We start from the raw sequence: 57,671 nt of genomic DNA, 5'->3' as shown, positions 1-57,671 counted from the left end.
GAGAAGCTTTCTGCAAACAGTATGCGCAGGCCAAGAGAAAAGAGTGGCTGCGTTATTCCCAGGAGATTTCCGACTGGGAGATCGAGGAGTATCTGTATCGGATCTGATGAACGAGGCATAATGGGACGAAAGAGAGTGGCGGCTTATGAACACGAGTATCGTGATTGCATTACCGAAAATAGAAGATGCAAAAAAGATTCGCACAGTCCTTAACCGATATGGATTCACGGTGGCGGCAGTATGCAATTCAGGTGCCAATGCCCTTGCCAGTATCTCGGAGCTTGATGGCGGCGTTCTGCTTTGCGGTTATCATCTTCAGGATATGTACTACCGTGATCTTCTGGACTATATGCCGGATTATTTTGAAATGCTGCTTATGGCTTCCCGGGGAGTGATCAGCGAGGCGCCAACATCCATTTTATGCGTGGGAATGCCTCTGAAAGTCGGAGATCTGGTAAATACGGTAAGCATGATGCTTTCCCAGATCGAAAGGCGCTGGAAAAAAGATAAGAAAAAGCCGAAGCAGCGTTCATGGAAAGAACAGAATTATATTTCAAATGCAAAGATGCTTCTAATGGAAAGAAATCACCTGAGCGAGGATGACGCATACCGCTATATCCAGAAATGCAGTATGGATTCCGGGACCAATATGGTGGAAACGGCCCAGATGGTTCTGATGCTTTTATATGATTCTGTGTAAAAAACAACAAAAAACAGCAGAGCGGACAGAAATGATCTGCTCTGAATGCCTGATATCACACCGGATCGGGGAAAATTCCACAGGGGATTTCCTGATTCGGTGAAACTACTTTGAATTGGAGGATGAGGGAATGGAATTTATGGATGGAATCTGTAAGACTAGAGAATGTGCCTGGGATGTGCTTCTTTCTGAGAGCATGAAAGACCAGGAAGCAACAGTGGAAGGTGCAATACACAGCATCCGTAATATGGGTGACGTGGCATTTGTGATACTTCGAAAAAAAGAAGGACTTTTTCAGACCGTATATGAAAACGACAAGACAAATGTTTCCATTCATGATCTGAAGGAGGCAATGTGTGTGCGCCTCACAGGAACTCTTCATGAGGAAGAAAGAGCGCCTCACGGAAGAGAACTCCGCATCAGCCATGTGGAGATCCTTTCCTCACCTGCAGAGCCTCTTCCGCTGGCCATCGACAAATGGAAGCTGAACACTTCCTTGGAGGCAAAGCTGAATTATCGTCCTATCGCCCTGCGTAATGTGCAGGAGCGTGCAAAATTCAAGATCCAGGAGGCTCTGGTGCGGGCATTTCGTGATTACCTCTATGAGAAGGGGTTCACCGAGATCCACACACCGAAGATCGGAGCCAGAGGTGCAGAGGGTGGTGCAAACCTGTTCAAGCTGAGTTATTTCCATAAACCGGCAGTTCTGGCACAGAGCCCGCAGTTTTATAAACAGATGATGGTAGGTGTTTTTGACCGTGTATTTGAGACCGGCCCTGTATTCCGTGCAGAGAAGCATAACACAAAACGTCATCTGAATGAATATACAAGCCTTGATTTTGAGATGGGCTATATCAACGGATTTGAGGATATCATGGAGATGGAAACCGGATTTCTCCAGTATGCGGTAGAGCTTCTTAAGAAAGACTACGCTCATGAGCTTTCCATTCTGAAGGTGGAGCTTCCAAAGGTGGACAAGATCCCGGCAGTACGTTTTGACAAGGCCAAAGAGCTGGTAGCTGAAAAATATAATCGTAAGATCCGCAACCCATATGATCTGGAGCCGGAGGAAGAAGCGCTGATCGGAAGATATTTCAAAGAAGAATATGATGCTGATTTTGTTTTTGTCACACATTATCCGTCTAAGAAGCGTCCGTTCTACGCAATGGATGATCCGTCAGATGAGAAATTTACATTAAGCTTTGACCTTCTGTTCAAGGGACTTGAGGTAACTACAGGCGGACAGCGTATCCATGATTATCAGATGCTGAAGGATAAGATCGCAGCCCGTGGTATGGATGAAGAGGGTATGGAGCAGTATCTGGATACCTTTAAGCATGGAATGCCGCCTCACGGAGGACTTGGAATCGGACTGGAACGTCTTACCATGCAAATCCTCGGAGAAGAAAACGTTCGTGAGACCTGTCTGTTCCCACGTGATATGAACAGACTTGAGCCGTAATAAGGAGAAAAAAGATGGCAAAGATAATCGATGATGAAACAATGGAAAATGTCTGCATCCTTGCAAAGCTTTCTCTGACAGAGGATGAAAAGGAAAAAGCAAAAGAGGACATGCAGAAGATGCTGGACTATGTAGACAAGCTGGATGAACTTGACACTTCTTCCGTAGAGCCCATGTCCCATATTTTTGAGGACGAAAATGTATTTCGTGAAGATATTGTGACAAACGGAGACAATCATGAGGCGATGCTTGCCAATGCACCGAAACAGAAAGAAAACCAGTATCAGGTTCCGAAAACAATTGGATAAGACAGGAGACAGGACATGGATTTGGGAAAATTAACCGCATTACAGCTTGCGGAAAAGATCAAGCAGCATCAGATAAGCGTCCTGGACGGTGTGAAATACGTATTTAATCAGATCGAAGCAAAAGAGGACAAGGTCCACGCTTATCTTGATACTTACAAAAAAGAAGCCTATGCAAGAGCAAAAGAGGTACAGAAGGGCATTGAGGATGGAACCTATACAGGACCTCTTGCCGGTGTACCTATTGCAATTAAGGATAATATCTGCATTAAGGGAAAAACAACTACCTGTGCATCAAAGATCCTTGAGAATTTTGTGCCGCAGTACAATGCCGAGGTTATTGACCGTCTGGAACAGGCAGGTCTTGTGATCATCGGAAAGACAAACATGGATGAGTTCGCCATGGGAAGTACCACAGAGACATCCGCTTACGGCGTCACCAGAAACCCGTGGGATCTGGAGCATGTTCCGGGCGGCTCCTCCGGCGGCTCCTGTGCGGCAGTGGCAGCAGGAGAGACTTACCTGGCACTGGGTTCTGATACCGGCGGTTCCATCCGTCAGCCAAGCTCCTACTGCGGTGTTACCGGAATCAAACCGACCTACGGAACAGTATCCCGTTACGGACTGGTTGCCTATGCATCCTCTCTGGATCAGATCGGACCGGTAGGAAAGGATGTTGCAGACTGTGCGGCACTCCTTGAGATCATTGCCGGACACGATGCCAAGGACAGCACCTCCATGAAGAGAGAGAATCTTGACTTCTCCGCTTCTATGACAGATAAGATCGTGGGAATGAAATTCGGCGTGCCGAAGGAATATCTCTCAGAGGGACTGAACCCGGAGGTAAAAGAGGCCTTTATGAATACGCTGAAGAGCCTTACCGAGATGGGCGCAGTGGTAGAATTTTTCTCCATGAAGACAACAGAATATATGATCCCTGCCTACTACATCATTGCCAGCGCAGAGGCCAGCTCCAATCTGGAGCGCTTTGACGGTGTGAAGTACGGCTTCCGTGCAAAAGAGTACGAGGGACTTCATGATATGTACAAGAAGACAAGGACTGAAGGTTTCGGCGAGGAAGTAAAACGCCGTATCATGCTTGGCTCCTTTGTGTTAAGCTCCGGTTACTACGATGCTTACTATCTGAAAGCACTTCGCACAAAAGCCCTTATCAAAAAGGAATTTGATCAGGCCTTTTCCAAATATGACGTTCTTCTTGCCCCGGCATCACCCTTTACGGCGCCGAAGCTGGGAGAGAGTCTGAAAGATCCTCTTGCCATGTATCTTGGCGATATTTATACGGTAGCAGTAAACCTGTGCGGACTTCCCGGAATCACAGTTCCATGCGGAAAAGACGCAGCAGGACTTCCAATCGGGATCCAGATGATCGGCGACTGCTTCAAAGAAAACAACCTGTTCCGCGCAGCACACGCCTATGAGAAAAAACGCGGTGATTTCGGAACAGCAATGGAAGGGGGAGAAAAGGCATGAAACAGTATGAGACAGTCATAGGACTTGAGGTGCATGTGGAGCTTGCCACAAAAACAAAGATCTTCTGCGGATGCTCCACAGAATTCGGAGGCGCACCAAATACACATACCTGCCCGGTCTGCACCGGTATGCCGGGCTCTCTTCCGGTCCTCAACAAAAAAGTGGTAGAGTTTGCCATCAAGGCAGGTCTTGCGGCAAACTGTCATATCCATCAGTACTGTAAGTTTGACCGTAAGAACTATTTTTACCCGGATAACCCCCAGAACTATCAGATCTCTCAGCTGTATCTGCCAATCTGCTATGACGGAGCTGTTGAGATCGAGACTTCCGCAGGCAAAAAGACTGTACGTATCCATGAGATGCATATGGAGGAGGATGCCGGTAAGCTGATCCATGATGAGTGGGAAGACTGCTCCCTGGTTGACTACAACCGAAGCGGGGTACCACTGATCGAGATCGTATCCGAGCCGGATATGAGAAGCTCCGAGGAGGTTATCGCATATCTGGAAAAGCTCCGCTGCACCATGCAGTATCTTGGAGTTTCTGACTGTAAGCTCCAGGAGGGCTCCATGCGTGCCGATGTCAATCTTTCCGTCCGTGAGGTGGGAAGTGAGACCTTCGGAACAAGAACAGAGATGAAGAACCTGAACTCCTTTAAGGCCATTGCGAGAGCGATCGAAGGAGAGAGAGAACGTCAGATCGAGCTTCTGGAAGAAGGAAGAGCCGTTGTACAGGAGACAAGAAGATGGGACGATAACAAAGAGTCTTCCCATGCTATGCGTTCCAAGGAGGATGCAAAGGATTACCGTTACTTCCCGGACCCGGATCTTCCGCCGATCCACATTTCCGATGCATGGATCGAAGAGCTGCGTACTTCCATTCCGGAGCTTCGTGAAGCCAAGATGGAGCGTTATCAGAAGGAGTATGAGCTTCCGGCTTATGATGCAGGGATCCTGACCGAATCCAGACATCTGGCAGGACTTTTTGAGGAGACAGCAGTTCTTCTCGGAAACCCGAAAAAGGTGGCAAACTGGTTTATGGTGGAGGTTCTCCGCCTGACAAAGGACAAGGGCCTTGATCCGGAAAGGGTAAGCTTTACCCCGAAGCATCTGGCAGACCTTCTTTCCATGGTGGAGAAAAAAGAGGTCAGCGCACAGAATGCCAAGAAAGTATTTGAAAAAGTGTTTGACGAGGATATTGATCCGGTTGTATATATAGAAGAGAATGGTCTTAAGATCGTAGAAGATACAGGCCTTCTCACCGAAACTGTGAAAAAGATCGTAGATGTAAACCCTGGACCGCTGGCAGAGCTTCTGGGCGGCAAGGATAAGGTTATGGGATTTTTCGTAGGACAGCTGATGAGAGAATTGAAAGGCAAGGCAAATCCTGACAGCGTCAGAAAAGCACTGGCAGAGGAAATTGAGAGAAGGAGATAAAATACTATGGTTACAGTAAATCAGAATTATTTAAAACTTCCGGGAAGCTATCTGTTTTCCAATATCGCAAAGAAGGTAAGCGCATATAAGGAGGCCAATCCGGAATTTAAGGATTCTGTGATCAGTCTTGGAATCGGTGATGTGACACAGCCGCTTGCACCGGCGATCATCGATGCCCTTCATAAATCCGTAGACGAGATGGCACACGCAGAAACCTTTCACGGATATGCTCCGGATCTCGGATATGAGTTCTTAAGAAGTGCCATTGCAAAAAATGATTATCAGTCCAGAGGCTGCGACATCAGCGCAGACGAGATTTTTGTTTCCGATGGAGCAAAAAGTGATTCCGGAAACATCCAGGAGATTTTCGGACTGGATAACAAGGTTGCGGTCTGCGACCCGGTTTATCCTGTATATGTAGATACCAACGTTATGGCCGGACGTACTGGTCTGTATAACAAGGAGAGAGAGAATTTTGACGGTGTGATCTACATGCCCTGCAAAGAGGAGAATGGTTTCCTTCCGGAGATCCCGGCAGATGAGGTACCGGATCTGATCTATCTCTGCTTCCCGAACAATCCCACCGGTGGTGCGATCACAAAGGCAGCTCTTCAGGAGTGGGTTGACTACGCCAACAAAAACGGCTGCGTGATCATCTATGATGCAGCATATGAGGCATATATTTCTGAGGAGGATGTCCCGCACAGCATTTATGAGTGCGAGGGTGCGAGAACCTGTGCCATCGAGCTTCGAAGCTTTTCCAAAAATGCTGGCTTTACAGGCGTTCGTCTTGGATTTACTGTTGTTCCGAAGGAACTGGTGCGTGATGGCGTAGAGCTTCACAGTCTCTGGGCAAGACGCCACGGAACCAAGTTTAACGGTGCTCCGTACATTGTACAGAGAGCAGGCGAGGCTGTTTACTCTCCGGAGGGAAAAGCACAGCTGAAGGAGCAGATCGCTTATTACATGCGTAATGCAAAGACGATCCTGGAGGGACTTTCCGCAGCAGGATTTTCCGTGTCCGGTGGAAAAAATGCTCCATATATCTGGCTGAAAACACCGGATCAGATGACCTCCTGGGAGTTCTTTGATTATCTCCTTGAGAAAGCACACATCGTAGGAACACCAGGTTCAGGCTTTGGTGCACATGGTGAGGGATATTTCCGTCTGACAGCATTCGGAAGCTATGAGAATACTCTTGAGGCAATTGAGAGAATTAAAAATCTGTAATATGAGTATAAATTGCGGAGCAGGTCTTTGTAAAAGAGCTGCTTCGTTTTTTTACCGAATCAAAGAAATATTCTGCTTCATTGCGAATATCCACTTGATCTGGATCAAAGAAGCTCCCGGCAGGGTTGCGAAAAGCAATAAGCAGTGGGAAAAATTTGCCTGTAAGTTAATTTGTGAAAATAACAATAAGGATTGCGAAAATTTATCATATCATTTATAATTGTACAGGAAGTAAGGCACAGGCCGCAGAAAGCCTGTGTTCATAAAATTTCACAAATTTACGCAATCACGAAAGGGGATTTTATCATGGGTATCAGAAGAGTAGAAAATATGTGCGGCGGTAAAGGGCATGTGATCATCAAAGACATTCTTGAGGGAGACGAGCTGAAGGGAAAATGCGGACTTTACGCACAGGTTACCATCGAAAAAGGATGTTCTCTGGGATACCATGAGCATCATGGCGAGACAGAAACCTACTATATCTTAAGCGGTGAAGGCGAGTACGACGATAACGGCGTGAAACGCCCAGTAAAGGCTGGCGACATCACCATCACACCAGATGGAAAAGGACACGGTCTTACCAATACAGGCGACACAGATCTTGTGTTCATGGCACTGATCATTTTTGACTGATCCATATAGAAGAAAACAGAAGTGAGACAGAAGGGCGGCCTTTTTGAAGAGGCTGCTCTTTTTACGACTGAGGCGTAACCTGTGTCGGAGTATAAATTCTGGGATGAAAGATTCTCTGTCTCAGATTGTTATTAAACGAAATGTATTAATTGTATAAACAAAAAATATTTTTGGATTTTTTTAGAAAAAACTGTTGACATACAAAAAGCACTTTGCTATACTGTCACTTGTCGCGAGGGAGAAGATAAAGAATCCCGAAGAAAGGCGATATGCGGAAGTGTCGGAACTGGCAGACGAGCAAGACTAAGGATCTTGTGAGCATTGCGCTCGTGTGGGTTCAAGTCCCATCTTCCGCATTTTTTATTTAGGAAACCTGCATCTGGAAACGGATGCAGGTTTTTTTGCTACATAAAAATATCTGTAAAAAAGGAATCCGGATAGAATATATCATGTTTATATGATATGATAGAAGAAAACGGAAGGAGCATAGTCATATGAGAAGAAAAAGTGCAGGAAAAAAGCTCATGGCCGTACTTATAGCGGCAAGCCTGGCGCTGACTCCGGCAGAGCTGACAGTGGCGGCAGAAATGGAACCAGAGGGTGAGGAAGCAGCATTTTTGGCAGAAGAAAGTGGAGATACTGCATCCTCAGATCCGGAAGATACTGCAGAGACGGAAACAGAGATCACAGATGGATCAGCTGCCATAGAGGAACAGGAAACCACAGATACAGATACCGGGAACAACGTACAGGAGAATGCGGAAACCGGCGTAATGGAGCCTGGTGAAGAAGCGCCAGAGGGTACTGCGGAAGAGGAAGAACTGGAGGCTCCGGAAGCGGCAATGGATGAAGAGGAAGCGTTGGAGGAATGCGAACAGGCAGAAGAAAACGCAGCTTTTGATGATGGAACGAAGGATGCAGTGCAGGCATCCGCAGAATACTCTGATGGAAAATTTACGTGGGTACTGGACGGGAATGGAACACTGACCATTACGGGAAATAACATGGAGTTGACAAAAAATGAGATATCTGAAAGTGCTTTGGAGAAGGCAGGCATCGATTTTTCTAGAGTAAATAAGCTTGTAATCGGGAATGGGATCACAGGCTTTGATAGATGGGGCATGTGGAATCTGAAAAAATATATTAAGGAACTGGAAATCCATGGAAATGCAGGCATGAATATGCCGGAGCAATGCTTTTACGATGTGCCAAATATAGAGAGTGTGGTGATATCCGGTGCAGTGGATGTGCCGAGAGATATGTTTGGAAAATGTACCGGGCTGAAAAAGGTTACATTAAAAAATGGAGTGAGGTCTATTGGAGAGGATGCCTTTCGAGATTGCAGCAGTCTGGAGGGTGTGATATTTGAGAATACAGTATTGGAAAAAATCAGTGACGGAGCATTTTGGGGCTGCAGTGCGCTGAGTTCTATTGTGTTACCGGATTCCGTAACAGAAATAGAAAGGAATGCATTTTTCGAGACCGGACTCAGAAATATCCAGCTTCCGGAAAAACTGACGCTGATAGGAGGAGGGGCATTTTGTAACTGCAAAAATCTGAAGCAGGTACAGCTTCCGCCTCAATTAAAAGAGCTGGGTGAGGGTGCATTTTTTAACTGCGAAAATCTGACACAGATCCAGCTTCCGGCTCAGTTAAATAAATTAGGGACAGATGCATTCAGAAATTGTACATCATTGGATAAGATTGACATACCTGCCGGTCTGACGCAGATCGGGCCTGATACATTTTGCAATACCGGGCTGACCAGTGTGACCTTACATGAGGGACTGACGAAGATCGAAGATGGGGCGTTTCATGATTGCCTTAAGCTGAAAAAGATCCGTATTCCGAAATCAGTTACAGATATTGGTGGACTGGCATTAGGAATACGTTATAACAGGGGAAATGGTGCAGAGGAAGTTATTCCCGGTGGTTTTACAGTAGAAGGTTATACAGGCTCGGCAGCGGAACGATATGTAAAGAGAATGCATCAATGTGAAAATTTATATCATGTATTTTTTAAAGATGTGAAATTTGTTTCCATTGGTGGACAGACTGCAGCGGTTACCAATATCAGCAAAACAAAGATATCCGCACTTAAGACCGGGGCCTTTACCGGAAAGCCGCTGACCCAGGCACTCACCATAACCTACGGCGGTAAGAAGCTTGTAAACGGAAGGGATTACACCCTTACCTGGAAGAATAATAAAAACATCGGAACTGCATCCGTTACGATCAAAGGAAAAGGAAAATATAACGGTTCTGTTACAAAAAAATTCCGGATCACGGTTCAGAAAAACGCAGTCTATACAGTCAGCAGGCTGAAATATAAGATATCCAATGCAGACACATCCGGCAAGGGAACCGTAGTCTTTACCGGAGCTACGGATAAGGCAGCAAGAAAGACACTTACGATCCCGACGACAGTAAAGATTGGTGGAAAGAGCTTTCGTGTAACAGCCATTGGCACCTCTGCAATGTCCGGAGCGAAGAAGCTGACAACAGTGAAAATCGGAGCGAATATAATGACAGTAGGTGCGAAAGCCTTCTGCGGCTGCAGTAAACTCTCCAATGTAACGATCTTCAGCACAAAGCTTACGACAGCGAAGACCGGAGCCAATGCATTTAAGGGGATCCGTTCCAACTGCAGATTTAAAGTACCGGCTTCCAGGGTAAGTGCATACAAAAAACTCCTCCGTGCAAAGGGTGCCGGACCAAAGATAATCGTGACAAAATAACAGAAAAACCGAAAAAATAGAAAACTTTTGAAAAAAGGTGTTGACATACAAGATCCACTTTGCTATACTATCACTTGTCGCGAGGGAGAAAATAAAAAATCCCAAGGAAATGCGGTCATGCGGAAGTGTCGGAACTGGCAGACGAGCAAGACTAAGGATCTTGTGAGCATTGCGCTCGTGTGGGTTCAAGTCCCATCTTCCGCATTGGAAATTTCCAATGAAATGCGATATGCGGAAGTGTCGGAACTGGCAGACGAGCAAGACTAAGGATCTTGTAAGCATTGCGCTTGTGTGGGTTCAAGTCCCATCTTCCGCATGACTTTAAAACAGAGCTGTGAATTGCAGCTCTGTTTTTGGCTATATGAAAGTAAATTATTGCATGCCTGCACTGGTGAGAAGCTGAAATGGGAAGATTTGCGTGATATATTTGTATTCGTTTCATATACAATAGGATAATTTTGGACATCTTAAGGGCTGATCAGACCGTAACTCCAATATTTTTTGAATTATTTTTTCAGAAAAGAGGAATTTGTGGTTTTGTGTAGAATATAATTAACAGAGGGTATTTTGTCGCCGCTGTTTGTCAGACTGTGGAGGAAATGCTTATGAACATCAGAGAGAGCATGGAACAGAGAGAACGGGAGCTTTTGAGCCCTTATGCTTCTCACAGCGCAGATACCAGAGGCCGGGAGCACCCGGAAGAGGAATGCGATGTGCGGACAACGTATCAGAGAGACAGAGACAGGATCCTTCATTGTAAGGCTTTTCGCCGTATGAAGGATAAGACACAGGTGTTTCTGGCACCACAGGGAGATCATTACCGTACCAGGCTGACACATACACTGGAGGTATCGCAGATCGCCCGGACTATTGCCAAGGCACTTCGCTTAAATGAAGATCTGGTGGAAGCGATCGCTCTGGGACATGATCTGGGGCATACGCCTTTTGGACATGCAGGAGAGAGAGCACTGGATCAGGTACATCCGGGTGGCTTTGCACACTATAAGCAGAGCGTCCGGGTTGTGGAAGTACTGGAGAAGAACGGAAACGGGCTGAACCTTACCTGGGAAGTCCGCAATGGGATCATGAATCACCGCACCAGCGGAAATCCTTTCACACTGGAAGGACAGGTGGTACGTTTTTCTGACAAGATCGCCTATATCCACCATGATATGGACGATGCCCAGCGGGCAGGGATCATCACAGAAGATGATATTCCTGTCACAATGAGAACTTTTCTGGGCTATACCACGAGAGAACGGCTGAATACTTTCGTACATAATATTATAGAGAACAGTATGGGGAAAGACAGCATCTCCATGTCGCCGGATGTTTTTGAGGCGATGATGGAGCTTCGGGCGCTGATGTTCCGGAATGTCTATGAGAATCCGGTTGCCAGGAAGGAAGAGGATAAAGTGATCCAGATGCTGAGTGAACTGTACGGATATTATACTGACCATCCGGAGGCAATGTCCCGGGAATACAGGGAACTGGTGGAATACCGGGGAGTACCTAAGGAACAGGCAGTATGTGATTATATTTCGGGAATGACAGATCAGTATTCCATGGAGAAATTCAGGGAGATCTATATACCGAGAGCCTGGGAGGTCTATTAAATGGAAAAGAGGGATAAGCATGCGTTATTCAGATGACATCATAGAAGAAGTCCGAATGAAAAATGACATTGTAGACGTGATATCCCAGTATGTGAAACTGACACGGAGGGGGAGTTCCTATTTTGGGCTGTGTCCCTTCCATAATGAGAAAACCCCTTCCTTTTCCGTAACACCATCCAAGCAGATGTATTACTGCTTTGGCTGCGGGGCAGGAGGAAACGTATACAATTTTATCATGGAATATGAGAATTACTCGTTTGGTGAGGCGCTGTCACATCTGGCTGACCGGGCAGGGGTAGAGCTTCCGAAGATCGAGTATTCCAGAGAAGCCAGAGAAAAAGCAGAACAGAGAGCAAATCTTCTGGAGATCAACAAGCTGGCAGCACAGTACTTTTATTATCAGCTCCGGAGAGAAGGCGGAAAGACGGCTTACGGATATCTGACAGGAAGAGGTCTTTCCGAGGAAACCATCCGTAAATTCGGTCTTGGATATTCGGATAAGTATAGTGATGATCTGTACAAATATCTTAAGGGTAAGGGCTACAGTGATGAACTCCTCCGGGAATCCGGCCTGTTCAATGTAGATGAGCGGCGAGGCATGTATGATAAGTTCTGGAACCGTGTGATCTTCCCGATCATGGATGTAAACAACCGGGTCATTGGTTTCGGAGGTCGTGTCATGGGAGATGGCAAGCCCAAGTACCTGAATTCACCGGAGACGAAGATCTTTGATAAGAGCCGGAATCTTTACGGGCTGAATGTGGCCAGGACCACCAGGAAGAATTATCTGATCCTCTGTGAGGGATATATGGATGTGATCGCCATGCATCAGGCTGGCTTTACCAATGCAGTGGCGTCGCTTGGAACTGCACTGACCTCTGGACATGCAAGTCTTGTGAAACGTTACACCAAGGAAGTCCTGCTTCTTTATGACAGTGACGGTGCAGGAATCCGGGCGGCACTTCGTGCGATCCCGATCCTGCGGGAGGCGGGAGTCACGTCCAGGGTAGTAAGCCTGAAGCCCTGGAAGGATCCGGACGAGTTCATCAAGAATGAAGGAGCGGAGGCCTTTGAGGAACGTCTGAACCGGGCCATGGACAGCTTTATGTTTCGTGTACATATTGCGGAACAGGAATTTGCCATGGATGCACCCCAGGGACAGAATCAGTTTTTTGAGCGGTGTGCCGGGATGCTTCTGGAGCTTTCCGATGAACTGGAGAGGAATCTTTATATAGAAGCCATTGTAAAGGAATACGGCCGCTATGGAGTGGGCACGGAAGATATCCGGAAAAGGGTCAACACACTGGCTCTGAAAGGAACGCCTGCAGAGAAGCGGATCCAGCCGAAATCCGGGACTCCGGAAACAAAGAAAAAAGAATCCGCCGCAGATAAGGCCCAGAAGCTGATGCTTACCTGGCTTGTGAATTATCCGGGAATCTTTGAACAGGTGGAGAAATATATATCACCGTCAGATTTTGTGGTGCCGCTGTATAAAGAAGTGGCCCAGATGCTGTTTGACCAGCATAAAGAAGGGGAGACCAATCCGGGAAAACTTCTCAATGCGTTTACAGACAGCGAGGAACAGAGAGAAGTAGCGTCACTTTTTAATGCCACCATTCATCTGGAAAACGAAGGAGAACAGCAGAGAGCTTTTTCCGATGCGCTGCTGCGGATCAAGGAAGAAAGCCTCAAAGAAAAAAACCGTACCTGGGACCCGTCAGACATGGCCGGGCTTCAGGAACTGATAAAAGCAAAAAAAGAACTGGAAGACCTTGGAAGAAAGAGGCAGCAACTGCATATTTCTTTCAATTAAGGATAAAATATAAACACTATATGGAGGTATAGAGCACCTATGGAAATGAATATGGCAAAATTCAGCGAGAAACTTGTAGAGCTTCTTGAACTTGCAAAAAAGAAAAAGAATGTGCTGGAATATCAGGAGATCAGTGACTTTTTCAAGGACTCTCCACTGGAAGTGGATCAGATGGAGAAGGTTTTTGACTTCCTGGAGGCCAGCGGTGTGGACGTTCTCCGTATCACAGAAAACAGCGGTGACGAACTCCTCCTTGATAACGATATGGATATGGATGGGATGGAAGATGAAGAAGAGGTAGAGCTTGATAAGATCGACCTCTCTGTACCGGAAGGTGTCAGCATCGAGGATCCGGTCCGTATGTACCTGAAAGAGATCGGTAAAGTCAGTCTGTTAAGTGCAGATGAGGAAATCGAGCTTGCCAAGAGAATGGAAAAGGGGGATGAAGCTGCCAAGAAACGTCTGGCAGAGGCCAATCTCCGTCTTGTTGTCAGCATTGCAAAGCGTTATGTTGGACGTGGAATGCTGTTCCTCGACCTGATCCAGGAGGGAAATCTTGGCCTTATCAAAGCTGTTGAAAAATTTGATTACAGAAAAGGCTACAAGTTCAGTACCTATGCAACCTGGTGGATCCGTCAGGCTATCACAAGAGCCATTGCAGATCAGGCGCGTACCATCCGTATCCCTGTGCATATGGTTGAGACCATCAACAAGCTGATCCGTGTTTCCCGTCAGCTGCTCCAGGAGCTTGGACGTGAACCTACGCCGGAAGAAATCGCTGAGGAGATGGACATGCCGGTAGACCGTGTACGTGAGATCCTTAAGATCTCCCAGGAGCCGGTATCTCTGGAAACTCCTATCGGTGAGGAGGAAGACAGCCATCTTGGCGATTTCATCCAGGATGATAATGTTCCGGTACCTGCAGATGCAGCTGCATTTACACTTCTGAAGGAGCAACTGGTAGAAGTCTTAAGTACGCTTACTGACCGTGAACAGAAGGTTCTCCGCCTCCGTTTCGGACTGGACGACGGACGTGCCAGAACTCTGGAGGAAGTTGGTAAAGAGTTCAATGTCACAAGAGAGCGTATTCGTCAGATCGAGGCAAAAGCTCTGCGCAAGCTGCGTCATCCCAGCCGCAGCCGCAAGCTGAAGGATTATCTTGACTGATAAAAATATATCCGTACAGCTTTCCATGCGTCTTCGTGCCATTGCCGGTATGGTAACAAAAGGAAACCGGCTGGCAGACGTAGGATGTGACCATGGCTATCTGTCGATCTGGCTTGTCAGTGAAAAAACAGTTCCGTCAGCCATTGCCATGGATGTACGCCCGGGACCGCTTTCAAGAGCCAGGGAGAATATTACCCGTTATGGCCTTGAAGATTACATAGAGACCCGTTTGAGCGACGGGCTTGCGAAGCTTGAGCCGGGAGAAGGTGATACCCTGGTGATCGCGGGAATGGGTGGTCCTCTGATGGAAAGGATATTAAAGGATGGAGCGAAGGTCCGGGAGGGGTTTCAGGAACTGATCCTGCAGCCTCAGTCGGACCTTCCTCATTTCCGACATTTTCTTTCTGAGATCGGCTGGGAGATCGTAAGGGAAGAAATGATAAAAGAAGACGGAAAATTTTATCCTATGATGAAAGCGGTACGTAACAATTCGGGAGAAAAGACTGTTTACACAGAGGAAGAGGCCTGGTTTGGACCTCTCCTTCTGAAAAAATGTCACCCGGTCCTTAAAGAGTATCTTATCCGGGAGGAAATGATCCGTAAGAAAATACTTGCCGGTCTTTCCGGGGCAGAGTCTGTTTCCGCAAAAACTCGTCTGGCAGAAGTAAAGGAGGAAATGGAGCTGATCCATACAGCTCTGAAACGATATGAAAGCATATGAACTGATCGAATGGCTGAATGAGCACCATCCGCAAAAATTTGCGGAGGACTGGGATAATGTGGGACTGCTGGTGGGAGATGACCAGAAAGAGATTTCCCATGTATTTCTTGCGCTGGATCTTACGGAACCGGTGTTGGATGAGGCGGTGGCTGCTGGTGCGGATATGATCCTTACCCATCACCCAATGATCTTTTCCGGAATCAAAAAGATCAACAATCATACCTTTACCGGAAGAAAGATCCTCCGTCTGATAAAGGAGGATATCCCGTATTTTGCCATGCATACCAATTATGATGTGATTGGAATGGCAGATTTAAGCGCAGATCATCTGAAGCTTCAGGATACAAGGGTGCTTACAGTTACCGATGGATCCGGGGAGCAGCCGGAGGGGTTCGGAAGAGTAGGAAAGCTTCCCCATGTTATGACTCTTGGTGAGTTTGGAAAATATGTAAAAGAATGCAATCATCTTCCGGATGTGCGGGTTTACGGTGATCTGGATCGGAAGATCGAGACTGTAGCGATTTGTACAGGAAGCGGAAAGAGTATGATCGGTGATGTAATGGCCGCCGGTGCGGATGTATATGTGACAGGAGATATTGATTATCATACTGCCATTGATACTATGGCAGATGGTCTGGCAATCGTAGATGCCGGACATTACGGTACGGAGTATATTTTTGCGGAAGCTATGGAGAAGGAACTGAATGAGGCATTCTCTGCGCTTAAGACAACCTGCGCCAGTGTGAAAAATCCATATACTGTTTTGTAAAAGCGGATCGCAAAAAGTGCTTGTATTCATGAATATGTAGCGGGACGGAATAAGATTATCCGTTTCGGAAAAATGAATTGTGAAACACATGGCTGTCCGAAAAATCGGGCAGCTGTATAAATATATAAGCCTGTGGAGGGGATCGTTATGGAACAGACAATGATTAAAGTGACCATAAACGGAGAAACAAGGGAATACCCCAAAATGACACCGTATTCTGAGATCATAAGGGATTATGAGGGCAAAACAGAGTATCCGGTGATCCTTGTGACTGAAAACGGAAAGCTCCGTGAGCTTCACAAGAAGCTTCAGCATGACTGTACACTGGGATTTATAACCGCAAAGGACAGTGCCGGTCGAAAAACCTATCGGAGAAGTGCGATCTTTATTCTTTTGAAGGCAATTTTTGATGTAGCTGGAAAAGAGAATGTGGATCATGTTGTGATCCATTATTCTATTGGAAATGCTCTTTATTTTACCATGAAAGGCAGTGCTACCCTGGATCAGGAGCTTCTTGACCGGGTAAAAGTGCGGATGCGGGAACTGGTAGAACGGAAGCTTCCGATCTGCAAACGCAGTGTCAGCACGGATGATGCCGTTTCCATGTTCCACAGGCATCATATGTATGATAAAGAAAAGCTGTTCCGTTATCGGCGGGTTTCCAGAGTGAATATTTACAGCCTGGAAAATTTCGAGGATTATTTTTACGGATTTATGGCACCGGATACCGGCTATGTGAAGTATTTTGATCTGCAGCTTTATGATGAAGGCTTTGTGCTGATCCTTCCGAGGCAGAAGAACCCGGATGTGCTGGAGCCTTTTGAACCCCAGGCTAAGATCTTCCATGTGCAGAAGGAATCGGAAGAGTGGGGCGATAAGCTGGATGTTGCCACTGTAGGAGATCTCAATGACCGGATCACAAGAGAAGGTGTGCAGAGCCTGATGCTGATTCAGGAGGCACTTCATGAGGCCAAGATTTCTTCGATTGCCGAGGAGATCCGGAGAAGGGGCAATGTAAAGTTCGTAATGATCGCAGGTCCGTCTTCTTCCGGAAAGACCAGTTTTTCTCACAGATTATCGATTCAGCTTTCTGCTCATGGTCTGAAGCCGCATCCCATTGCTGTGGATAACTATTTTGTGGATCGTGAACATACGCCGCTGGATGAATTCGGAGAAAAGAATTATGAGTGTCTGGAAGCCATTGACACGCAGCAGTTTAATGAAGATATGCTGAATCTCCTTTCGGGAAAAACCGTGGATCTTCCTACATTTAATTTCAAGACCGGATGCAGGGAATACCGGGGAGACCAGCTTCAGCTTGGAAAAGATGATATCCTGGTCATTGAGGGTATCCACGGGCTCAATGACAAATTGAGTTATGCCCTTCCAAAAGAGAGTAAGTTTAAGATCTATATCAGTGCACTGACACAGCTGAACATTGATGAGCATAACCGGATCCCCACAACGGATGGAAGACTGATACGCCGAATTGTCCGTGATGCACGTACACGTGGAACTTCCGCAAAGGATACCATTGCAAGGTGGCCTTCTGTACGGAGAGGCGAGGAGCAGAATATTTTTCCGTTCCAGGAGGAAGCAGATGTGATGTTTAATTCAGCTCTTGTGTATGAGCTTGCCTGCCTGAAGGTTTATGCGGAACCGCTGCTTTTTGGAATTGACAAGAGTGAACCGGAGTATCAGGAGGCGAAGCGGCTTTTGAAGTTCCTGGATTATTTTGTGCCGGTGCCCAGTGAAGGCGTTCCGTTTAATTCGCTTCTGAGGGAGTTTATTGGCGGTAGTTGTTTTAATGTATAAATTAATTGTATGAATAAAAAAAGCTATGTGTAGATATAAGGCTCTATGCAATGCAGATATCGGTTGGCACAAAGATGAGAAGATTAGGATTTCTCTGTGCATAGGATCTGTGGTGTGTGGAGCCTTTTGAGTGTGAATCGGAAAAGTTAAAGTCCTCTGTGGTGCTGCGGATGGATGACGGGATTTACAGGACTTAAAGGAAAGGGAAAATGATCATGAAAGAAAAAATACAATTGACAAAACTGGCTCCAAACTGTGGCTGTGCAGCTAAGGTAGGACCGGGGACTCTGGCGGGAGTTCTTGGCGGGCTGCCAAAGTTCTGTGATCCGGATCTTCTGGTTGGAACGGACACTTCGGATGATGCGGCCGTTTATAAGGTTTCCGAAGATCTGGCACTGATCCAGACATTGGATTTTTTTACTCCGGTGGCAGATGATCCTTATGATTTCGGGCAGATCGCGGCGGCAAATGCATTGAGTGATGTGTATGCCATGGGTGGAACTCCGAAGACAGCTTTGAATATTGTGGCGTTTCCGAAGGATATGGATGTGGAGATCCTCGGGGAGATCCTGCGTGGCGGTGCGGATAAGGTGATGGAGGCCGGGGCGGTTCTTGCCGGTGGCCATACGATCCAGGATGATACACCAAAGTATGGGCTCAGTGTGACGGGTTTTGTAGATCCGAGGAAGTTCTGGAAGAATTTTGGAGCGCAGACCGGAGATAAGCTGATCCTGACGAAGGCGCTGGGTGCGGGGATCGTGAATACGGCGATCAAGGCGGATCTGGTGACGGAAGGTGCACGTAAGGCGGTTTTGGCTTCCATGAAGAAACTGAACCGGGATGCCTGTGAGGTTTTTAAAGAGTTTGAGGTTCATGCCTGTACGGATGTGACGGGGTTTGGTCTTGGGGGACATGCTACGGAGATGGCTGTGGCCAGTGACCGGACGGTTGTGATCGATACGGAGAAGCTGCCGGTGCTTCCGGATGTGGAGGAGTTTGCTTCTATGGGATTGATTCCGGGTGGGGCTTACAGGAACCGGGAGTTTGCTGAGAAAACCGGAGTGAAAAGTGTGGCAGAGCTCTGGCGGGAGGATCTGGTGTTTGATCCGCAGACTTCTGGGGGATTGCTGGCGGCGGTTCCGGAGAGGGATGTGCAGGAGATCATGAAGCGGCTGGATGCGGCTGGTCTGCAGGCTGGGGTGATCGGTGAGGTTGTGGATCGGCGGGAGTGGACGTTGGAGATCCGGTAGGAAATTAATTTACGAACGAATGTTTGGACGATAACGTCAGAGTGGATGGTTGCGTAGGGGGGATACTGCTGGGGAAAGTGGTGGAAGCAGAATGATGGATGGCGGATGGCGGACGACGGACGCCTGGGGGAGAGGATATCGGTCCGGGCAGGGACTCCGTCGGGGGATACTACTAGGACTCCGTGAGTCGGCTAAAAGCATTGCGGCAGGGCCAGAACTCGCCGTTGGCTCAGACAGCTGACCCTGCCGCAATAACGCCGACTCCCGCAGCCCAAGTAGTTATCACCCCTCCTCCGCAGCAGCCCAAACCGATATCCTCTCCCCCAGGCTGGTGCATCCAGCTGGCAGGAAAAATATAAAATGTGCGGAGAGTATGGTTGTGGGATGCAGAACAGGAAAATTACTGTTTACTGGTAATATTCCGCGAGGTGTTTTTTGTGAGCGAAGGTCACAGAAAACCCGAGCCATACTGCGCGAATTTATGTGATTAGCATAAATTCTGTGCACCGCGAAGCGTGTTACTGAGAATGGAGTGAACAGTAATTCAGGAAATATAGGCTCTGTATTTTTTTAATATATTGTTTGCCTGAGGGATAAAAGCATGGTATTATCATATGAGCGGAAATTGAGAAGACATAAAGAATACAAAAAACAAATATGTGACGGGAAAGGAAGAATTATGGAGAAACATAAACATGAGAGGAGTACATTTTCCGGGAAGATTGGATTTGTACTGTCTGCAGCTGGTGCTTCGGTAGGGCTTGGGAATATATGGAGATTCCCTTATCTGGCGGCAAAGTACGGCGGTGGAATTTTTTTACTGATCTATATCATTCTGGCATTGACCTTCGGATATTCTATGATCGTGGCAGAGACAGCTCTGGGACGTATGACAAAGAAAAGTCCGGTAGGTGCGTTTGGAACTTTTGGTAAATCAAAGTGGCTGTCTTTGGGCGGTTGGATCAATGCGATCATACCGGTTCTGATCGTGCCGTATTATTCCGTGATCGGTGGATGGGTAATTAAATACCTGGTGGAGTATGTAAAGGGAGGCAGTCAGATTCTTGCTGAAGACGGATATTTTTCTGCTTTTATAGCGGATGGATTTTCTACAGAAACCTGTTTCCTGTTTTTTACACTGCTTACGCTGGTGATCATTTATGCAGGTGTGCAGAATGGCGTGGAACGAGTTTCCAAATTAATGATGCCGATACTGGTATTCTTGTCTGTGGTCATTGTCATTTATTCGGTAACGAGGCCAGGAGCACTGGAAGGTGTGAAATATTTTCTGATACCAAATATCAAAAACTTCTCCTGGATGACAGTGGTTGCGGCAATGGGACAGATGTTTTATTCTCTGTCGATCGCAATGGGTATTCTGGTAACTTTTGGTTCTTATATGAAAAAGGATGTATCTATTGAAGGGTCTACACAAAATGTAGAAATTTTTGACACAGCGATCGCAATGATGGCAGGTCTGATGATCATTCCGGCTGTGTTTGCATTCTCCGGTGGAAATCCGGATACGTTACAGGCGGGACCGGCACTGATGTTTATTACGATTCCGAAGGTATTCGCAAGCATGGGATTTGGAACTTTGGTTGGAATCCTGTTTTTTGTATTGGTTCTCTGTGCAGCCTTGACCAGTTCTATTGCACTGACTGAGAGTGCAGTATCTACTTTTCAGGATGAACTGAAATGGGGGCGCAAGAAGGCAACAGTATTTGTCGGAATTATCATGGTTGTTCTCGGAAGTCTTTCTTCTCTTGGCTATGGTCCTCTGGCGTGTGTTAAGATCATTGGAATGCAGTTCCTTGATTTCTTTGATTTCCTGACGAACTCTGTCATGATGCCGATCGCAGCGATTGCTACCTGTCTTCTGATATCCAGAGTAGTTGGTACAAAGAAGATTGAAGAGGAAGTACTGCAGGAAGGTGGTACTTTCCGCAGAAAAAGAATCTTTAATTTTATGATCCAGTATCTTTGCCCAATCTTTGCGGCGATCATTCTTTTCAGTTCTGTGGCAAATGCATTTGGATGGATTTCCATGTAAAAGACATAGGAGACCAAGAAAATTCCAACTTTACAAGTCTATACACCTGTGTTAAAATAGCAGGTGCGCAGCCAGGCCAGGTGATCGCGGCTGGACAGACGAAAGGGTCCAGACGAGGAAAGTCCGGGCTTCACAGGGCAGGATGCCGGATAACGTCCGGTGGAGGTAACTCCCAGACCAGTGCAACAGAAATAAACCGCCCCGTTTTGCGGGGTAAGGGTGGAAAGGCAGTGTAAGAGACTACCGCCGCTGTGGTAACAGAGCGGGCACATGTAAACTCCATTCGAAGCAAGACCGAGAAGAAAGCCATACGGCGGCCCGTCGTGCTTTCAGGTAGGTCGCTGGAGCCTTCTGGCAACGGAAGGCCTAGATAGATGATCACCCAACGACATAACCCGGCTTATCGGTCTGACTGTGTATGATAATAAGCACATAATAAAAGCAACTGTATTTTGCAGATATGTTCTGTAAAATATCAGTTGCTTTTTTGTAAAAAACTTTTCTATGAAAACACAGCGCCCGGTTCCCGCTTCGATATTCAGGCCTTCGCAGGAGCCGGACGCGTCTGTTTGTCAATAATTCTCGCAGGAATCCTTGAATCCCTATTTATTCCGTTTACCTCTATATTTCTCCTCACAATATTTACACCGGTAAACTTCATTCTCTTCATCTGCAAGAACAAAAATCTGATCCAGCCCCTGCTCGATGGAAGTAATGCAGCGAGGATTCTTGCATTTGATCACGTTCACAACCTGCTTCGGCAGCTTCAGCTCTTTCTTTGCAACGATCTTTTCGTCCTTGATGATATTTACGGTAATATTATGATCGATAAAACCAAGGATATCCAGATCCAGATCCTCGATGGGGCATTCAACCTTGATGATATCCTTTTTTCCCATTTTCTGGCTGCGGGCATTTTTGATGATAGCAACCGTACAGTCCAGCTTATCCAGCTTCAGGTCATGATAAATCGTCATTGCCTTGCCGGCTTTGATATGATCCAGAACATAACCCTCACGAAGAGCACCTACGTTTAACATGGCAGTTCCACCTCCAGTAATGTAAGAATCAGGGCCATACGGACATACACACCATACTGGACCTGTTTGAAATAAGCGGCACGTGGATCAGAATCCACTTCAACAGAAATCTCGTTAACACGTGGGAGTGGGTGGAGGACATACATATCCTTCGGTGCAAGCTCCATTTTCTGTTTGTCCAGAACATAGAAATCTTTCATGCGGACATAATCCTCTTCGTTGAAGAAACGTTCCTTCTGAACACGGGTCATGTACAGGATATCCAGATCCGGAAGTGCATCCTCCAGACGTTCCTCCTCGACAAACTCGACATTGTTGCGTTTCAGAACATCCTCACGGATATAGCTTGGAATACGAAGCTCCTCCGGAGAGATCAGAACAAATTTCACATTTTCATAACGGACCAGAGCCTCGATCAGAGAGTGAACGGTACGGCCGAATTTCAGGTCACCACAGAGGCCGATGGTAATATTGTCAAGTCTGCCCTTCAGGGAGCGGATAGTTAAAAGATCGGTTAATGTCTGGGTAGGATGCTGGTGGCCGCCATCACCGGCATTGATCACCGGAATGTTGGATGACATAGAAGCTACAAGCGGAGCACCCTCTTTCGGATGACGCATAGCACAGATATCTGCATAACAGGAAACAACGCGAATAGTATCGGCAACGCTTTCGCCTTTGGATGCGGAGCTGGAATCAGCAGAAGAAAAACCGAGAACCTTTCCTCCAAGATTCATCATGGCTGCTTCGAAACTTAAACGTGTACGTGTACTTGGTTCGTAAAACAATGTCGCAAGCCTTTTATCATCACAGGTATGCGCATACTTTTTTGGATTTTTCCCGATGTCGTCGGCGAGATTCAGAAGCTTATCAAGCTCTTCAACCGAGAAATCCAATGGACTCATTAAATGTCTCATGTTGTACCTCCAATTATTTACTGGAAATAAGATTCCTTCCAGTTATCATATAATATAACTGTGAGATTTTCAAGAGACTTTCCGAGGATTTTGTCGAAGAAGCCATTCGAAAAAGAGACCGGTAAAAAACCACAGAGGAGCATAGTCCAGCCGGATCACTCCTTTATACTGAAGCGGAACATGAGAATAATCCCAGGGACAGATGTGAAGCTTCTGAAAAAAAGATCCGCTTAAAAATTCCACGAAAAAAATCCCGCAGCTGTAAATGATCCCCCGTACCATAACCGGAAAGCGGGCAAGCTTGTAGTAAGCCGGACGGATCAGTGCTGCAAGTCCGTAAATAGGGAACATCAGAAGAGAGGTTTTGCCCATCATAGTAAAATGTCCGGTGACAAGAGAGTGCAGTCCTGTCCATAAGATCTCCAGACACCAGCCTGTAAAACCACATAGAAAAAAATCCTTCTTTTGCATTTTAAAGCTCCTTCTCATCAGCAGAAATCCTGCGCTTTCCGGAAAAATGTCAGTTTAACTGAATTAAGAAAGTCCCCTGCGGGGCTGCGAATATCCGCCTGGACTTTAAATATATTTAACGTGGAAAAGCGTCTTTAATAGCCTTCCCTGCCTTGAAAAAAATATACACGTGGGTTATAATGAACAAAATTATTACTGCAAAGTGAAAAAGCAGTAATGGATCATCAACACATGCGGAAGGAGAAAACAGACGATGAATTATGAAGAAAGTCGTGCCTACATCAGAGCTGCGGAATTGAAAAAGGGAATTGTTCTGGGACTGGAAAATATGAGAGAACTGATGAGGCGGCTTGGAGATCCCCAGGATGAACTGAAGTATGTTCATGTAGCGGGAACTAACGGAAAGGGTTCTGTGATCGCATATCTGTATTCCGCTTTATCAGGTGCAGGTTACCGGGTCGGAAGATATATTTCCCCGGCGGTCTATTCCTACAGAGAGAGGATGGAGGTTAACGGAGAACCTGTCAGCAGAGAGAAATTTGCAGCATATGTGACAAGGATCGCGGAGGTGATCGATGAGATCGTAAAAGAGGGAAAACCGCATCCGTCAGTATTTGAAATTGAAACTGCAGCCGCATTTCTTTATTTTCGGGATGAGAAATGCGATCTGGTATTAATGGAAGTTGGTATGGGCGGTGATCTGGATGCCACCAACATTATAAGTACTACAGTTCTTTCCATTCTGGTATCCATCAGTATGGATCATACGGCATTTCTTGGAAATACCCTGGGCGAGATAGCAGAAAAAAAGGCCGGCATCATTAAACCGGACAGTCATATGGTAACTGTAAAGCAGCAGCCGGAGGCAGAGGCGGTCATACGGAGAATATGTGAAGAACAGAATGTGCCGTACGAGGCAGCAGACCGGGACAGCGCAGAGGTACTGGAAGCATCCATAACCGGCCAGACCTTTCTTTATAAAGGAGAAAAATATACAATATCCCTGGCAGGTGCCTATCAGAAAGAGAATGCGGTGGCAGCGCTCCGGGCACTGGAAATCCTGAATGAACAGGGATATCCCACAACACTGGTCCAGAGACAGGATGGACTGAAGCGTACCACCTGGCCAGGAAGATTTGCACTTCTCGGGACAGAACCGGATTTTGTGGTTGATGGAGCTCATAACCCTGCAGCGGCAGACATGCTGGCAGCATCCATTGAACGGTATTTTAAGGGGAAAAGGATCATCTACATCATGGGAATGTTCCGTGACAAGGATTACCGCAAGGTCATCCGGAAAACAGAAAAATACGCAGATACCATCCTGACGATTGCGGCACCGGATAACCCCAGGGCTCTGACCCCGCAGGAGCTGGCAGATGCGGTGCGGGAATTTCATTCTGATGTAAGGCCCTTTGACAACATCGAAGCCGCAGTAGCAGAGGCCTATCAGCTGGCAGGAAAAGAGGATGTGATCATTGCTTTTGGTTCCCTGGCGTTCCTGGGGGATCTTACAGAAATTATCAGGAAACATAACGGAGGAAACCAATGACGGATTTGGAAAGATACAGAGACGAGATCGATGAGATCGACAGTGAGATCGTACGTCTCTTTGAAAAACGAATGAAGGTGAGTGAGGAAGTCGCTGAATATAAAATAAAAACCGGTAAGCAGGTACTGGATCCGGCACGTGAGAGCCAGAAGATCCATACGCTGAAAAACAAGGCCCACGGGGACTTTAACAGCCTCGGCGTGCAGGAGCTTTTTCGTCAGATCATGGCCATCAGCCGTAAGAGACAGTACCAGCTGTTGACAGAGCATGGGATTTACGGAGAGCGCAATTTCACAACTGTGAAGCATGTTCCCCTTGAAAACGCAACGGTTGTGTTCCAGGGTGTAGAGGGAGCCTACAGCTATGCGGCTATGCGGCAGTACTTTGGGAAAAATATCGAAAGCTACCATGTAAAAACATGGAGGACAGCTATGGAGGATGTAACCCATGGCAAGGCCGATTATGCGGTACTTCCTATTGAGAATTCTACTGCAGGTATCGTGGCTGATATCTATGACCTTCTTATGGAGTACAAGCTGTATATCGTAGGCGAGCAGATCATCCGTGTGGATCATGTGCTTCTGGGCATGCCGGATGCACAGATAGGGGATATCAGGGAAGTCTGCTCTCATCCTCAGGGGCTTGCCCAGTGCAAGGCATTTCTGGAGGAAAACCCTTCCTGGAAAAAGAAGGAAGTGGAAAACACCGCAGGCGCGGCCAAAAAGGTCAGTGAGGTGGGGGACAAAGGCGTGGCAGCTATCGCAAGCCGTGAGGCTGGTGAGGTATTTGGTCTGAAGGTCCTTGCAGAAAATATCTGCAGAGAAAAAGCAAACTCTACACGTTTTATTATTGTAAGCAGGAAACCGGAATACGAGGAAAAGGCCGGGAAGATCAGCATCTGTTTTGAGCTGCCTCATGAAAGCGGAACTCTTTACAACATGCTTTCACATATTATCTACAACGGACTGAACATGACCAAAATTGAATCCCGTCCGATTCCGGGAAAATCCTGGGAATACCGTTTTTTCGTGGATTTCACAGGGAAACTTGGCGAAAGCGCTGTGGAGAATGCGTTAAGAGGAATCGAGGCGGAGGCGAATGTTCTCCGTGTTCTTGGAAATTATTAAGAGACAGAGGAGCTAAATTATTATGTTGGCAAGAATTCAGGAATGTATCCTTTACCGTGGATTTTCAAACGGTGAGATACTGGACGATATGACAGAACTTATTAATCTTTATGAAGCAGATGAAGAAGCACTCAAGGCAAGAGAAGACCAGTTTTTCAAAAGTGTCAACGGGCTGGTGGAGCTGGCAGGAATGTACGGTTTTTCCGGAAATATCTGGCATACATATCTTACCTTCCTTCTGGTAAATCATGAGAACGCTTTCAGTATGGCAAGCGAGATACGAGGAGCGATCAAGGGCAGCATTAACGACCTGGCAAAAAATGATTTCCAGATTTTCAAGGAATTGTATGATTTTGACATCACGGTCTTTGATAAAGTGTTCGGAACTGTATGCTGCAGGGTGATCTGTGATTACCAGACACCGGATGAGAACAGCAAGCTCTTTAATACCAGGATCCGTGACCGTATCTGTCAGATGAGCAAAACCCTGGCAGCAGCCACCACAACCGAAGAATTTATGGATGATATGGTATCCTTCTATAAAGATTTCGGTGTTGGCAAGCTTGGTCTCCATAAGGCATTCCGTATCGGCCACGATGAGGAGGGAAAGGTGGAGATCCAGCCTATCACAAGGATCGCACATGTGAAGATCGATGATCTGGTAGGATATGAGATCGCCAAGAAAAAGCTCATTGATAATACAGAGGCATTTGTACAGGGGAGAAAGGCGAACAACTGTCTGCTCTTTGGTGATGCGGGAACCGGTAAATCTTCCAGTATCAAGGGAATCCTGAACCAGTATTATGATCAGGGACTTCGTATCATTGAGGCCTATAAGCATCAGTTCCAGGATCTTAATGAAGTCATCGCCCAGATCAAAAACCGTAACTATCGTTTTATCATTTATATGGATGATCTTTCCTTTGAGGAATTTGAGATTGAATATAAATACCTGAAAGCCGTGATCGAGGGCGGTCTTGAGAAAAAACCGGACAATGTCCTGATCTATGCCACAAGCAACCGGCGTAATCTTGTCCGTGAGCGTGCCACAGATAAGCTGGAGATCGCAGATGACAATGATCTGCATTCCTCCGACACCGTGCAGGAGAAGCTTTCCCTGGTATATCGCTTTGGTGTCCGTATCTACTTTGGCAAACCGGACAAAAAACAGTTCCAGGAGATCGTCCGTACACTGGCAGCTCGTTATGGAGTTACCATGCCGGATGAGGAACTGCTTTTGAAAGCCAACCAGTGGGAGATCTCTCACGGCGGACTGACCGGACGTGCAGCGCAGCAGTTTATTGATTACATTGTGGGAACAGAGGAAGAAAAAAAGAAATAGTTTACCTGTGTATTGGGGGAAAGGATGAAAAACTATGGCGGTGACAACCTTTGCAGCAATTGATATAGGCTCCTATGAAGTCAGTATGAAGATCTTTGAAATGTCAAAGCGGATCGGCTTCCGGGAGATCAATGATGTCCGTTACCAGCTGGAGCTGGGCCGTGGAACTTATGCTGCAGGACGGCTAGAGATGGAGACTGTGGATGAGCTCTGCGAGACCCTTAATGATTTTAAATGCATGATGGCTGAATTTGGGGTAGAAAGCTGGCGTGCGTGTGCAACAAGCTCTCTCCGTGAGCTGGAAAATCCGGTGATCATCCTGGAGCAGATCTATCAGAGAACTGGTATCCGGGTAGAGATCCTGAGTAATGCGGAACAGCATTTTCTGGGATATAAATCCATTGCTGCCATTGAATCCGGCTTCAAAAAGGCTATTCAGAAGGGGACGGCGATCCTGGATATCGGAGGAGGAAATCTGCAGATCTCTCTCTTTGATAAAGATGCTCTGGTGCTGACCCAGAGTATCCGTATGGGAAGTCTTCGTATCCGCGAACGTCTGAAAGAACTGGAGAAAACAACTCCACATTATGACCGGCTGATAGAGGAATTTATCCGAAATGATCTGATAAGCTTTCAACGTCTTTATCTTAAGGACAAGGAAATCTCCAATCTGATCCTGATGGGAGATTTTCTCACAGATACGATCTTTCAGGACAGATCCGGAGAGAATATCATCACAAAGGAGGAATTCCTGAAGAAATACGAGACCATTGTAAACATGTCCGATCATGACCTTGCCGAATCCATGGAGTTGGAACCGGAATATGCGTCTCTGATCGTGCCGAACATGGTTATCATCCGAAACTTTATAGAAATCTTTCAGGCAGAAGCACTCTGGATCCCGGGTGTTTCGCTTCTGGACGGGATTGCCTATGACTATGCGGAAAAAAACAAATATCTGAAAAGTGTACACAATTTTGAAAATGATATTCTGGTGGCATCCAGGAACATTGCCAAAAGGTATTCCAGCGGAAAGAACCACATTGCAGGAACTACCGATGTGGCACTGGATATTTTTGACAGCACAAGGAAGATCCACGGCATGGGAAAACGTGAACGGCTTCTTCTGCAGATCGCAGTTCTTCTTCATGACTGCGGAAAATATATCAGTATGAGTGAGGTGGCAGAATGCTCTTACCGGATCATCATGGCTACGGAGATCATAGGTCTTTCCACAGAGGAGCGGCAGGTGATCGCTAGTGCGGTGAGGTATAATACCAGAGAATTCGGCTGCTACAAAGAGATCAACCGTGAAACATCCATGAGCAGGGAAAATTATCTCCTGACTGCGAAGCTGACCGCGATTCTCCGCCTGGCCAATGCTATGGACAGAAGCCATTACCAGAAGGTAAAAGCGCTTAATGTAACCTTAAAAGACAGGATCCTTTACCTGGTGGTGGATTCCGCAAGGGATGTTTCTCTGGAGCTGGGGCTTCTGAAAGATAAAAAAGAATTTTTTGAAGAGGTGTTTGGAATCCGGCTTGTAATGAGACGGAAGGGAAGAAGATAACGGAGGAGGTTTTTGTATGAAATTTAAGGAATTTGACAAACCGGAATATTTTGTAAACAGAGAGCTGAGCTGGATCAAATTTGATGATCGTGTGCTCAGTGAAGCCAGAGACAAAAATCTACCTCTGTTTGAGAGACTGAAATTTTTGAGTATCACCTCATCCAATCTGGATGAATTTTATATGGTCCGTGTTGCATCCCTGAAGGATCAGGTTCATGCAGGGTACAAAAAAACAGATATTGCAGGAATGACAGCCAAGGAACAGCTGAAAGCCATCAGCCGGCAGACACATGATCTTGTTCACGTACAGTACAGTACATTAAACCGGTCTCTGGTCCCTGCACTTGAAAAAGCAGGACTTCATGTGATCTTTGAGCACGAGGCATTTTCCGAGAAGCAGAAAGAATTTGTGGATCAGTATTTTGAAGATAATGTATATCCGGTCCTGACACCAATGGCAATGGATTCTTCCAGACCGTTTCCTCTGATCCGTAATAAAACGTTGAATATCGGAGCACTTCTTTCCAAAAAAGATACCAAAAAAGGAAAAGAAGAGATTGATTTTGCCACTGTACAGGTGCCTTCTGTACTTCCGAGAGTAGTGATCATTCCATCTGAGAAAAAAGGCCATACAACCGTAACACTTCTGGAACAGATCATTGAGCGCAACATCGACAAGCTGTTCTTAAGCTATGATGTGATCTGTGCCCATCCGTACAGGATCATGCGTAATGCGGATCTTCCTATTGACGAGGATGAGGCAGAGGATCTTCTGGTTGAGATCCAGAAACAGCTGAAAAAACGCCAGTGGGGAGAGGTGATCCGCCTGGAAGTGGAAGATAAGATGGATCTGCGGCTTCTGGATATTCTGAAAATGGAGTTTCAGGTTCATGGAGATGATATCTTTTTTATCAACGGACCGCTGGATCTGACCATGCTGATGAAGGTTTATGGTATTGACGGATACGATCAGTTCAAGGAACCGAAATACAAACCGGCAGCAGTGCCTGCATTTCAGAATGATAAAGATATTTTTCAGGTGATCAGGGAGGGTGATGTGTTCCTGCATCATCCGTATATGAGCTTTGATCCGGTGGTAAATTTTGTGCGTCAGGCGGCAAAGGACCCGGATGTACTGGCAATCAAGCAGACCCTGTATCGCGTCAGCGGCAATTCACCCATCATCGCGGCACTTGCTCAAGCCGCAGAAAACGGCAAGCAGGTTTCTGTTCTTGTAGAGCTGAAAGCGCGTTTTGATGAGGAAAATAATATCGTCTGGGCAAAAATGCTGGAAAAGGCAGGCTGTCATGTCATCTATGGTCTGGTGGGCCTGAAAACACACAGTAAGATCACTCTTGTTGTGAGAAGAGAAGAAAACGGGATCCGCAGATATGTGCATCTGGCAACCGGAAACTATAACGATTCCACAGCCAAGCTTTATACAGACTGTGGTATATTTACCTGTGACGAACGGTTTGGAGAGGATGCAACTGCTGTGTTCAACATGCTTTCCGGATATTCCGAGCCGAAGCGCTGGAATCGCCTGATCGTTGCACCGATCTGGATGAAGGACCGTTTTGTAAAAATGATCGAAAGAGAAGCGGAGCATGCGAAAAAGGGAGAAGAGGCTCACATTGCGGCAAAGATGAATTCTCTGTGTGACCCTGAGATCATTGCAGCGCTGTATTATGCTTCTTCCTGTGGTGTCAGGATCGATCTTCTGATCCGCGGCATCTGCTGCCTGAAGGTGGGCATTCCGGGTATCAGCGAAAATATCCACGTGCGTTCGATCGTTGGTAATTTCCTGGAGCACAGCCGTATTTTCTATTTCCGCAATGGCGGTTCCGATGAAATCTATATGGGAAGTGCGGACTGGATGCCACGTAACCTTGATCGTCGTGTGGAGATTGTTTTCCCTGTGGAAGATGAGCGGATCAAGGAAGAGATCATGCATGTGTTGGATCTGGAATTCCGTGACAATGTAAAAGCACATATCCTGCAGCCCTCCGGTTTGTATGAGAAGCAGGACAAACGTGGCAAAACGCTGATAAATTCCCAGATGGAATTCTGCAGGGAGGCTACCGAGCGGGCAAAGGCAGCAAAAAAGGAGAAAAAAGAAAAGAAGAGAGTTTTCGTACCGGCTGAACCGGCGGAGGATATTATAAAATAGTAAAAGAAAAGGACAGCCTGTCATATCAATTTATGATACAGCTGTCCTTAAATAATGTTCTCAAAGATTATCCATATTATGTCAATACTGCATGATATTCAGAAAAACTGACAGCATGCGGACGTTTCTAATAACACTTCTTGCAGGCTTTATATCCTGCAGCTTCAGCCTGGGAGCGTGTCATCTCTGTGGCATTATCCGGATTCATATTTCCGCAGTTAGGGATCCGGTGGTACTTGCTTCCGGTAGCGGAGATCCAGACCATATCACCCACTGGTTCCGGATCGGCCTGCACTCCGGTCTGAGGATCTGCAGCAGCCGAATCAGAAGATCCATAGCCGGACGCACCGGAATCCTTATAAGCGGAGGAAGGCTGTGTGCCGGTATCCGATTCATCTCCAGCAGAATAATCATTACAGGGACTCTGGTTCCACTGGATATTGCTTCCGTCGCTGATTGCGATCACCGTACCCTGCTCATCAGTACGAAATACCTGTATTCCCATATCCGCAAGCTTATCCATGGTATCCTTATGAGGATGTCCGTAGGAATTACCGGCGCCGCAGCTGATCACTGCATATTCCGGAACAGTCTGCTGGAGCAGATCCCAGGTGGTGGCAGTGGCAGAACCGTGATGTCCAGGAACGATCACATCGCAGGAAAGATCAAGTCCCAGATCACAGATCGCTTCCTCCCCGGCAGATTCTGCATCCCCGGTAAAAAGAAAATGGTTATTTCCGTTTTCCAGTCGGATCGCAACAGAATTGTCGTTATCGTTGCTGCTGATCGATTGAGGAGAAAGAACCGTAAATTTCCCGCCTCCGAAAGTAAAATCCGTTCCGGGCTCCGGATGCTGCACAGTTAATCCTTGAGAGGCAACACTGTTTTCAAAAGATTGATAGATCTTTGTATCCTGTATATAATCTGCACCGATCACATTTTTTACGGAAAAGCTGTCCAGGCATCCTACAAGACCAGCCACATGGTCCTCGTCATAATGGGAGGAGATCATATAGTCAATGATGGAAATATTCTGTTTCTGCAGATAGGAAACCACGAAACTGGAATGTCCTCGGTCACCGCCGTCATACAGGAGATTCTGCCCCTGTGACTGGACCAGGATCGAAAGCCCCTGCCCTACATCCAGAAAGTGTACAGCCATTGTTGTGTCAGCAGAAGCAGCCTCGGCTGTGTAAGCAGCAGAGGGAACTTCTGCGACTGTTAGCAGAACAAGCAGCAGAGAAAGAAAAAATGTCTGCAGCTTTCTGCGAAAAGAACGTTTGTGATGCATGAGAAGTCGCCCCTTATCTTAAGTATTTTCAGGGGAAATTATAAAACAGAAGAGAAAGAAATGCAAAATAATATATGTGAAAATACAGAAAACAGATAAACAGGAAGAACGAAATTTTTATATGCAATGTTCAGAGCAACGTTTGATAGCGATAACAGGAAAAAGTGAAGTATAACAATCACAAAAAAAGCAGTCAGAATAAAAATCCTAACTGCTTTTAGTTGATAGCCAGTACGGGAATCGAACCCGTGTTTCCGCCGTGAGAGGGCGGCGTCTTAACCCCTTGACCAACTGGCCATATTCATTTGTGTCGTTTGCTCTTGATTTCTGTTGTTTCCCGCAACCGACTTCGTTAGTATATAATACTTTCTTACAAAATGCAAGCACTTTTTTTCTTTTTTTGAAAAAAATTTTCACCCTGTTTTTTGACAATTTTTTTGACGGAAAAATCGATTGATGATATGATAGATACAAAACGAAATGGAATAAAAAAATATAAAGAGGAAGAGTATGGATTACAGAAAAAAGAAAAATTTGATATGGAAGGGAGAATCCTTTCTTTTTTTTGTGGTACTGCTGGTTTTTGGCGCGATCTTTGCGGCGATCCACACAGGGGGGCTGATCCAGAAGCAGGACAGTGTACAGCTTCTTAACAAAGGATGGTACTACATAAAGGACGGAAAAAAACAGGAGATCACCCTGCCTGCGGAAATTCCGGCAAAAACAGGTGAAAAGCTGATCCTGTACAATGAAAGTCTGGGAGCGGAAAGCAGAGGAATGACCGTGGTTTCTACAGGAGCCCAGTACGATCTGGTGATACGCCTGAATGGAAAGATCCTGTATGAATATAAGGAGGCCATGTTTTCCAAAAATGTGCAGATGCGTTCCAAGGTGCAGTGCATCGCCGCTCTGGGTAATGACACAGAGGGAAAAGTCCTGACGTTCAGCTATTCTGCGCCTCAGAGAGGAAAATATGTTATAGAGCCGGTATGCATAGGAACCGGAAGTGCAATAGCCTGGTATCAGATCAGAAAAGCAGCCATTCCTTTAGGGGCGGCAACGATCATGATCGTATTAAGTATGATCGCCCTGTGCATCTGCATCTATATGAGAATAAGGCAGATGCCGGACAGACGGTTCCGGGATGTGGCACTGTTCCTTATGATGTGCAGTATCTGGCTGGTGACGGACTCATCACTGGCACAAAGCTACAGCAGATGCCCCGAAGTATTATGTCTCATTTCTTTTTATATGTTCATGCTGCTGGCAGTTCCGATGCTGCGTTTTTTGCAGAATATCGGAAACATGAAAAAATACAGGCTCCTGGATCTTGGAATCTTTACATTTTATCTGAATGCTGTTTTACAGGGAGTTCTGGTGATCCTAGGAGCCTTTGAATTTAAGGATATGCTGTTTGTAACACATATCCTGCTGTTTGTGTGGGTCCTGATATCAGCGGTACTTCTGATCCGGGAGTACCGGAAGCATAAACAGCGTGAGATACATTTGCTTCTCATTGCATATATCATCGTGGGAGCAAGCGGTATCATAGCGCTGATCCTGTACTGGCTGTTCGAGATTTCCTACTATGGATCCATTTTTGAATTGGGAAATCTTGTGTTTCTTGTGCTGGTCATTGCAGACGCAGTCATGATGATGGCAGACAACGTCCGTTACCGTCTGGAATCCCAGGCTTACGAACGACTGTCCAGAGAGGATGGGATGACAGGACTTGAGACGAGAGCCAATTTTGAGAAAAAACTGGAAAGTATTTCCGCAGATATGGGCAGATACCGGGATATCCTTCTTATGTATATCGATATCGATCAGCTTCGCGTGATCAACGAAGAATACGGACGGGCTGCAGGAGACGAGATGGTGGTGATCTCGGCCAGATGTGTGGAGAACGTTTTCCAGGAAAAAGGAACCTGCTACCGCATCGGCGGGGATGAATTTGCGGTTCTGGTCTATGATCCGGAAGTACCGGACGAATTCTGGTCGGAACGCCTGAAAGAAGAACTCCGGAATATCGGGAGAGGATGCAGACATCGTTTTTCGTTGTCCCTGGGATGCAGCCATCTGCGAAATAAGGATGGCTCTCTGAAATCCATGGGAGAATGGAAATATGAGGCAGACAGGAAGCTTTATGAGAACAAAAAGAAGGGGGATTTGAAAAATGGAGTATATTAACTGTTTTCAGATCACATCCCTTGTTTTGGTGACGATGATCGCGATACATTATTTTTCTCATAAAAGACTGAACAATGCGGAAAACAGGAATTTTGTATGTTTTCTGGCTTTCAGCGGCGTTTACGTGCTGCTGGATATGCTGAGTGCGGTGATCGCGGGAGGCGGCAGCAGCGAAGGTTGCAGAATGTCAGCGCTGGTCCTGACGCTCTATTATTTCTGTGATGTCATACTTACCTACGGGCTTTTCTGCTACATTCGGATCATCACCGGAAGACAGAAGGAGAAGTATAAATGGCTGAAAACCGGCTGGGTGGTCCTGCCGGCTGCAATGCTGCTGGCAGTTACAGCAAACTTACGGACGGGATGGCTTTTTTATTTTGACCAGGAAGGTAGATTTATCCGGGGAAGTTTTCATTTTCTGCTCTATGGATATGTATTCTTTTTTATGCTGGTGATCGTTGCATTTATGTTACTTTATGGAAAAACAGCAGAAAAAGAAATACGGCGCACCATATGGAGATTTTGGTTTATCGAAGCAGCCTGCCTGTTTCTCCAGATTGCCGCGGAAAGAATACTGCTTACCGGCTTCGGACTTTCTGTAGGACTTTGGCTGATCTATCTTACTATGAACAATCCAGGTGAATATACGGACAGTATGACAGGTTTATTTGACAAACAGTATTTTGACAAATGGATCGGAGAAAAGCTCTATCGAAAAGAAAGCTTTCATCTGCTTGCTGTGGATGCCCGCAATATGAAGCAGATCAACCGGATCTACGGTACCAGAGTGGGAGATCAGCTGCTGATCCGGGCGGCGAAGGGATTTCGGGAGATCACGGATTCAGTGCAGATCTTTCGTATCACAGGCAATTGCTTTCTGGCAGTGCTGGACTCGCTGACAGATTATGAAAAAGCCAGAGAAGGCATAGAAGAATTTCTGAAAAAGCCGTTTTTTATCGAAAACGAAAAGGTGTCGTTCCATGCTGCGATCTGTGGGATCATGAATGCGGAAAAACTGGAAAAAGAGGATAGTATTCTTTCTTATATTGAATATATGATCTCTCTGATACAGAACCGTCAGGATACGGTCCTGATCCAGTCGGACAGCAAGATCCTGGAGGGCTTCCGCTATGAGCAGGAAGTGGAGCATTTTCTTCAGAAGGCTGTGAAAGAGGATCTGTTTGAAGTATATTATCAGCCGGTATATTCTATAAAAAACCAGGATTTTATTACTCTGGAGGCACTGAGCCGGCTGAAACATCCTGTTCTGGGAATGATCCCGCCGGATGTGTTTATCGGGATCGCGGAAAAACAGGGAATGATCTCTGCGGTGGGATGTCTTCAGCTTCACAAGGTCTGCCGTTTTATAAAAGAACATGAATATATCATGAAGAAGATCCAGAATGTGAAATTCAATCTTTCTCCTTCTGAATTGATGAAACCCGGATACAGCCATGTGCTTATCGGGATCATACAGGGGTATGGATTAGATCCGGGATATTTTCAGTTTGAGATCACGGAAAATGTGGCAACCGAATACAGCGAAAGCTTCTGCACAGCCATTGATGATTTTGCAGAAGTGGGGATCCACATGTGCCTGGATGATTTTGGTTCCGGTTATGCAAATCTGAACGCAGTTCTTCGCATTCCGTTTTCAGCAGTAAAAATGGACCGTTCTCTTTTGTCCGGGGTCAGCAGCGATCCTCAGACGGCTACCTTTTATCGCAGCATTGTCATGATCCTGCAGCATATGGGATATAAGGTGATCGCAGAAGGCGCTGAGACCGAAAAGGAGGTAAAGCTTCTGGAAAAATGGGGTGTGGATATGATACAGGGATATTATTTTTCCAGGCCCCTGTGCGAGGAGAAGCTTCTGGAAAAAATTTCCTGAAATGATCAGAAACAGGCGGAAAACATGCTTTCATAAAAAGCAGGGTTTTCCGCCTGTTGTATTCAGACAGACACAAATTGCTTGAAGTTTACAGATACTTTTGATAGAATAGATAGGCTGTGGCGGCTGAAGAAAGCGATTTTTCGGAAGACCGGTTTCTTGAACTGTCACGCGTATCTTTTGGAAAAATTGCAGAAAAAAGATGATCATGTGGACTTTACAAGTACATATATTTTGAGTATAATACAAACAAATGTTCGAATATAAAAAAGAAAGGAATCAGTGGAATGGCAAAAAAAGACACTTATGATGCGGGCAGTATCTCTGTCCTGGAGGGCCTCGAGGCCGTGCGAAAGCGCCCCGGTATGTATATCGGAAGCGTATCCAGAAAGGGACTGAACCATCTGATATATGAGATCGTAGACAATGCGGTGGATGAGCACCTTGCAGGGTACTGCAGCCGTATCCATGTAGTTCTTGAGAAGGACGGTTCCTGTACAGTAGAGGATAATGGACGAGGGATCCCGGTGGATATGCATGCCAAGGGAATATCTGCGGAGCGTCTTGTTTTTACAACCCTTCATGCAGGCGGTAAGTTTGACAATTCCGCATATAAGACAAGCGGCGGACTTCATGGTGTAGGGTCTTCCGTAGTGAACGCATTATCTACGTATCTGGATATTAAGATCAGTCGTGATGGTTATATACATCATGACCACTATGAGAGAGGAATCCCTACCATTGAACTGGAAGCAGGACTGCTCCCCAAATTAGGGAAGACCAGAGGTACCGGAACCTGTGTGAATTTCCTTCCGGATCCGGAGATTTTTGAGAAAACAAGATTCGGAGCAGCGGATGTAAAGAGCCGTCTCCATGAGACTGCCTATCTGAATCCGGAGCTTACCATCCATTTTGAGGATCGAAGAGGGGACGCTCCCGAGGATATTGAGTATCATGAGCCGGAGGGAATCGTAGGCTTTATCCGTGACCTTAACAAGAATGCACAGCCTCTCCATGATCCGGTTTATTTTAAAGGAGAGGCAGACGGGATCCAGGTGGAGGTTGCTTTTCAGTTTACCAATGAGTTCCGTGAGAACGTTCTCGGATTCTGCAATAATATCTACAATGCAGAGGGAGGAACTCATCTGACCGGATTTAAGACTACCTTTACAACGGTAATGAACACCTACGCACGTGAGATCGGTGTATTGAAGGATAAAGACCCCAACTTTACAGGTGCAGATATCCGAAACGGAATGACTGCTGTAGTCTCCATCAAGCATCCGGCACCCCGCTTTGAGGGACAGACCAAGACCAAGCTGGACAACCAGGACGCATCCAGAGCCACCGGCAAGGTAGCAGGAGAACAGCTGGTGCTGTTTTTTGACCGAAATCTGGAAACACTGAAGATCGTCCTTTCCTGTGCAGAAAAGGCGGCCAAGATCCGTAAGACCGAGGAGCGTGCCAAGACAAACCTTCTCACCAAACAGAAATACTCTTTTGATTCCAACGGCAAGCTGGCCAACTGTGAGAAAAAGGATCCGTCACTGTGTGAGATCTTTATCGTAGAGGGAGATTCCGCCGGCGGTTCGGCCAAGACAGCCAGAGACCGTAACTATCAGGCGATCCTTCCGATCCGCGGTAAGATCCTCAACGTAGAGAAGGCTACCATCGACAAGGTGCTGGCCAACGCAGAGATCAAGACTATGATCAATGCCTTTGGCTGCGGCTTTTCCGAAGGCTACGGAAATGATTTTGATATCACGAAGCTTCGTTATGACAAGATCGTGATCATGGCCGATGCGGATGTGGATGGTGCTCATATCTCTACTCTGCTTCTGACCTTGTTTTACCGTTTTATGCCGGAGCTTATCTATGAGGGACATGTGTATATTGCCATGCCACCTCTTTATAAGGTAATGCCGAAGAAGGGGCAGGAGGAATATCTCTACGATGACAAGGCTCTTGAGAAATACCGTAAGAGCCATAAACCGGGAAGCTTCACGCTCCAGAGATACAAAGGTCTCGGTGAGATGGACGCCCAGCAGCTCTGGGAGACTACCCTGAACCCTGAGACAAGAATGATGAAGCGTGTGGAGATCGAAGATGCCCGCATGGCCTCCGATGTGACAGAAATCCTGATGGGAAGCGATGTTCCGCCACGTAAGGCCTTTATCTATGAGCATGCAACAGATGCAGAGCTGGATATTTGATTGGGAGAATAAACTATGAATACGAAACAGGACAATATCATCCGCACCGATTATGCGGAGATCATGCAGAAATCATATATCGATTACGCCATGAGCGTTATCATTTCCAGAGCACTGCCGGATGTACGTGACGGACTGAAGCCGGTACAGCGCCGTACCCTTTACGATATGTATGAGTTGGGCATTCGTTACGACCGCCCGTACCGTAAATGTGCCCGTATCGTAGGAGATACTATGGGTAAATATCATCCCCACGGTGACAGCTCCATTTATGATGCGCTTGTAGTCATGGCGCAGGAATTTAAAAAGGGTCGTACATTGGTGGACGGACATGGAAACTTTGGTTCCATTGAAGGCGACGGAGCCGCAGCCATGCGATACACAGAGGCCCGCCTGGAGAAGCTGACCCAGGAGGTTTTTCTGGAAGACCTTGATAAGAACGTTGTGGACTTTATGCCGAACTTCGATGAAACAGAGAAGGAGCCGGTAGTACTTCCGGTGCGTATTCCAAACCTCCTTGTAAACGGAGCAGATGGAATAGCCGTTGGTATGGCTACCAGCATCCCGCCGCATAACCTGGGCGAAGCGGTGGATGCTGTGAAGGCATACATGAAGAATAATGATATCAGCACCCGTGGGCTGATGCGTTATCTCAAGGGCCCGGATTTTCCGACAGGTGGTATCGTAGTAAATAAGGACGACCTTGTAAAGATCTATGAATCCGGAACAGGTAAGCTCCGTATCCGTGGACGGGTGGAAATAGAGAAGCTGAAGGGCGGTCGCCAGCAGCTGGTGATCACAGAGATTCCTTACACCATGATCGGTGCAAACATCGGAAAATTCCTTAATGATATCGCAACCCTGGTAGAGACCAAGAAGACCACAGATATCGTGGATATTTCCAACCAGTCCTCCAAAGAGGGGATCCGTATCGTTCTGGAACTGAAGCGCGATGCAGACGTGGAGAACCTTACCAACATGCTCTATAAGAAGACCCGACTGGAGGATACCTTCGGTGTCAACATGCTGGCAGTTGCAGACGGAAGACCGGAAACACTGGGACTGAAGCAGATCATTGCTCACCATGTGGACTTTGTATTTGAAGTAAATTCCAGAAAATATACAACCCTTCTTGCCAAGGAACAGGAGAAACGGGAGATCCAGGAAGGCCTTATCAAAGCCTGCGATGTCATTGATCTGATCATCGAGATCCTCCGTGGCAGCAAGAGCCGTGACCAGGTAAAGAAATGTCTGACCGACGGTATCACAGAAGGGATTAAATTCAAGACCAAGACATCCGAAAAAACGGCAAAATCCTTGAAATTCACAGAAAAACAGGCCGCAGCTATCCTGGAGATGCGTCTTTACAAGCTGATCGGTCTGGAGATCGATGCTCTGATGAAGGAGCATGAGGAAACCATGAAGAACATTGCTGCTTATGAGGATATCCTGAATAATTATGACTCCATGGCAGCAGTGATCATGGGTGAACTGGATCAGATCAAGAAGGAATACGGCAGTAAGCGTAAGACTTCCATTGAAAACGCAGAGGAAGCTGTTTATGAGGAGAAGAAGATGGAAGAGACCGAAGTCTGCTTCCTGATGGATCGTTTCGGATATATGCGTCTCATTGACAAGAATGCCTACGAGCGTAATAAGGATGCCGCTCATGCAGAGAGCCGCTATGTCTTTACCTGCATGAATACGGACAAGATCTGTATCTTTACAGATACCGGCAAGCTCCACACAGTGAAGGCAGAGGATATCCCGCTGGTACGTTTCCGTGATAAAGGTGTTCCGGCAGATAATCTGGGTAATTATGACAGTACTTCCGAGCAGATCCTTTATGTGGCACCGCTGAGTCAGGTAGCAGCCTCCACAGTGCTCTTTGTTACAGAGAATGGCATGTGCAAGCTGGTAAAAGGAGAAGAGTTCCGTGTTTCCAAGCGTACCATTGTTTCCACCAAGCTTGCAGAGGATGACCGCCTTGTATTCGTAGGAGCAGCCGATGAGATGGAACAGGTTGTGTTCCAGTCTGAGAAAGGTTACTTTCTCCGTATCATGAAAACCGAGATCTCCGTCACTAAGAAAAACGCTATGGGTGTCCGCGGCATGAAGCTTACCGGCGAAGACCGGATCCACCACGCCTATCTCCTGGAAAGCCGCCAGGAATATGCCATTGAATATCATGATAAGCCGTATGTGCTGAATAAAGTTAAGCTGGCTAAGAGAGATACGAAGGGTGTGAAGCCGAGGATATAAAAGACGCGAAGAGGATTGCGGATAACTGGCAGATAGGATATGATAGGGTTATATGAAAATGGGAGGCGTTAAAAATGCGATATGATCTTCCGGAAAGAGTTATAAGAGAACTATTTTCATTTGCCACAAAACATTCTGTCAGAAAGATCATCCTCTTTGGGTCCCGTGCAAGAGGAAACAATACAGAAAGAAGTGATGTAGATATTGCTGTATATGGAGGAGATTTTGATTCCTTTTACTGGGATATCAAAGAAAATATCCATTCACTTCTGATGTTTGATGTAATTAATGCAGATGCTTCAATTTCTGAAGAACTCAAAAAAGAAATTAAAAAGGATGGAGTTGTGATCTATGAAAAAGCTTGATAATTTTTCTAATTGTCTTACTATATTAAGAAATGCAGATTTCAAACTTGCGGATAACAACGATATTTACAGAACCGGCGTGATCGGACAGTTCAACCTGACTTTCGAGCTTGCCTGGAAAGCTCTTCAGGAGATCCTGCGACTCCACGGGGCAGAAGGAGTAGACACCGGTTCACCGAGAGAAATCCTGCAGCTTGGCTATAAGCTGGGCTTCGTAAACGACTCAGCAGTGTGGCTGCTCATGCTGAAAAAGCGTAACACATCTGTCCATATATATAATGAGCAGGAAGTAGATGAGATGATCCTGCTCATCCGCGACAGCTTTATTCCGGCTTTTGTGGCTCTTGAGAAAACATTGAGGGAGAAGCTGGCAGAAGCGGAGAGCGACTGGACGTAAATAAAGAGAATACAATTTTACAGAATATATACTTCCCACCGATCAGGTACAATTAACCCGACCGGTGGGGATTTTTTTGCCCTCTTGACAGAAATATGAGCCATCTTTTATAATAAATTAGACTGAACTAACACAGCCGCAAATATAAAACAGGTTCAGAAAAAAACAATGACAAAAATAACATATGAATCCACAGAAGAGCTGGGCCACAGCATACCCTTATCCAAAAGAGAAATCGAGGAAGACATGCTGGAGGGGCTTTGCTCTCTTGCAAAAAAGGACGCCCTGATCGGAATCTCCGAGATTTGCGGGCGGATGAAGATGAGCAGACGGGAGGTTCTGGCCTGTCTGAAACAGTTGACAGCCCAGGGCTACGTAAAAATCGAAGAAAAAAACATCTGCGTCTGCCTCACAGAGCTGGGACGGATCCGGGGCGAGGAATGCCGCCACCGCCATGAAACCTTCACCCAGCTTCTGGAATATGTAGGAGTAGAAAGCCGCATTGCAGAAGAAGATGCCTGCCGCATGGAGCACGTGGTAAGCGATGAGACCGTGCAGCAGATCTGCAATTTCGTAAATTACGGAAGCACCTTTGAGCATGCTCTTCGGAACACAGACCTCAGATACCGCTATGAGCCGAGGGAATACTCCTTTCTCATGGGAATCTACTACATGGAAAAAACCTGTCCAAGAAGACTGGCCGGTGAATTTAAGAATTATAAAGAACAGATCCGCCTTCATGTAAAAAAAGAGGACAGCTATTTTGAACTGTTCTGCACAGCACCGGAGGAAAAAAACTGTTCTCTGGTATGTGGACCCAGAAACCGGCTAGGTAAAAGCCGAAGAAGAAAACGGAAATCCCCGGATCCCAACCGGCGTTTTTGAATACTTTATCCGGCATCAGGACCCCGTAGTGGAAGTAACCGCGCTGGTAGCCTTCTTCTGGACGAGCCAACCTCCAATCTGGATTCCCTGAACGAAGGCATCATCCTGAAATCCCTGAAGGAAGATAAAGCCAACCGTACCGTCGTGCTGGTGTCACACAGAACTTCTACGATGAAAGTAGCGGATGTGGTGTATGAGATGGAGAATGGGAGAGTGTCGTGATATAGATGCTCTTGTGAGAGTAAAATATATTGCGATTTTCGATACACATTTGTTATAATAGCTCCAGGAAACTATTGTGTTAAGTCCAATCTGAAAAGGAGTGCATATGACTTTATATCATGGAAGTAAAGATATAGTAGAGTATCCGGAAATCAGAAAAGCCCGATTTAACAAAGATTTCTACTTTGGCTTCTATTGTACGAACATCGAAAAACAGGCAGAACGGTGGGCGACAAGGTATGGAGAAAAGGGATACATTAACAGGTACGAGTATACAGAAAATACAGAATTAAAAATTCTTAGATTTGAGAAAATGACAGAAGAATGGCTGGACTTTATTATTTCCTGTCGAAGTGGACAAGCACATCAGTATGATATTGTGGAAGGACCGATGGCAGATGATACGATCTACAATTACCTGCAAAACTATCTGGATGGTAAGATCTCAAGATCTGCTTTCTGGGAACTGGTAAAATTTAAGTACCCCACACATCAGATCAGTTTTCATACAGTTTCGGCATTGGATACTTTGGAATTTGCAGGAAGTGAGGTCGTATATGGCGAAAAAAAATAATAACAATTTATTTTTTACCTGTAGCCTGATTGAGTATATAGGACGAAACAGAAAACAACATCGGCGGGAAATCACAGATTATCTTGGCAGAGAAAACATAAAGAGAATATACGATTATGCGGATGTATTTCACTGTGAGCCAATACAAAAAGTTGCAGCAGAGTTTATGGAGCAATGCAATATTCCAGAAGGAAAATTTGACAATGTATCCATGTGCAGATATACGGTTCCGGATTACTGGGATATTGGAGAAGTATATGAGCGATTAATAGAAGACATATATGATGATGCGGAAATCGAAAAAGGAATATGGGATATTTATCATTCCTGGATTGATGCACATATTTCGGACTATAATACAGATTTTTATTATCAGCCGAGAGATTATATAGCAGCATGCTATAAAGCGGGAGAAATCCTGTAAAAGATAAACAGAAATTCAAATCGCAATTAATACTTGCATTTAACAGACATTGGTGTTACAATGAACAAAACTAAGAACTTGTTGGCATAGGAGTGGGCGAGAGCCCGCTCCTATTTGCTGAGAAGGAATTTGTTCAGAAATAGGCAGAAATAGGAAAGGCAGGTGGGAAGCATGAGCAGACGGGAAGAATATGAACAGAAGACAGAGGCAATCCTTACACCGATCGTGGAGTCCAGGGGCTTTGAGCTGGTAGACGTGGAGTATGTCAAGGAAGCCGGAACCTGGTATCTCAGAGGCTATATCGACAAACCGGGCGGAATCACAGTCAATGACTGCGAGGACGTAAGCCGTGCATTCAGCGATATACTGGATGAGCAGGATTTCATCGAGGACAGCTACATTATGGAGATCAGTTCTCCGGGACTTGACCGGCCTCTTAAAAAAGAAAAAGACTTTAAGAGAAGCCTTGGCAAGCTGGTGGAGATCCGTACCTACCGGCCCATCGAGAAACAGAAAGAATTCTGCGGTATTTTAAATGCATATGATAGTAACAGTGTGACAATCGATGAAGACGGCACAGAACGTACCTTTGATAAAAAAGATATTGCCCTGATTCGTCTCGCGATCGAATTCTAAAAGAGAATCGAATCTGTAAAATTCAGGAGGAAAAAAGAAAAATGAGCAGAGATTTAAGAGATGCGCTGGACGTTCTCGAAAAAGAGAAAAACATCAGTAAGGATACACTGCTGGAGGCAATTGAGCAGTCACTGATCCAGGCATGTAAGAACCATTTCGGAAAGGCAGATAACGTTCACGTTATGATCGATCCGGAGACCTGTGACTTCAGTGTTTACGCTGACAGAACTGTTGTAGAGCATGTGGAGGATCCGGCGCTGGAGATTTCTCTGGTGGATGCACAGAAAACAAACACGAACGCAGAGATCGGTGATGTTATGAAGGTTGAGATCCAGTCCAAGGAATTCGGACGTATCGCAACCCAGAATGCAAAGAATGTCATTCTTCAGAAAATCCGTGAGGAAGAGCGTAAAGTTCTTTACGATCAGTACTATGGAATCGAAAAAGAAGTGGTAACCGGTATTGTTCAGAGAGTAATGGGCAAAAATGTCAGCATCAACCTTGGTAAGGCAGACGCAGTACTTACAGAGAACGAACAGGTAAAGGGTGAGACCTTCCAGCCAACTGAGCGAGTAAAAGTTTACATTCTTGAAGTTAAGGATACACCGAAGGGACCGCGTATCCTGGTTTCCAGAACACATCCCGGTCTTGTAAAGAGACTTTTCGAGTCCGAGGTTGCAGAGGTAAGAGACGGTACCGTTGAGATCAAGAGCATTGCCCGTGAGGCAGGCTCCCGTACCAAGATCGCTGTATGGAGCAACGATCCGGATGTAGATGCTGTGGGAGCATGCGTTGGTATGAACGGTGCACGTGTAGGTGCAGTTGTTAACGAGCTTCACGGTGAGAAGATCGATATCATCAACTGGGATGAGAACCCGGCGATCCTTATCGAGAATGCATTAAGTCCTGCAAAGGTTATCGCAGTTATGGCTGACCCGGATGAAAAGACCGCACTGGTCGTAGTTCCGGATTACCAGCTTTCCCTTGCTATCGGTAAGGAAGGACAGAACGCACGTCTTGCTGCAAGACTTACAGGCTTCAAGATCGACATCAAGAGCGAGACACAGGCAAGAGAGTCCGGTGACTTCTACGATGATTACGATGAGGAACACGAGGAAGCAGAGGAAGAAATGACAGAAGAGGCTGTTTCCGAAGAGCTTGAAGAAACAGAGGAAGATACAGAAGAGACAGAAACAGAAGCTGAAGAAACAGCAGATGGAGATGCCGAAGAATAATGAAAACGAGAACCAAGATTCCCATGCGTCAGTGTACCGGCTGCAGGGAAATGAAAAGCAAAAAGGAAATGATACGAGTTCTCAGGACATCAGAGAATGAGATCATCCTGGACGCTACAGGTAAGAAAAACGGACGCGGCGCATACCTTTGTTTCTCAGAGGAATGCCTGGAAAAGGCTATCAAAAACCATGGCCTGGAGCGTTCCTTGAAAATGGCAGTTCCGGATGAAGTGTATCAGAACCTCAAAAAGGAGTTTGGATCAATTGAAAAACAATAAGGTTTTATCACTCATCGGACTTGCGACAAAAGCAGGAAAAACAGTGAGCGGAGAATTTTCCACAGAGAAATCCGTAAAAACAGGAAAAGGTTTCCTGGCACTGGTGGCAGATGATGCCTCCGAAAACACAAAAAAGAAATTTCGGAATATGTGTACCTATTATGAAGTTCCGTTATATTTCCTTTCAGACAAAGAGAGCCTGGGCAGAGCAATGGGCAAAGAATTCCGTGCCAGCCTTGCCGTGCAGGACGAAAATTTTGCAAAGGCGATCATGAAGGCGCTGGAAAAAGAATCCGGCAGATAACCTGCATGATACAGGCGTCTGTAAGGAGGTTTGACGATAGAAATGATAAAAGATAAATTCAACAGATCGGGAAAGGAGCAATATAGACAATTGGATACTCCAAAAACAGAAGAAAAGACAACAACGGTGAATACAGAGGGTAACAAATCTGAAGCACCGAAAAAGAAAAAAAATATCATCCGTGTATTTCATGCACAGAATGCCAGCGATGGCGGTAAAGGAAGAAGAAAACCGGCAGCAGGCGAGAGAAAGGGACCGGCACGTCCACAGAACGGCGGTCAGAGAAGCACAGGAGCAAACACAAGAAATGGTGAATCCGGTGAGCAGAGAAACGGTCAGAGTGGCCAGAATCGTACTCAGGGCGGAAGATCGCAGGGCAACCGTCCGGAAGGAAGAAGAGACGGAAATCGTGACGGAAGAACCTTCGAGGGAAGAAGAGACGGCGGAAATCGTTTTGGCGGAAACCGTTCCCAGAATGGTGAGGGACGTCCGGCAAGACAGGGCGAGGGAAACAGAGGTCCACGTCAGAATGACGGAAGAGGCGGAAGCCGTTTCGGCGGTGGAGCAAACCGTGGCCAGGGAGGTCAGGGCGGAAGCTTTGAAGGAAGAAGAGACGGAGGAAGTCGTTTCGGCGGTGGAGCAAACCGTGGCCAGGGAGGCCAGGGCGGACGTTCCGAAGGCGGAAGAGGCGGAGATAACCGTTTCAGCGGAGCAAACCGTGGTGGCCAGGGCGGCGGACAGCGTCCGGGACAGAGAAGAAGCGGTGGCTCTTCAGATGCTGTATTCACTCCGGAGCTGACCAAGACATCCAAGGACAGCAAGCGTGAGCGTGACAGAGAGAATAAGAACAAGAAGAAAGAATTCGAGAAAGGTACGCAGGGCGGACGCAGACCAAATCAGGGCGGACGCAGACCGAATTCCAGAATCCCGAAAGCACTTCAGAAACCGAATCCACAGCCGAAGCAGGAAGAGAAGAAACCGGAGATCAAGGAGATCACCATTCCGGAGAAGCTTACTATCCGTGAGCTTGCGGACGCGATGAAGATGCAGCCGTCAGTGATCGTTAAGAAGCTTTTCATGGAAGGTGTCATGGTAACCGTAAACCAGGAGATCGACTTTGAAAAGGCAGAGGAGATCGCACTTGGCTTTGATATCATTGCTGAGAAGGAAGAAAAGGTGGATGTGATCGCAGAGCTCCTCAAAGAGGACGAAGAGGATGAGGATGATATGGTTCCGAGACCTCCGGTAGTCTGTGTTATGGGTCACGTTGACCATGGTAAAACATCTCTTCTGGATGCCATCCGTAATACAAACGTAACCAGAGGCGAGGCCGGCGGAATCACACAGCACATCGGTGCTTACGTGGTAAATATCAAAGGTCAGAAGATCACATTCCTGGATACACCGGGACATGAGGCGTTCACAGCTATGCGTATGCGTGGTGCCAACGCTACAGATATCGCAGTTCTGGTCGTTGCCGCAGACGATGGTGTAATGCCGCAGACAGTAGAGGCGATCAGCCATGCAAAGGCAGCCGGTGTTGAGATCATCGTTGCCATCAATAAGATCGATAAACCAAGTGCAAATGTAGAGCGTGTAAAACAGGAGCTTTCCGAGTATGAACTGATTCCTGAGGACTGGGGCGGAAGCACCATCTTTGTTCCGGTATCCGCACATACAGGAGAAGGAATTGAGAATCTTCTTGAGATGATTCTTCTTACTGCTGAGGTTTCCGAGCTCAAAGCCAATCCGAACCGTGAGGCAAGAGGTCTTGTTATTGAGGCTCAGCTTGATAAGGGTAAAGGACCGGTTGCTACCATCCTTGTTCAGAAGGGTACTCTTCATGTGGGAGACTTTATTGCCGCAGGTGCATGCAACGGTAAGGTACGTGCAATGATGGATGATAAGGGACGTCGTGTAAAAGAGGCAGGTCCGTCTACTCCGGTTGAGATCCTCGGACTTGGTGATGTTCCTAATGCAGGTGAGATCTTGATGTCCTTTGAGAGCGATAAAGAAGCCAAGAACTTTGCAGGCGCATTCGTTACAGAGAACAAGAGCCGTCTTCTCGAGGAGACCAAAGGCAAGCTTTCTCTGGATAACCTGTTTGACCAGATCCAGGCCAGCGATCTTAAGGAGCTTCCGATCATCGTCAAGGCCGATGTACAGGGATCTGTTGAGGCTGTAAAACAGAGTCTTACCAAGCTTTCCAACGAGGAAGTTATCGTTAAGGTGATCCATGGTGGTGTAGGTGCCATCAATGAGTCTGATGTCAGCCTTGCTGCAACATCCAATGCGATCATCATCGGCTTTAACGTACGTCCGGATACTACAGCAAAACAGCTTGCTGAGCAGGAGGGCGTTGACCTTCGACTTTATAAAGTTATTTATCAGGCGATCGAGGATGTAGAGGCAGCCATGAAGGGTATGCTGGATCCTGTATTCGAGGAGAAGGTTATCGGTCACGCAGAGGTTCGTCAGCTGTTCAAGGCATCCGGTGTCGGAACCATCGCAGGAAGCTATGTGCTGGATGGTACATTCCAGCGTAACTGTAAGGTTCGTATTACACGAGGTGAGGACCAGATCTTCGAGGGTGAGCTTGCATCCCTGAAGAGATTTAAGGATGATGTCAAGGAAGTTCGTGCCGGATATGAGTGCGGTCTTGTATTTAATGACTTTAATGATGTCAAAGAAGAAGATAAAGTCGAAGCATATATCATGGTAGAGGTACCAAGATAGGAGTGATTCGTAATGAGAAAAAACAGCATTAAAAATACACGTGTGAATGGTGCAGTTCAAAAAGAACTCAGCACCATCATACACAGCGAGATCAAGGACCCCAGAATTCATCCGATGACTTCTGTGACAGCTGTTGAGGTGGCACCGGATCTTAAGACCTGCAAAGCTTACATCAGTGTGCTGGGCGAGAAACAGGCCAAGGATTCCACCCTCCGGGGCTTAAAGAATGCAGAGGGCTATGTTCGGAGAGAACTGGCCAGAAGACTGAATCTCCGCAATACACCGGAGATCCGTTTTGTTCTGGATGAGTCTATTGAATATGGTGTAAATATGTCAAAGAAGATCAATGACGTAATGAGTGGGATGGAAACAGAGGAATAGGTGGAAAAAATGAAAAACATTTCAGAAATACTGGAAAATGTAAAAACCGTTGGCATTGGCGGTCACATCCGTCCGGATGGGGACTGCATTGGTTCCTGTATGGCTCTGTATCTCTATATCCGGAAATATTTTCCTGATATAGAAGCAGATGTTTATCTGGAAGATCGGAAACCTGTATTTGATTACATTGACAGAATGGATGAGGTTAAGACAGAAGCAGAAGAAGATAAGGTGTATGATCTTTTTATCACCTGTGATGTCAGCGCACTGGACAGGCTTGCTGTTGCCCGGAAATATTTCGATGCAGCAAAAAAGACAGCCTGCATTGATCATCATGTGAGCAATAACGGATTTGCGGATGTCAATCATGTAAGAGGCGAGATCAGCTCTGCCAGCGAAGTTCTTTACGGACTTCTGGATTCAGACAAGATCGATCGTTCCATTGCGGTTCCTATTTATACAGGAATGGCACATGATACCGGCGTGTTCCAGTATTCTTCCACAACACCGGAAACCATGAGGATCGCCGGAGAACTGATGAAAACAGGATTTGATTTCAGCAGGATCATCGATGAGTCCTTTTACCAGAAAACATATCTTCAGAATCAGGTCATGGGACGTGTCCTGGCAGAGAGTATTCTCCTTCAGGGCGGTAAGTGTGTGGTCGGATATCTGAAAAAACGGGAGATGGATTTCTACAGTGTGGAAGGAAAGGATCTGGAGGGAATCGTGAGCCAGCTCCGTCTGACTGCTGGTGTGGAGGTTGCGATCTTTATCTATGAGATGCAGACGCAGCTCTTTAAGGTATCTCTCCGTTCCAATGGTAAGGTGGATGTAAGCAAGATTGCCGTATTTTTCGGAGGCGGCGGACATGTGCGTGCAGCCGGCTGTGATATGCAGGGCTCCATGTACGATGTGATCAATAACCTTACTGCTGAAATTGAAAAACAGCTTGCAGAGGAGTAAAGATAAGATCATGGACGGAATACTTGTGATCCGAAAGGAAAAAGGTTATACCTCTCATGATGTTGTTGCAAAGCTGCGTGGGATTCTCCACATGAAAAAGATTGGCCATACTGGGACTCTGGATCCGGCAGCAGAGGGAGTACTTCCTGTTGCACTGGGCAAGGGGACCCGGCTGGTGGAGCTTCTTACAGAAAAAGAAAAAACATATGAGGCGGTTTTAAGGCTGGGAGTTTCCACAGATACCCAGGACATGACCGGAGCTGTTCTTTCTGAGAAACCTGTTACCGTCACGGAAGAGGAAGTCCGTGAGGCAGTGGGATCCTTTGTGGGAGAACAGCAGCAGGTCCCTCCTATGTATTCGGCCCTGAAGGTAAACGGAAAGAAGCTTTATGAACTGGCCAGAGAAGGAAAAACCATAGAGCGTAAGCCGCGCCCTGTGGTTTTTTATGAGATAAGGATACTGGATATGGAGCTTCCGCTGGTACGCATAAGCGTTACCTGCAGCAAGGGCACCTATATCCGTACACTTTGCAATGACATCGGAGAAAAATTAGGCTGCGGCGGAGCCATGGAAGAGCTGCTTCGGACCAGGTCCGGAAATTTCACTCTGGAAGAGAGCATGACACTTTCCCAGGTGGAGGAAGCGGTTGCCGATGGGACCATCGGGGAAAAGCTTGTTTCCATCGAGGATGTACTTTCCATGTATCCGGTCCTTACCTGTACACCGGAGGGAGACAGACTTCTCAATAACGGAAACCCGCTTCCGGAAGAACTGGTACAGGGAGGCAGCAGGGAAGAAAAAGTCCGGATGTATAAAAGCAGCGGAAATTTCACAGGAATATACGGCTGGGATGAAAGAAAACAGAAATACGTACCCATCCGCATGTTTTTTGTATGACATTTTATAAAAACTTGCAGGAGCAGCAGAAGATATGGAATACTTGAAGATCGACGGAGAATTTCCGCGCCTTTCAAAGAGTGCGGTGACACTTGGAAAATTTGACGGCATACACCGTGGACACCAGAAACTGGTGGAGAAGATCCTGGAACAGAAAGAAAAAGGTCTGCAGACAGTCCTTTTTTCTCTTGGCATCGGCAGTCAGATGATCTTTACAAAAGAGGAACGATGTCAGCTTCTTGAGAAAGCAGGCGTGGATGTGCTGATCGAATGTCCGCTGGATAACCGGATCCGTCATATGAAGGCGGAAACCTTTATTAAAGAAATCCTGGTGGGAGATCTTCAGGCGGAGCATGTTGCAGTGGGAGAAGATTTCAGGTTCGGGTATGAACGCAAGGGAACACCACAGCTTCTGGAGACTATGGGAAGGAAGCTTGGCTTTACTGTGGATGTTGTTCCGAAAGAAATGGAAGGCCGCAGAAAGATCAGCAGTACATTTATCCGTGAGGAACTGAAAAAGGGAAATATGGAAAAGGTTAATGATCTGCTGGGAATCCCCTTTTTTGTGGACGGTGTGATCGAACATGGAAGAGGAATGGGACATAAGGTCCTTCTTCCCACTACCAATATCGTTCCTGCAAAAGAAAAGCTGATGCCGCCAAATGGCGTTTATGATACAGTGTCCCATTTTAAGGACAGAACCCTTTGCGGGATCACAAACGTAGGATATAAACCAACCATCGGAGAGAAATTCCTGGGTGTTGAGACCTATCTTTTTGACTGTGAGGAGGATCTGTACGGAGAGCCCTGCAGAGTGGAATTCTTTCATTATTCCAGACCGGAGAAGCGCTTTTCGTCCATAGAAGCACTAAAGCAGCAGCTCCTGAAGGATGCAGAAAAGGGAAAGGCTTATTTCCGCAGTCTCGAAAAATAAAAACTTTCGGGAAAAACTTTTCGAAAAAACAGTTTACAGGTCAGAAACCGTGTGCTATACTGTTCGAGGTGAAAAAAGCCAGTATTCAGAAGCCGGAGACTCCGACCACTTCTTAATACCCGGCGTTTAATTAAAATTCAAGGAGGAAACAAAAATGATTTCTAAAGAGAAGAAAGCAGCGATCATGAAAGAGTATGCAAGAACAGAGGGTGACACAGGTTCACCGGAGGTTCAGGTTGCAGTTCTTACAGCAAGAATCCAGGAGCTTACAGAGCATCTTAAAACACACCACAAAGATCATCATTCCAGAAGAGGTCTTCTGAAAATGGTAGGTCAGAGACGTGGCCTTCTTGCTTATCTTAAGAAAACAGACATCGAAAGATACCGTGCACTGATTGAGAAATTAGGTTTAAGAAAATAATTGCTACGGGAGGGGCGGATGATTCCATCCGCCCTATTTTAACAGATAGGGATTAACACAGGAGTGATTTCCGAGACTACTGAAAAGCCCATTTCCGGTTGGAAGTGGTCTTTTCAGTTGTTTCGGGCTCCTGTTTATTCATGAATATATAATAAGAAAAGGAGAACGAACATGTACAAAAGTTATTCCATGGAACTTGCAGGAAGAACACTGACTGTAGATATCGGACGTGTTGCAAAACAGGCCAACGGTGCCGCTCTTATGCACTACGGTGATACTACAGTTCTTGCTACTGCTACCGCATCCAAAGAGCCAAGAGAAGGAATCGATTTCTTCCCGTTAAGCGTTGAGTATGAGGAGAAAATGTACGCAGTAGGAAAGATCCCGGGAGGATTCAACAAGAGAGAGGGTAAGGCAAGCGAGCATGCGATCCTTACATCCCGTGTTATCGACCGCCCAATGCGTCCACTGTTCCCGAAGGATTACAGAAATGACGTAACACTGGTAGACATGGTTATGTCTGTTGATCCGGAGTGCAATCCGGAGATCCCGGCTATGCTTGGTTCTTCCATTGCAACCTGTATTTCTGATATCCCATTCGACGGCCCATGTGCAACCACACAGGTTGGCATGATCGACGGCGAGTTCATCATCAACCCGACACTTGCACAGAAGGCAGTTTCTGACCTTCAGCTTACCGTAGCTTCCACAAGAGAGAAAGTTATCATGATCGAGGCCGGAGCCAACGAGATTCCGGAAGACAAGATGATCGAAGCTATCTACAAGGCTCACGAAGTAAACCAGGAGATCATCAAATTCATCGACCAGATCGTAGCTGAGTGCGGAAAAGAGAAACATTCCTACGAGTCCTGTGCAGTACCGCAGGAACTCTTTGATGAGATCAAGAAGATCGTTCCTCCGGAAGAGATGGAGGTTGCCGTATTCTCCGATGACAAACAGACACGTGAGAATAATATCAGCGAGATCACAGACAAGCTGAAAGAAGCTTTTGCAGATAACGAAGAGTGGCTTGCCGTTCTCGGTGAGGCTGTATATCAGTACCAGAAGAAGACTGTCCGCAAGATGATCCTCAAAGATCACAAACGTCCGGACGGCCGTGAGATCAGACAGATCCGTCCGCTGGCAGCGGAGACAGACATCATCCCGAGAGTTCACGGTTCTGCCATGTTCACAAGAGGACAGACTCAGATCTGTACCGTTACCACACTGGCTCCTCTTACAGAGGCACAGCGTCTTGACGGACTGGATGAGTTTGAGACATCCAAGAGATATATGCATCACTACAACTTCCCGTCCTACTCCGTAGGTGAGACAAAACCTTCCAGAGGACCGGGACGCCGTGAGATCGGCCACGGAGCACTTGCTGAGAGAGCACTGGTACCGGTACTTCCTACAGAAGAGGAATTCCCGTATGCAATCCGTACCGTATCTGAGACATTTGAGTCCAACGGTTCCACATCCCAGGCAAGTATCTGTGCATCTACCATGTCACTGATGGCTGCCGGTGTACCGATCAAGAAACCGGTTGCAGGTATTTCCTGTGGACTTGTTACAGGCGAGACAGACGATGATTACATCGTTCTTACAGATATCCAGGGCCTTGAGGATTTCTTCGGAGATATGGATTTCAAGGTAGCCGGAACACATGACGGAATCACAGCGATCCAGATGGATATCAAGATCCATGGTCTTACAAGACCGATCGTTGAGGAAGCAATCCGCAGAACAAAAGAGGCAAGAGAGTATATCCTTACAGAAGTTATGGAGAAATGTATCGACAAGCCTCGTACAAGCGTTGGCGAGTTTGCGCCGAAGATCATCCAGATCCAGATCGACCCGCAGAAGATCGGTGACGTAGTTGGTCAGAGAGGAAAGACCATCAACACCATCATCGAGCGTACAGGTGTGAAGATCGACATTACAGATGACGGTGCAGTTTCCATCTGCGGAACAGACCAGAAGGGTATGGATGAGGCGAAACGTATGATCGAGATCATCACTACCGAGTTTGAGGCAGGACAGATCTTTACAGGACGTGTAGTCAGCATCAAAGAGTTTGGCGCGTTCCTTGAGTTTGCACCAGGCAAGGAGGGAATGGTACACATTTCCAAGATCTCCAAACAGAGAATCAACCGTGTTGAGGATGTTCTTACACTTGGTGACAAGGTTAAAGTTATCTGCCTTGGCAAGGACAAGATGGGAAGAATCAGCTTCAGCATGAAGGATGTACCGGAAGAAGCATAAATGATGAGATACCACAATATTACCAAGGACGATATGTTAAACGGAGACGGACTTCGTGTAGTACTCTGGGTGGCCGGCTGTTCACACGGCTGCCGGGAGTGCCAGAATCCCATTACCTGGGATCCGAATGGAGGTCTGCCCTTTACGGACAGCGAGCGAGCTGAGATATTTGCAGAGCTGGACAAGGATTATATCAGCGGGATCACCTTTTCAGGAGGCGATCCTCTGCATCCTTCCAATATCGCTGAGGTAACAGCTCTTGCAAGAGAGATCAAAGAGAAGTATCCGGATAAGACGATCTGGCTGTATACCGGTTCTCTCTGGGAAGAAATCCAGCAGTACGAGATCATCCATTATCTGGATGTATGCGTGGACGGGGAATTTCAGGTGGACAAGAAAGAGGTTCGTCTGAAATGGAAAGGTTCCTCAAATCAGAGGGTGATCGATGTACAGGCGTCACTTCGTGAGAACCGTGTGGTTCTGTACACGGAGTGATCAGAGGTTTTTTTGAAATTACCTATTGGGAGTGGAACGAAAAATGAAAAGAATTGCGAAATTTCACAAGGTAAGTTTTGAACAGTTTGCAAAGGACTGGAAGGATACCTTTGAACAGTATTCAGAAGAGGAGATCCGGAATATCTACGACAGCCTGAAACTTCCGAAGAGAGCTACGACCGGAAGTGCAGGATATGATTTTTATGCACCTGTGGATGTGACCATGAAGCCAGGTGAGATCGTAAAGATACCGACCGGTATCCGTGTAGAGATGGAAGAGGGCTGGGTTCTGAAATGTTATCCGAGAAGCGGACTGGGATTTAAATTCCGGCTGCAGTTGAATAACACCGTGGGGATCATTGACAGCGATTATTTCTTTTCCGACAACGAAGGTCATATCTTTGCCAAGCTGACTAACGATACAAGAGAAGATAAAACGATCCAGATCCCGGCAGGAACCGGTTTTATGCAGGGGATCTTTGTGGAATACGGAATCACTGTGGATGACGATGCAGATGCAGTAAGAAACGGCGGCTTCGGAAGTACCACAAAATAAAACAAAAGCCCGGAAGGCGGAGGTGTGAAGATCACATACATCCGATTTTCCGGGCTTGTTTTGTGTAGTTACTGCTTTCCGATAAATGCACTGTTTAGCTGAGAGGTGCGTCTGCCTCCTCGTCTGCACGTGCTTTTTCCACGACTGCGTTAAAGGCATTTGCGGCAGCGTCGTACTCTTCATCATCTTCAATGTTTGCCAGCATCGGATCGCCGTCTGCTGTGCGCGAGAAACTGTAGAGATAAACCTCACCGGTCTCATTCTGGCCGTTCTCATCCAGTGGGAGAAGTGCGATATATTCTTTGTTCTCTACAGGGAAAATAGTAAGGATGGCACATTCTACCTCAGTATCATCATCCATAGTCAGGGTGATGGTATGATGTGCTTCATCTACCTTGCTTTCGCAGTTAGCTGTGCAGGAAGCGCAGTCGCTTGGTGCACATCCGCTTTTGTTAAATTCATCACTCATAAAAAAATCCTCCGTTCTGCTGCTGCCTGTAAATAAGAGGGCAGCTCTGCATGATATAGAGAACATTTTAACAGATATGACGTAGAACAGCAACAAAATATTTGAGAGCCTGAGAAAACTTTCAAAATATTTTTTGCTTAATCCGACAATGTGAGATATAATAAAAATATGACGAAAAAATGAGGAGAAAATATAAAAATATGAAATTTATTTCCTGGAATGTAAATGGGATCCGGGCCTGTATCACCAAGGGCTTTGAGGAACGCTTTCATGAGCTGGATGCGGATATTTTCTGTCTGCAGGAGACGAAATGCCAGCAGGGACAGGTGAAACTGGAACTTCCCGGATATCATCAGTACTGGAACTACGCAAACCGCAGAGGCTATTCAGGTACAGCCATTTTTACAAAGAGGGAGCCATTGTCTGCAGTTTATGGGATTGGGATAGAGGAGCATGATAAAGAAGGACGTGTCATCACACTGGAATTCGAAGAGTATTATTTTGTGACTGTATATACTCCCAACTCCCAGAGCGAGCTCCGCCGTTTGGAATACCGTATGAAATGGGAAGAGGATTTTTTGGCTTATCTTCTGAAACTGCAGGAGAAGAAACCGGTGATCTGTTGTGGCGACCTTAATGTGGCACATCAGGAGATCGATCTCAAGAATCCGAAGACCAACCGCAAAAATGCAGGCTTTACTGATGAAGAGAGAGCCTGCTTTACCAGAGCCCTTGAGAGTGGCTTTATTGATACATTCCGCTATTTTTATCCGGATAAAGAGGGCGTTTACTCCTGGTGGTCCTACCGTTTCCGTGCACGAGAGAAGAACGCCGGCTGGCGTATCGACTATTTCCTTGTTTCCCCTTCCCTGAAAGAAAAGCTTCAGGATGCGAAGATCCACGGAGAGATCATGGGATCCGATCATTGCCCGGTTGAGCTGGATATTGATCTGTGACGGATCCGGCGAAAAGGATTTCTATGGATTTGAATAATA

50 protein-coding genes, 4 tRNA genes, 1 other RNA gene and 1 pseudogene (1 of these 56 only partly in view) are annotated in these 57,671 nt (G+C 46.4%); 50 read left to right on the top strand and 6 right to left on the bottom strand.

What is annotated here, in order from left to right:
- The 21 genes from glnA to rnpB all read left to right on the top strand — a co-directional run.
- Window positions 1-107: the 3' portion of a type I glutamate--ammonia ligase gene (gene glnA, locus CCC17_RS10340; protein WP_278603693.1), read on the top strand. 1,216 nt of this gene lie to the left of the window's left edge; the window shows 107 of its 1,323 coding nt (coding positions 1,217-1,323); its start codon lies off the left edge, out of view; the stop codon is at window positions 105-107.
- A gap of 38 nt (window positions 108-145) precedes the next feature.
- Window positions 146-700, top strand: coding sequence for an ANTAR domain-containing response regulator (locus tag CCC17_RS10335; RefSeq protein ID WP_015525749.1), 555 nt, complete (start codon window positions 146-148; stop codon window positions 698-700).
- Window positions 701-830: 130 nt separating this feature from the next.
- Window positions 831-2,162 carry an aspartate--tRNA(Asn) ligase gene (aspS, locus tag CCC17_RS10330; RefSeq protein WP_059085246.1) on the top strand — a complete coding sequence of 444 codons (1,332 nt, stop codon included), beginning with the start codon at window positions 831-833 and terminating at the stop codon, window positions 2,160-2,162.
- Window positions 2,163-2,176: 14 nt separating this feature from the next.
- Window positions 2,177-2,470, top strand: coding sequence for an Asp-tRNA(Asn)/Glu-tRNA(Gln) amidotransferase subunit GatC (gatC, locus tag CCC17_RS10325; RefSeq protein ID WP_110102034.1), 294 nt, complete (start codon window positions 2,177-2,179; stop codon window positions 2,468-2,470).
- Between the two features lie 15 nt (window positions 2,471-2,485).
- Window positions 2,486-3,958: an Asp-tRNA(Asn)/Glu-tRNA(Gln) amidotransferase subunit GatA gene (gene gatA / locus CCC17_RS10320; protein ID WP_015525752.1), complete on the top strand. Its 1,473-nt coding sequence runs from the start codon at window positions 2,486-2,488 to the stop codon at window positions 3,956-3,958.
- Window positions 3,955-5,394 carry an Asp-tRNA(Asn)/Glu-tRNA(Gln) amidotransferase subunit GatB gene (gatB, locus tag CCC17_RS10315; RefSeq protein ID WP_118608259.1) on the top strand — a complete coding sequence of 480 codons (1,440 nt, stop codon included), beginning with the start codon at window positions 3,955-3,957 and terminating at the stop codon, window positions 5,392-5,394. The genes gatA and gatB overlap by 4 nt, the downstream gene beginning before the upstream one ends.
- Before the next feature lie 6 nt (window positions 5,395-5,400).
- Complete coding sequence (locus CCC17_RS10310) at window positions 5,401-6,624, top strand: LL-diaminopimelate aminotransferase (protein ID WP_021651140.1); 1,224 nt, start codon at window positions 5,401-5,403, stop codon at window positions 6,622-6,624.
- 306 nt (window positions 6,625-6,930) lie between these two features.
- Window positions 6,931-7,257 (top strand): cupin domain-containing protein, encoded by a 327-nt coding sequence (locus CCC17_RS10305; RefSeq protein ID WP_015525755.1) that lies wholly within the window; start codon window positions 6,931-6,933, stop codon window positions 7,255-7,257.
- Window positions 7,258-7,528: 271 nt separating this feature from the next.
- A tRNA-Leu gene (locus CCC17_RS10300) sits at window positions 7,529-7,613 on the top strand.
- Window positions 7,614-7,751: 138 nt separating this feature from the next.
- Window positions 7,752-9,995, top strand: a complete 2,244-nt coding sequence (locus CCC17_RS10295) for a leucine-rich repeat domain-containing protein (protein WP_278654718.1) — start codon at window positions 7,752-7,754, stop codon at window positions 9,993-9,995.
- 119 nt (window positions 9,996-10,114) lie between these two features.
- A tRNA-Leu gene (locus tag CCC17_RS10290) sits at window positions 10,115-10,199 on the top strand.
- A 27-nt stretch (window positions 10,200-10,226) separates the two neighbouring features.
- Window positions 10,227-10,311 (top strand) — tRNA-Leu (locus CCC17_RS10285).
- Between the two features lie 289 nt (window positions 10,312-10,600).
- Window positions 10,601-11,611, top strand: coding sequence for a deoxyguanosinetriphosphate triphosphohydrolase (locus tag CCC17_RS10280; protein WP_022426754.1), 1,011 nt, complete (start codon window positions 10,601-10,603; stop codon window positions 11,609-11,611).
- A 19-nt stretch (window positions 11,612-11,630) separates the two neighbouring features.
- Window positions 11,631-13,424: a DNA primase gene (gene dnaG / locus CCC17_RS10275; RefSeq protein WP_118513724.1), complete on the top strand. Its 1,794-nt coding sequence runs from the start codon at window positions 11,631-11,633 to the stop codon at window positions 13,422-13,424.
- A 39-nt stretch (window positions 13,425-13,463) separates the two neighbouring features.
- A complete protein-coding gene (gene rpoD / locus CCC17_RS10270) occupies window positions 13,464-14,591 on the top strand; it encodes an RNA polymerase sigma factor RpoD (RefSeq protein WP_021651146.1) in 1,128 nt (375 codons plus the stop codon).
- Window positions 14,584-15,312, top strand: coding sequence for a tRNA (adenine(22)-N(1))-methyltransferase (locus CCC17_RS10265; protein WP_278654717.1), 729 nt, complete (start codon window positions 14,584-14,586; stop codon window positions 15,310-15,312). Before rpoD ends, CCC17_RS10265 begins: the two co-directional genes overlap by 8 nt.
- A complete protein-coding gene (locus CCC17_RS10260; RefSeq protein WP_173775702.1) occupies window positions 15,299-16,081 on the top strand; it encodes a Nif3-like dinuclear metal center hexameric protein in 783 nt (260 codons plus the stop codon). Before CCC17_RS10265 ends, CCC17_RS10260 begins: the two co-directional genes overlap by 14 nt.
- A 147-nt stretch (window positions 16,082-16,228) precedes the next feature.
- Window positions 16,229-17,896 carry a nucleoside kinase gene (locus CCC17_RS10255; RefSeq protein WP_015525762.1) on the top strand — a complete coding sequence of 556 codons (1,668 nt, stop codon included), beginning with the start codon at window positions 16,229-16,231 and terminating at the stop codon, window positions 17,894-17,896.
- A gap of 215 nt (window positions 17,897-18,111) precedes the next feature.
- On the top strand, window positions 18,112-19,146 hold the full coding sequence (gene selD / locus CCC17_RS10250; RefSeq protein WP_330418235.1) for a selenide, water dikinase SelD: 1,035 nt from the start codon (window positions 18,112-18,114) through the stop codon (window positions 19,144-19,146).
- A gap of 679 nt (window positions 19,147-19,825) precedes the next feature.
- Window positions 19,826-21,199, top strand: a complete 1,374-nt coding sequence (locus CCC17_RS10245) for a sodium-dependent transporter (RefSeq protein ID WP_015525764.1) — start codon at window positions 19,826-19,828, stop codon at window positions 21,197-21,199.
- Window positions 21,200-21,267: 68 nt separating this feature from the next.
- Window positions 21,268-21,618: RNase P RNA component class A (gene rnpB, locus CCC17_RS10240), an RNA gene on the top strand.
- Between the two features lie 183 nt (window positions 21,619-21,801).
- Here rnpB and CCC17_RS10235 read toward each other — a convergent pair.
- The 3 genes from CCC17_RS10235 to CCC17_RS10225 form a co-directional block, all read right to left on the bottom strand.
- Window positions 21,802-22,239, bottom strand: coding sequence for an aspartate carbamoyltransferase regulatory subunit (locus CCC17_RS10235; protein ID WP_015525765.1), 438 nt, complete (start codon window positions 22,237-22,239; stop codon window positions 21,802-21,804).
- The gene (gene pyrB / locus CCC17_RS10230; protein WP_022426605.1) at window positions 22,233-23,156 is read right to left on the bottom strand and encodes an aspartate carbamoyltransferase; all 924 of its coding nucleotides are present in this window, start codon (window positions 23,154-23,156) and stop codon (window positions 22,233-22,235) included. Before pyrB ends, CCC17_RS10235 begins: the two co-directional genes overlap by 7 nt.
- Before the next feature lie 69 nt (window positions 23,157-23,225).
- Complete coding sequence (locus CCC17_RS10225; protein WP_044960605.1) at window positions 23,226-23,627, bottom strand: putative ABC transporter permease; 402 nt, start codon at window positions 23,625-23,627, stop codon at window positions 23,226-23,228.
- A gap of 253 nt (window positions 23,628-23,880) precedes the next feature.
- On the opposite strand from CCC17_RS10225, the gene CCC17_RS10220 reads away from it, so the two are divergent.
- The 5 genes from CCC17_RS10220 to CCC17_RS10200 are packed head-to-tail and all read left to right on the top strand — an operon-like array spanning window position 23,881 to window position 31,388.
- Window positions 23,881-25,179, top strand: coding sequence for a bifunctional folylpolyglutamate synthase/dihydrofolate synthase (locus CCC17_RS10220; RefSeq protein ID WP_287083030.1), 1,299 nt, complete (start codon window positions 23,881-23,883; stop codon window positions 25,177-25,179).
- Entirely contained in the window at window positions 25,176-26,306 is a 1,131-nt protein-coding gene (gene pheA / locus CCC17_RS10215) for a prephenate dehydratase (protein WP_021650329.1), read from the top strand. The genes CCC17_RS10220 and pheA overlap by 4 nt, the downstream gene beginning before the upstream one ends.
- A gap of 25 nt (window positions 26,307-26,331) precedes the next feature.
- Complete coding sequence (locus CCC17_RS10210; protein WP_173745930.1) at window positions 26,332-27,648, top strand: ATP-binding protein; 1,317 nt, start codon at window positions 26,332-26,334, stop codon at window positions 27,646-27,648.
- Between the two features lie 34 nt (window positions 27,649-27,682).
- Window positions 27,683-29,218 carry a Ppx/GppA phosphatase family protein gene (locus tag CCC17_RS10205; RefSeq protein ID WP_278654716.1) on the top strand — a complete coding sequence of 512 codons (1,536 nt, stop codon included), beginning with the start codon at window positions 27,683-27,685 and terminating at the stop codon, window positions 29,216-29,218.
- A gap of 16 nt (window positions 29,219-29,234) precedes the next feature.
- On the top strand, window positions 29,235-31,388 hold the full coding sequence (locus tag CCC17_RS10200; protein WP_278654715.1) for an RNA degradosome polyphosphate kinase: 2,154 nt from the start codon (window positions 29,235-29,237) through the stop codon (window positions 31,386-31,388).
- A 127-nt stretch (window positions 31,389-31,515) separates the two neighbouring features.
- On the opposite strand, the gene CCC17_RS10195 is transcribed toward CCC17_RS10200, so the two are convergent.
- Window positions 31,516-32,679: a ComEC/Rec2 family competence protein gene (locus CCC17_RS10195; protein ID WP_015525775.1), complete on the bottom strand. Its 1,164-nt coding sequence runs from the start codon at window positions 32,677-32,679 to the stop codon at window positions 31,516-31,518.
- 225 nt (window positions 32,680-32,904) lie between these two features.
- Window positions 32,905-32,976, bottom strand: a tRNA-Glu gene (locus CCC17_RS10190).
- 213 nt (window positions 32,977-33,189) lie between these two features.
- On the opposite strand from CCC17_RS10190, the gene CCC17_RS10185 reads away from it, so the two are divergent.
- The 23 genes and pseudogenes from CCC17_RS10185 (at window position 33,190) to CCC17_RS10075 (ending at window position 56,207) form a co-directional block, all read left to right on the top strand.
- Window positions 33,190-34,869, top strand: a complete 1,680-nt coding sequence (locus CCC17_RS10185; protein ID WP_021650324.1) for a GGDEF domain-containing protein — start codon at window positions 33,190-33,192, stop codon at window positions 34,867-34,869.
- Window positions 34,856-36,760: a GGDEF domain-containing phosphodiesterase gene (locus tag CCC17_RS10180; RefSeq protein ID WP_287083028.1), complete on the top strand. Its 1,905-nt coding sequence runs from the start codon at window positions 34,856-34,858 to the stop codon at window positions 36,758-36,760. Before CCC17_RS10185 ends, CCC17_RS10180 begins: the two co-directional genes overlap by 14 nt.
- 287 nt (window positions 36,761-37,047) lie before the next feature.
- On the top strand, window positions 37,048-38,973 hold the full coding sequence (locus tag CCC17_RS10175) for a DNA gyrase/topoisomerase IV subunit B (RefSeq protein WP_021650321.1): 1,926 nt from the start codon (window positions 37,048-37,050) through the stop codon (window positions 38,971-38,973).
- Between the two features lie 15 nt (window positions 38,974-38,988).
- Window positions 38,989-41,235: a DNA gyrase/topoisomerase IV subunit A gene (locus CCC17_RS10170; RefSeq protein WP_287083026.1), complete on the top strand. Its 2,247-nt coding sequence runs from the start codon at window positions 38,989-38,991 to the stop codon at window positions 41,233-41,235.
- 74 nt (window positions 41,236-41,309) lie between these two features.
- Complete coding sequence (locus CCC17_RS10165; protein ID WP_021650318.1) at window positions 41,310-41,600, top strand: nucleotidyltransferase family protein; 291 nt, start codon at window positions 41,310-41,312, stop codon at window positions 41,598-41,600.
- Window positions 41,587-41,997 carry an HI0074 family nucleotidyltransferase substrate-binding subunit gene (locus CCC17_RS10160; protein ID WP_021650317.1) on the top strand — a complete coding sequence of 137 codons (411 nt, stop codon included), beginning with the start codon at window positions 41,587-41,589 and terminating at the stop codon, window positions 41,995-41,997. Before CCC17_RS10165 ends, CCC17_RS10160 begins: the two co-directional genes overlap by 14 nt.
- A 168-nt stretch (window positions 41,998-42,165) precedes the next feature.
- A complete protein-coding gene (locus CCC17_RS10155) occupies window positions 42,166-42,882 on the top strand; it encodes a metal-dependent transcriptional regulator (RefSeq protein ID WP_287083024.1) in 717 nt (238 codons plus the stop codon).
- 51 nt (window positions 42,883-42,933) lie between these two features.
- A pseudogene (locus tag CCC17_RS15075) lies at window positions 42,934-43,104 on the top strand (ABC transporter ATP-binding protein); the annotation flags it as partial.
- A gap of 106 nt (window positions 43,105-43,210) precedes the next feature.
- Complete coding sequence (locus CCC17_RS10145) at window positions 43,211-43,678, top strand: DUF3990 domain-containing protein (protein WP_022426617.1); 468 nt, start codon at window positions 43,211-43,213, stop codon at window positions 43,676-43,678.
- The gene (locus CCC17_RS10140) at window positions 43,662-44,102 is read left to right on the top strand and encodes a hypothetical protein (protein ID WP_021650313.1); all 441 of its coding nucleotides are present in this window, start codon (window positions 43,662-43,664) and stop codon (window positions 44,100-44,102) included. Before CCC17_RS10145 ends, CCC17_RS10140 begins: the two co-directional genes overlap by 17 nt.
- 171 nt (window positions 44,103-44,273) lie before the next feature.
- Window positions 44,274-44,738: a ribosome maturation factor RimP gene (gene rimP / locus CCC17_RS10135; RefSeq protein ID WP_021650312.1), complete on the top strand. Its 465-nt coding sequence runs from the start codon at window positions 44,274-44,276 to the stop codon at window positions 44,736-44,738.
- Window positions 44,739-44,779: 41 nt separating this feature from the next.
- A complete protein-coding gene (gene nusA / locus CCC17_RS10130) occupies window positions 44,780-45,973 on the top strand; it encodes a transcription termination factor NusA (RefSeq protein ID WP_110102010.1) in 1,194 nt (397 codons plus the stop codon).
- Complete coding sequence (gene rnpM / locus CCC17_RS10125) at window positions 45,973-46,251, top strand: RNase P modulator RnpM (protein ID WP_015525795.1); 279 nt, start codon at window positions 45,973-45,975, stop codon at window positions 46,249-46,251. Before nusA ends, rnpM begins: the two co-directional genes overlap by 1 nt.
- Window positions 46,238-46,555 (top strand): L7Ae/L30e/S12e/Gadd45 family ribosomal protein, encoded by a 318-nt coding sequence (locus CCC17_RS10120; protein ID WP_021650310.1) that lies wholly within the window; start codon window positions 46,238-46,240, stop codon window positions 46,553-46,555. The genes rnpM and CCC17_RS10120 overlap by 14 nt, the downstream gene beginning before the upstream one ends.
- Before the next feature lie 42 nt (window positions 46,556-46,597).
- Window positions 46,598-49,291 (top strand): translation initiation factor IF-2, encoded by a 2,694-nt coding sequence (gene infB, locus CCC17_RS10115; RefSeq protein WP_287083023.1) that lies wholly within the window; start codon window positions 46,598-46,600, stop codon window positions 49,289-49,291.
- 12 nt (window positions 49,292-49,303) lie between these two features.
- Window positions 49,304-49,672: a 30S ribosome-binding factor RbfA gene (gene rbfA, locus CCC17_RS10110; protein WP_015525797.1), complete on the top strand. Its 369-nt coding sequence runs from the start codon at window positions 49,304-49,306 to the stop codon at window positions 49,670-49,672.
- 9 nt (window positions 49,673-49,681) lie between these two features.
- The gene (locus CCC17_RS10105; RefSeq protein ID WP_022426620.1) at window positions 49,682-50,638 is read left to right on the top strand and encodes a DHH family phosphoesterase; all 957 of its coding nucleotides are present in this window, start codon (window positions 49,682-49,684) and stop codon (window positions 50,636-50,638) included.
- Between the two features lie 7 nt (window positions 50,639-50,645).
- The gene (truB, locus tag CCC17_RS10100) at window positions 50,646-51,536 is read left to right on the top strand and encodes a tRNA pseudouridine(55) synthase TruB (RefSeq protein ID WP_370816446.1); all 891 of its coding nucleotides are present in this window, start codon (window positions 50,646-50,648) and stop codon (window positions 51,534-51,536) included.
- A 34-nt stretch (window positions 51,537-51,570) separates the two neighbouring features.
- Window positions 51,571-52,470, top strand: a complete 900-nt coding sequence (locus CCC17_RS10095; RefSeq protein ID WP_118625419.1) for a bifunctional riboflavin kinase/FAD synthetase — start codon at window positions 51,571-51,573, stop codon at window positions 52,468-52,470.
- A gap of 154 nt (window positions 52,471-52,624) precedes the next feature.
- Complete coding sequence (gene rpsO, locus CCC17_RS10090; RefSeq protein ID WP_114001446.1) at window positions 52,625-52,891, top strand: 30S ribosomal protein S15; 267 nt, start codon at window positions 52,625-52,627, stop codon at window positions 52,889-52,891.
- Between the two features lie 171 nt (window positions 52,892-53,062).
- Entirely contained in the window at window positions 53,063-55,156 is a 2,094-nt protein-coding gene (locus CCC17_RS10085; RefSeq protein ID WP_114001447.1) for a polyribonucleotide nucleotidyltransferase, read from the top strand.
- 3 nt (window positions 55,157-55,159) lie between these two features.
- A complete protein-coding gene (nrdG, locus tag CCC17_RS10080) occupies window positions 55,160-55,651 on the top strand; it encodes an anaerobic ribonucleoside-triphosphate reductase activating protein (protein WP_114001476.1) in 492 nt (163 codons plus the stop codon).
- Window positions 55,652-55,694: 43 nt separating this feature from the next.
- Window positions 55,695-56,207 carry a deoxyuridine 5'-triphosphate nucleotidohydrolase gene (locus tag CCC17_RS10075; RefSeq protein ID WP_015525804.1) on the top strand — a complete coding sequence of 171 codons (513 nt, stop codon included), beginning with the start codon at window positions 55,695-55,697 and terminating at the stop codon, window positions 56,205-56,207.
- Between the two features lie 94 nt (window positions 56,208-56,301).
- Here the strand turns inward: CCC17_RS10075 and CCC17_RS10070 are convergent, their stop codons facing one another.
- Window positions 56,302-56,676: a DUF1292 domain-containing protein gene (locus CCC17_RS10070; RefSeq protein WP_015525805.1), complete on the bottom strand. Its 375-nt coding sequence runs from the start codon at window positions 56,674-56,676 to the stop codon at window positions 56,302-56,304.
- Between the two features lie 200 nt (window positions 56,677-56,876).
- Between CCC17_RS10070 and CCC17_RS10065 the strand changes: the two genes are divergently transcribed.
- Window positions 56,877-57,632: an exodeoxyribonuclease III gene (locus tag CCC17_RS10065; RefSeq protein WP_021977111.1), complete on the top strand. Its 756-nt coding sequence runs from the start codon at window positions 56,877-56,879 to the stop codon at window positions 57,630-57,632.
- The last annotated feature ends 39 nt before the right edge of the window (window positions 57,633-57,671 follow it).

The organism is Blautia sp. LMAG:36, assembly GCF_008680535.1.
In the GTDB taxonomy this organism is placed as follows: Bacteria; Bacillota; Clostridia; order Lachnospirales; family Lachnospiraceae; genus Blautia_A; species Blautia_A fusiformis.
Note: the sequence above shows the minus strand (reverse complement) of the source record. Positions and strands in the feature narration are given on the sequence as shown.

Bases quoted from the DNA above. Each gene is read 5' to 3' on its own strand.
- CCC17_RS10105 (WP_022426620.1), top strand. From the start codon at position 49,682: ATGAAAAACATTTCAGAAATACTGGAAAATGTAAAAACCGTTGGCATT.
- rbfA (WP_015525797.1), top strand. From the start codon at position 49,304: ATGAGAAAAAACAGCATTAAAAATACACGTGTGAATGGTGCAGTTCAA.
- rnpM (WP_015525795.1), top strand. From the start codon at position 45,973: ATGAAAACGAGAACCAAGATTCCCATGCGTCAGTGTACCGGCTGCAGG.
- nrdG (WP_114001476.1), top strand. From the start codon at position 55,160: ATGAGATACCACAATATTACCAAGGACGATATGTTAAACGGAGACGGA.
- pheA (WP_021650329.1), top strand. From the start codon at position 25,176: ATGACGGATTTGGAAAGATACAGAGACGAGATCGATGAGATCGACAGT.
- CCC17_RS10160 (WP_021650317.1), top strand. From the start codon at position 41,587: ATGAAAAAGCTTGATAATTTTTCTAATTGTCTTACTATATTAAGAAAT.
- CCC17_RS10180 (WP_287083028.1), top strand. From the start codon at position 34,856: ATGGAGTATATTAACTGTTTTCAGATCACATCCCTTGTTTTGGTGACG.
- CCC17_RS10145 (WP_022426617.1), top strand. From the start codon at position 43,211: ATGACTTTATATCATGGAAGTAAAGATATAGTAGAGTATCCGGAAATC.
- CCC17_RS10305 (WP_015525755.1), top strand. From the start codon at position 6,931: ATGGGTATCAGAAGAGTAGAAAATATGTGCGGCGGTAAAGGGCATGTG.
- CCC17_RS10200 (WP_278654715.1), top strand. From the start codon at position 29,235: ATGAAATTTAAGGAATTTGACAAACCGGAATATTTTGTAAACAGAGAG.
- CCC17_RS10165 (WP_021650318.1), top strand. From the start codon at position 41,310: ATGCGATATGATCTTCCGGAAAGAGTTATAAGAGAACTATTTTCATTT.
- gatB (WP_118608259.1), top strand. From the start codon at position 3,955: ATGAAACAGTATGAGACAGTCATAGGACTTGAGGTGCATGTGGAGCTT.
- rpsO (WP_114001446.1), top strand. From the start codon at position 52,625: ATGATTTCTAAAGAGAAGAAAGCAGCGATCATGAAAGAGTATGCAAGA.
- pyrB (WP_022426605.1), bottom strand. From the start codon at position 23,156: ATGAGACATTTAATGAGTCCATTGGATTTCTCGGTTGAAGAGCTTGAT.
- CCC17_RS10155 (WP_287083024.1), top strand. From the start codon at position 42,166: ATGACAAAAATAACATATGAATCCACAGAAGAGCTGGGCCACAGCATA.
- CCC17_RS10310 (WP_021651140.1), top strand. From the start codon at position 5,401: ATGGTTACAGTAAATCAGAATTATTTAAAACTTCCGGGAAGCTATCTG.
- CCC17_RS10220 (WP_287083030.1), top strand. From the start codon at position 23,881: ATGAATTATGAAGAAAGTCGTGCCTACATCAGAGCTGCGGAATTGAAA.
- CCC17_RS10235 (WP_015525765.1), bottom strand. From the start codon at position 22,239: ATGTTAAACGTAGGTGCTCTTCGTGAGGGTTATGTTCTGGATCATATC.
- rpoD (WP_021651146.1), top strand. From the start codon at position 13,464: ATGGAAATGAATATGGCAAAATTCAGCGAGAAACTTGTAGAGCTTCTT.
- CCC17_RS10075 (WP_015525804.1), top strand. From the start codon at position 55,695: ATGAAAAGAATTGCGAAATTTCACAAGGTAAGTTTTGAACAGTTTGCA.
- CCC17_RS10245 (WP_015525764.1), top strand. From the start codon at position 19,826: ATGGAGAAACATAAACATGAGAGGAGTACATTTTCCGGGAAGATTGGA.
- CCC17_RS10255 (WP_015525762.1), top strand. From the start codon at position 16,229: ATGGAACAGACAATGATTAAAGTGACCATAAACGGAGAAACAAGGGAA.
- nusA (WP_110102010.1), top strand. From the start codon at position 44,780: ATGAGCAGAGATTTAAGAGATGCGCTGGACGTTCTCGAAAAAGAGAAA.
- dnaG (WP_118513724.1), top strand. From the start codon at position 11,631: ATGCGTTATTCAGATGACATCATAGAAGAAGTCCGAATGAAAAATGAC.
- CCC17_RS10095 (WP_118625419.1), top strand. From the start codon at position 51,571: ATGGAATACTTGAAGATCGACGGAGAATTTCCGCGCCTTTCAAAGAGT.
- CCC17_RS10070 (WP_015525805.1), bottom strand. From the start codon at position 56,676: ATGAGTGATGAATTTAACAAAAGCGGATGTGCACCAAGCGACTGCGCT.
- CCC17_RS10175 (WP_021650321.1), top strand. From the start codon at position 37,048: ATGGCAAAAAAAGACACTTATGATGCGGGCAGTATCTCTGTCCTGGAG.
- rimP (WP_021650312.1), top strand. From the start codon at position 44,274: ATGAGCAGACGGGAAGAATATGAACAGAAGACAGAGGCAATCCTTACA.
- CCC17_RS10260 (WP_173775702.1), top strand. From the start codon at position 15,299: ATGAAAGCATATGAACTGATCGAATGGCTGAATGAGCACCATCCGCAA.
- CCC17_RS10195 (WP_015525775.1), bottom strand. From the start codon at position 32,679: ATGCATCACAAACGTTCTTTTCGCAGAAAGCTGCAGACATTTTTTCTT.
- CCC17_RS10065 (WP_021977111.1), top strand. From the start codon at position 56,877: ATGAAATTTATTTCCTGGAATGTAAATGGGATCCGGGCCTGTATCACC.
- selD (WP_330418235.1), top strand. From the start codon at position 18,112: ATGAAAGAAAAAATACAATTGACAAAACTGGCTCCAAACTGTGGCTGT.
- CCC17_RS10205 (WP_278654716.1), top strand. From the start codon at position 27,683: ATGGCGGTGACAACCTTTGCAGCAATTGATATAGGCTCCTATGAAGTC.
- gatA (WP_015525752.1), top strand. From the start codon at position 2,486: ATGGATTTGGGAAAATTAACCGCATTACAGCTTGCGGAAAAGATCAAG.
- infB (WP_287083023.1), top strand. From the start codon at position 46,598: ATGATAAAAGATAAATTCAACAGATCGGGAAAGGAGCAATATAGACAA.
- CCC17_RS10185 (WP_021650324.1), top strand. From the start codon at position 33,190: ATGGATTACAGAAAAAAGAAAAATTTGATATGGAAGGGAGAATCCTTT.
- CCC17_RS10140 (WP_021650313.1), top strand. From the start codon at position 43,662: ATGGCGAAAAAAAATAATAACAATTTATTTTTTACCTGTAGCCTGATT.
- CCC17_RS10085 (WP_114001447.1), top strand. From the start codon at position 53,063: ATGTACAAAAGTTATTCCATGGAACTTGCAGGAAGAACACTGACTGTA.
- CCC17_RS10335 (WP_015525749.1), top strand. From the start codon at position 146: ATGAACACGAGTATCGTGATTGCATTACCGAAAATAGAAGATGCAAAA.
- gatC (WP_110102034.1), top strand. From the start codon at position 2,177: ATGGCAAAGATAATCGATGATGAAACAATGGAAAATGTCTGCATCCTT.
- CCC17_RS10295 (WP_278654718.1), top strand. From the start codon at position 7,752: ATGAGAAGAAAAAGTGCAGGAAAAAAGCTCATGGCCGTACTTATAGCG.
- CCC17_RS10280 (WP_022426754.1), top strand. From the start codon at position 10,601: ATGAACATCAGAGAGAGCATGGAACAGAGAGAACGGGAGCTTTTGAGC.
- aspS (WP_059085246.1), top strand. From the start codon at position 831: ATGGAATTTATGGATGGAATCTGTAAGACTAGAGAATGTGCCTGGGAT.
- CCC17_RS10170 (WP_287083026.1), top strand. From the start codon at position 38,989: ATGAATACGAAACAGGACAATATCATCCGCACCGATTATGCGGAGATC.
- CCC17_RS10225 (WP_044960605.1), bottom strand. From the start codon at position 23,627: ATGCAAAAGAAGGATTTTTTTCTATGTGGTTTTACAGGCTGGTGTCTG.